At 58.6% G+C, this 47235-nt stretch carries 37 protein-coding genes; 24 read left to right on the top strand and 13 right to left on the bottom strand.

The window, feature by feature from the left end; all coding sequences use genetic code 11:
* Positions 1 to 1164: 1164 nt before the first annotated feature.
* On the bottom strand, positions 1165 to 2211 hold the full coding sequence (locus Q0J85_RS08735) for a glycoside hydrolase family 130 protein (protein WP_294480445.1): 1047 nt from the start codon (positions 2209 to 2211) through the stop codon (positions 1165 to 1167).
* Between the two features lie 40 nt (positions 2212 to 2251).
* Between Q0J85_RS08735 and Q0J85_RS08730 the strand changes: the two genes are divergently transcribed.
* Both Q0J85_RS08730 and Q0J85_RS08725 read left to right on the top strand, forming a co-directional pair.
* The gene (locus Q0J85_RS08730) at positions 2252 to 2413 is read left to right on the top strand and encodes a hypothetical protein (RefSeq protein ID WP_294480442.1); all 162 of its coding nucleotides are present in this window, start codon (positions 2252 to 2254) and stop codon (positions 2411 to 2413) included.
* A gap of 58 nt (positions 2414 to 2471) precedes the next feature.
* Positions 2472 to 3896, top strand: a complete 1425-nt coding sequence (locus tag Q0J85_RS08725) for a lipopolysaccharide assembly protein LapB (RefSeq protein WP_294480440.1) — start codon at positions 2472 to 2474, stop codon at positions 3894 to 3896.
* Between the two features lie 254 nt (positions 3897 to 4150).
* Here the strand turns inward: Q0J85_RS08725 and Q0J85_RS08720 are convergent, their stop codons facing one another.
* The gene (locus tag Q0J85_RS08720; protein WP_294480438.1) at positions 4151 to 5293 is read right to left on the bottom strand and encodes an iron-containing alcohol dehydrogenase; all 1143 of its coding nucleotides are present in this window, start codon (positions 5291 to 5293) and stop codon (positions 4151 to 4153) included.
* A gap of 206 nt (positions 5294 to 5499) precedes the next feature.
* Here Q0J85_RS08720 and Q0J85_RS08715 point away from each other — a divergent pair, with 206 nt between their 5' ends.
* The 4 genes from Q0J85_RS08715 to Q0J85_RS08700 all read left to right on the top strand — a co-directional run bounded on the left by Q0J85_RS08715 (position 5500) and on the right by Q0J85_RS08700 (position 12198).
* The gene (locus Q0J85_RS08715; RefSeq protein WP_294480435.1) at positions 5500 to 6597 is read left to right on the top strand and encodes a GntR family transcriptional regulator; all 1098 of its coding nucleotides are present in this window, start codon (positions 5500 to 5502) and stop codon (positions 6595 to 6597) included.
* A gap of 14 nt (positions 6598 to 6611) precedes the next feature.
* On the top strand, positions 6612 to 7256 hold the full coding sequence (locus tag Q0J85_RS08710; protein ID WP_294480434.1) for a prepilin-type N-terminal cleavage/methylation domain-containing protein: 645 nt from the start codon (positions 6612 to 6614) through the stop codon (positions 7254 to 7256).
* Complete coding sequence (locus Q0J85_RS08705) at positions 7253 to 11482, top strand: hypothetical protein (RefSeq protein WP_294480432.1); 4230 nt, start codon at positions 7253 to 7255, stop codon at positions 11480 to 11482. Before Q0J85_RS08710 ends, Q0J85_RS08705 begins: the two co-directional genes overlap by 4 nt.
* A gap of 110 nt (positions 11483 to 11592) precedes the next feature.
* Positions 11593 to 12198 carry an HdeD family acid-resistance protein gene (locus Q0J85_RS08700; protein WP_294480429.1) on the top strand — a complete coding sequence of 202 codons (606 nt, stop codon included), beginning with the start codon at positions 11593 to 11595 and terminating at the stop codon, positions 12196 to 12198.
* 78 nt (positions 12199 to 12276) lie between these two features.
* Here the strand turns inward: Q0J85_RS08700 and Q0J85_RS08695 are convergent, their stop codons facing one another.
* Positions 12277 to 13440 (bottom strand): Gfo/Idh/MocA family oxidoreductase, encoded by a 1164-nt coding sequence (locus Q0J85_RS08695; RefSeq protein ID WP_294480427.1) that lies wholly within the window; start codon positions 13438 to 13440, stop codon positions 12277 to 12279.
* 95 nt (positions 13441 to 13535) lie between these two features.
* Between Q0J85_RS08695 and Q0J85_RS08690 the strand changes: the two genes are divergently transcribed.
* Positions 13536 to 14366: an AraC family transcriptional regulator gene (locus tag Q0J85_RS08690; protein ID WP_294480424.1), complete on the top strand. Its 831-nt coding sequence runs from the start codon at positions 13536 to 13538 to the stop codon at positions 14364 to 14366.
* On the opposite strand, the gene Q0J85_RS08685 is transcribed toward Q0J85_RS08690, so the two are convergent.
* Both Q0J85_RS08685 and Q0J85_RS08680 read right to left on the bottom strand, forming a co-directional pair.
* Positions 14317 to 15693, bottom strand: coding sequence for an MATE family efflux transporter (locus Q0J85_RS08685; RefSeq protein WP_294480422.1), 1377 nt, complete (start codon positions 15691 to 15693; stop codon positions 14317 to 14319). The two genes, Q0J85_RS08690 and Q0J85_RS08685, sit on opposite strands and share 50 nt — an antisense overlap.
* 18 nt (positions 15694 to 15711) lie before the next feature.
* Positions 15712 to 16506: an HAD family hydrolase gene (locus Q0J85_RS08680; protein ID WP_294480421.1), complete on the bottom strand. Its 795-nt coding sequence runs from the start codon at positions 16504 to 16506 to the stop codon at positions 15712 to 15714.
* Positions 16507 to 16694: 188 nt separating this feature from the next.
* Here Q0J85_RS08680 and Q0J85_RS08675 point away from each other — a divergent pair, with 188 nt between their 5' ends.
* The 8 genes from Q0J85_RS08675 to arfB all read left to right on the top strand — a co-directional run bounded on the left by Q0J85_RS08675 (position 16695) and on the right by arfB (position 25996).
* Positions 16695 to 17714, top strand: coding sequence for a hypothetical protein (locus tag Q0J85_RS08675; RefSeq protein ID WP_294480418.1), 1020 nt, complete (start codon positions 16695 to 16697; stop codon positions 17712 to 17714).
* The gene (gene galU, locus Q0J85_RS08670) at positions 17711 to 18592 is read left to right on the top strand and encodes a UTP--glucose-1-phosphate uridylyltransferase GalU (protein WP_294480415.1); all 882 of its coding nucleotides are present in this window, start codon (positions 17711 to 17713) and stop codon (positions 18590 to 18592) included. The genes Q0J85_RS08675 and galU overlap by 4 nt, the downstream gene beginning before the upstream one ends.
* A 43-nt stretch (positions 18593 to 18635) precedes the next feature.
* A complete protein-coding gene (locus Q0J85_RS08665; protein ID WP_294480412.1) occupies positions 18636 to 20234 on the top strand; it encodes a DEAD/DEAH box helicase in 1599 nt (532 codons plus the stop codon).
* A gap of 164 nt (positions 20235 to 20398) precedes the next feature.
* On the top strand, positions 20399 to 22204 hold the full coding sequence (locus Q0J85_RS08660; RefSeq protein WP_294480410.1) for an ABC transporter ATP-binding protein: 1806 nt from the start codon (positions 20399 to 20401) through the stop codon (positions 22202 to 22204).
* Positions 22201 to 23331 carry an HlyD family efflux transporter periplasmic adaptor subunit gene (locus Q0J85_RS08655; protein WP_294480405.1) on the top strand — a complete coding sequence of 377 codons (1131 nt, stop codon included), beginning with the start codon at positions 22201 to 22203 and terminating at the stop codon, positions 23329 to 23331. Before Q0J85_RS08660 ends, Q0J85_RS08655 begins: the two co-directional genes overlap by 4 nt.
* A gap of 94 nt (positions 23332 to 23425) precedes the next feature.
* Positions 23426 to 24778 carry a deoxyguanosinetriphosphate triphosphohydrolase gene (locus Q0J85_RS08650; protein WP_294480404.1) on the top strand — a complete coding sequence of 451 codons (1353 nt, stop codon included), beginning with the start codon at positions 23426 to 23428 and terminating at the stop codon, positions 24776 to 24778.
* 47 nt (positions 24779 to 24825) lie between these two features.
* Positions 24826 to 25575, top strand: a complete 750-nt coding sequence (locus tag Q0J85_RS08645) for a hypothetical protein (protein WP_294480402.1) — start codon at positions 24826 to 24828, stop codon at positions 25573 to 25575.
* Between the two features lies 1 nt (position 25576).
* On the top strand, positions 25577 to 25996 hold the full coding sequence (arfB, locus tag Q0J85_RS08640; protein WP_294480400.1) for an alternative ribosome rescue aminoacyl-tRNA hydrolase ArfB: 420 nt from the start codon (positions 25577 to 25579) through the stop codon (positions 25994 to 25996).
* Here the strand turns inward: arfB and Q0J85_RS08635 are convergent.
* Positions 25959 to 26834, bottom strand: coding sequence for a class I SAM-dependent methyltransferase (locus tag Q0J85_RS08635; protein WP_294480398.1), 876 nt, complete (start codon positions 26832 to 26834; stop codon positions 25959 to 25961). The two genes, arfB and Q0J85_RS08635, sit on opposite strands and share 38 nt — an antisense overlap.
* A gap of 161 nt (positions 26835 to 26995) precedes the next feature.
* Positions 26996 to 27376 (bottom strand): hypothetical protein, encoded by a 381-nt coding sequence (locus Q0J85_RS08630; RefSeq protein ID WP_294480389.1) that lies wholly within the window; start codon positions 27374 to 27376, stop codon positions 26996 to 26998.
* 167 nt (positions 27377 to 27543) lie between these two features.
* Between Q0J85_RS08630 and Q0J85_RS08625 the strand changes: the two genes are divergently transcribed.
* From Q0J85_RS08625 to Q0J85_RS08595, 7 genes are all read left to right on the top strand, one after another.
* A complete protein-coding gene (locus Q0J85_RS08625) occupies positions 27544 to 28854 on the top strand; it encodes an efflux RND transporter periplasmic adaptor subunit (RefSeq protein WP_294480386.1) in 1311 nt (436 codons plus the stop codon).
* Positions 28855 to 28872: 18 nt separating this feature from the next.
* Positions 28873 to 29577, top strand: a complete 705-nt coding sequence (locus tag Q0J85_RS08620) for an ABC transporter ATP-binding protein (RefSeq protein WP_294480383.1) — start codon at positions 28873 to 28875, stop codon at positions 29575 to 29577.
* Positions 29574 to 30932, top strand: a complete 1359-nt coding sequence (locus Q0J85_RS08615) for an ABC transporter permease (RefSeq protein WP_294480382.1) — start codon at positions 29574 to 29576, stop codon at positions 30930 to 30932. Before Q0J85_RS08620 ends, Q0J85_RS08615 begins: the two co-directional genes overlap by 4 nt.
* A 56-nt stretch (positions 30933 to 30988) precedes the next feature.
* A complete protein-coding gene (locus tag Q0J85_RS08610) occupies positions 30989 to 33658 on the top strand; it encodes a DEAD/DEAH box helicase (protein ID WP_294480379.1) in 2670 nt (889 codons plus the stop codon).
* Positions 33645 to 34346, top strand: a complete 702-nt coding sequence (locus tag Q0J85_RS08605) for a hypothetical protein (RefSeq protein ID WP_294480376.1) — start codon at positions 33645 to 33647, stop codon at positions 34344 to 34346. The genes Q0J85_RS08610 and Q0J85_RS08605 overlap by 14 nt, the downstream gene beginning before the upstream one ends.
* A 99-nt stretch (positions 34347 to 34445) precedes the next feature.
* Positions 34446 to 35675: a tryptophan synthase subunit beta gene (trpB, locus tag Q0J85_RS08600; protein WP_294480374.1), complete on the top strand. Its 1230-nt coding sequence runs from the start codon at positions 34446 to 34448 to the stop codon at positions 35673 to 35675.
* Positions 35662 to 35958, top strand: a complete 297-nt coding sequence (locus Q0J85_RS08595; protein ID WP_294480371.1) for a DUF1805 domain-containing protein — start codon at positions 35662 to 35664, stop codon at positions 35956 to 35958. Before trpB ends, Q0J85_RS08595 begins: the two co-directional genes overlap by 14 nt.
* Before the next feature lie 92 nt (positions 35959 to 36050).
* Here the strand turns inward: Q0J85_RS08595 and Q0J85_RS08590 are convergent, their stop codons facing one another.
* From Q0J85_RS08590 to Q0J85_RS08570, 5 genes are all read right to left on the bottom strand, one after another.
* A complete protein-coding gene (locus Q0J85_RS08590) occupies positions 36051 to 36926 on the bottom strand; it encodes a hypothetical protein (RefSeq protein WP_294480368.1) in 876 nt (291 codons plus the stop codon).
* Positions 36927 to 37040: 114 nt separating this feature from the next.
* Positions 37041 to 38045, bottom strand: a complete 1005-nt coding sequence (locus Q0J85_RS08585; protein ID WP_294480365.1) for an AraC family transcriptional regulator — start codon at positions 38043 to 38045, stop codon at positions 37041 to 37043.
* 81 nt (positions 38046 to 38126) lie between these two features.
* Positions 38127 to 39971 (bottom strand): beta-galactosidase, encoded by a 1845-nt coding sequence (locus Q0J85_RS08580; RefSeq protein ID WP_294480363.1) that lies wholly within the window; start codon positions 39969 to 39971, stop codon positions 38127 to 38129.
* 19 nt (positions 39972 to 39990) lie between these two features.
* The gene (locus Q0J85_RS08575) at positions 39991 to 42933 is read right to left on the bottom strand and encodes a sugar-binding protein (protein ID WP_294480360.1); all 2943 of its coding nucleotides are present in this window, start codon (positions 42931 to 42933) and stop codon (positions 39991 to 39993) included.
* Positions 42934 to 43045: 112 nt separating this feature from the next.
* Positions 43046 to 43906, bottom strand: a complete 861-nt coding sequence (locus Q0J85_RS08570; protein WP_294480358.1) for a type II secretion system protein — start codon at positions 43904 to 43906, stop codon at positions 43046 to 43048.
* A 404-nt stretch (positions 43907 to 44310) separates the two neighbouring features.
* Here Q0J85_RS08570 and Q0J85_RS08565 point away from each other — a divergent pair, with 404 nt between their 5' ends.
* Positions 44311 to 45363 (top strand): Gfo/Idh/MocA family oxidoreductase, encoded by a 1053-nt coding sequence (locus tag Q0J85_RS08565; protein ID WP_294480356.1) that lies wholly within the window; start codon positions 44311 to 44313, stop codon positions 45361 to 45363.
* Here the strand turns inward: Q0J85_RS08565 and Q0J85_RS08560 are convergent.
* The gene (locus Q0J85_RS08560; RefSeq protein WP_294480355.1) at positions 45350 to 46177 is read right to left on the bottom strand and encodes an alpha/beta hydrolase; all 828 of its coding nucleotides are present in this window, start codon (positions 46175 to 46177) and stop codon (positions 45350 to 45352) included. The two genes, Q0J85_RS08565 and Q0J85_RS08560, sit on opposite strands and share 14 nt — an antisense overlap.
* A 20-nt stretch (positions 46178 to 46197) precedes the next feature.
* On the opposite strand from Q0J85_RS08560, the gene Q0J85_RS08555 reads away from it, so the two are divergent.
* A complete protein-coding gene (locus Q0J85_RS08555) occupies positions 46198 to 47211 on the top strand; it encodes an MBL fold metallo-hydrolase (protein WP_294480354.1) in 1014 nt (337 codons plus the stop codon).
* Positions 47212 to 47235: the final 24 nt, after the last annotated feature.

The raw sequence follows: 47235 nt of genomic DNA, 5'->3' as shown, positions 1-47235 counted from the left end.
AAAACAAAATTTCGCAAATGCCAATGAACATAAATTTGGCCTACCACTCCCATATCTCCTCCCCAATATGAAATAATACTACGACAATAAATATCGCTAGAATAAGCTTAAGTCTTTTTCATCATATACTTTCTGTTTGCAAAAAAACTGACAATATTTTTTGATATTTCTATTTTTTATACTTCATTCTATGAATAATCCCTAAAATACATTTATAACCCAAATACATCAAAGTTCCGATCAATAAATATAGTAGGCTAATTATAACAGCGTGAAATATTGTCGTACCCTGCGCATAAAACAGTGAATCTGTTCCCAACGGATATACTAACACTTCAGGAAGCTTAGTACCATGATGAGAAAGAAAGACGAAAAGGCTTCCTATAAACGGAGGTAAAAATATGAATATAAATATTGGAAAAACATGCCTCATTTGGAATTTATTCCCCAATAAATGGCCGTACATCCACATAGCGGCTTACATTACTTCCGTGCTTGTTATTGTCCAGTGTCATGTGCGGGAATAAATGGTTCTGTTTTTCAGTAAAAAACAGGTGACACTTTTCTCCATGTTAATAAATTGACAGTCAATATGATGCAACAATGCATCATATTCTGTCAATAAGAGTAAGATAGCATGGAAAATTCTGATTGCAAATCAGAATTTCTGAATCATGAATCAAATTGACCGACGCTGGAGGATCGGCTTTCAAGGAAAGGCGATCCGGAAGCGCCGGAACCGTCCGGAGGACGGAGTGAATGCGGGAATAAGCCACCGATGAATGCAATTTGCTGCCGTCACGAAAAAGCCTGATGTATTCTTTGCTTCCGGATAACTGTGTGAACACTCTTCTTCCCGGCGTTCCCATGCGCTTTTTCCTGCCAACTCTGCGAATTATCTCTTCCCCTCCGGAATCGACACACAGGAATCCCCGACGCGACCAACCATCATAAACGGTTTGCGAACATGGCCTTCCAAGGCAAGTTCGAGAGTATTGTCAGCAATTTTCCCGGCGAGCTGCCGTTTCACCGTCGTTTCGATTTCAAAAAAACGATCCGCCGGGGTCAGGCCGCCGATTCCCTGATGCGGACAGAGTGATTCCGCAAAACGCAGACCGGCCGGCGGAACGAATTCCCCGGCCGGTCGTCGCTCCCGCGGAACAATCAGCGGCGGAACGGTTTGATCATCGCGAGCAGATCGTCGACATGGGCTGTGGCAAGGCATTCGACCGTGTCGGCCGCACCGTAGTAGATTTTCACTTCCCCGTCATCTTCGAGAATCATGCCGCCGGGGAAGATCACGCTGCCGCGAAACCCCTCAAGCTCATATTTTTCTGTCGCCCGAATGAGCGGCTCGGGAGCAAGGCCGATGACTGTCTGCGGATCGTCGAGATCAAGCAGCATGAGGCCGGCAAAGTACTCCTTGTTCCACGTCGCCTTCGGATTGTTCGCGGTTTCCCAGCCGAAAAGATTGCGGTTTTTGTCCTTGTATGTGGCGTGAAAAATGCAGAGCCATCCCCGGTCGGTTTTGACCGGCGGTGCAGCTGGACCGATCTTGGCATTTGCGTAGGGAACGTCCTCCATCCCGAGGACGAGACGGGTCTCCCCCCAGAAGCGGCAGTCCGGCGACTTCGACGACCAGATGTCGAATTTCTCCTGGTAACCGCGACTGTACTCCGGAAACGGGCGCTCAAGCCGCAGGAACATGCCGTCGATTTTCTCCGGAAAAAGCACCATGTTGCGGTTGTCCGGCGCCGACATCGAAAGCACTTCAAAGTTGTCGAAGTCATCCGTCACGGCGATGCCGCCGCGCACCCCGTGCCGGGTGTCCACCGCGAAACAGAGGTAGCAGCGGCCGTCAACCACCGTCAGACGCGGATCGTAGAAGCGGACGATTTCCGGATCGGATTCAATGATTTCCGCGGCAACTTTCCACGGTTCGGTCTGAACGCTCCACTTTATACCGTCGTCGCTCCAGGCGATTCCGAGATTTGTGTAAGTCTTCGTCCATCCAGTCGGAGAAAAGCCGACATCATTGCGGAACACCATCACATATTTTCCGTTGAATTTGCAGACTCCGGCATTGAAGATCAACGAGGCGTCGAACGGAATATCCCGTGCCGACAGAATCGGGTTGGATGCACAGCGGACCAGCGCCATTTTCGCGGCTCCTTTCTTCTGGAAGAGGTTTTTGTGATGAAACCGTTTCATAACGATTTTCAATACTATATCCCTCCCGGGGAAAAATGCAATGGCGGAAGTGGAGTTTTCCGTGAAAGAAAACGGAATTTTCCGGGGAGAGGAGGAAAATGGGGGGCAAAAGTTGAATTTAGAGGCGGTGCAGGACTTGACAATTAACGATTTCGGTAGTAAGTTCCTAAATGAAATCGATGGAACAATTCAAATATCATAAGGAGCGTGTTTTTCCGGAGCGGCAGTTGCTGCCCGCCGGAGCGCTGCAAGGATGAGCTATGCAAAGAAAGACCGTTGCCAACGTAACCCCGGAACTTCGCGAGGACTATCACAAGGCCTTGCGGATCATGAAAGAATCTGAACGGCTGCTCGCCCTCAAGGATCTTCTGAACCAGGAGCCTGCTTTCGTTGAAGCCCGCATGAAACTGCGCGATCTTGAGCGCAAAAAAGTGATGAGCGTCTCTCCTGTGGGGCGTTTTTTCGCCCGGCTCGGCAGTCCGACCGGGAAGATCAAGGGATTGATCCGCACGAGTCCCCTGCAGGCGATGGCGCTGTGCGAAGATACCCTGGCCAAGACGCTGGATAACATTCCGGTTCTTCAGCTTCTGGCGGAAGCGGCCGACAAGGCCGGGGCTCCGTTCATTTCGGCCGAGGCGATGGAACGGGCTTCGGAACTCCGCCCGAACGATTACCATTTTGTCCTCCAGATGGCCACTTACCTCCAGAATGCGGGTCAGGCGGGCGAGGCGCTCAAGCGGCTGACGGCGCTGGCAACCAACAACCCGGACAACAAGGAGATTCAGGACGCCTATCGCCAGGCGATCAACATCGACGCCAAACAGCGTGAACAGGCCAAGACCGTCGCCATGGCGTCGGTGGAGCAGGGAGCCGGTTCCAATGCGATCGGCAGTAAATCCGCCGCGATTCTTCAGCTGCTGGAAAATACGATCCACGACGCCGCACAGGCGAAGCTGGTTGTGAACGAGCTTCAGAAAGTGCTTGCCATGGGGGAATCGATGGATGTTCGCCGCAAACTGGCCTCCGCTTACATTATCATGGGGGAATTTGACAAGGCGATCGAGGAGATCAACCGGGTGATCGCGGCATCGACCGCCTACGATCCGCAGCTTGACAAGAACCTCGAAGAGGCCGAGCTCGGCAAGCTCAAAAAGGAGATCGCCCAGATCAAGCGGCGTCCGCCGAAAGATCTGGCTGATCCCGCCGCGCGGATCGCCGAACTGGAAGCTGAGTGCGAACAGCTCAAACTCGATCACGCTCTGAGCCGTATCGAGCATTATCCGAACGACATCGGTCTGGTCTACGATCTCGGGAAACTCCGGTACGAGCGCGGCGAGTACGATCTGGCCATCGAACAGTTCATGATCTCCCGCAAGTCGGCGCGGTGCGAGGTCATGTCGCGCATCGCGCTGGCGGACTGCTACGAGCAGCAGGGAAAATACAAACAGGCCGAAGATGAACTCGAGACCGTTCTTTCGATCATCCCGCGGCTCGACAAGGATCGTCTGACAACCGCTTATTCTCTCGCCCGCATCATGGAGAAAACCGGCGACAACGCACGTGCGCTCGAATACTACAAGGAGTTGTATGAACTTGAGCCGCGCTTCCGTGACGTCAAGGAGAAGATCGCCATGCTCGAGGGCGGCAACGCCGCCGAAGCGACACCGGCTGAGCCGGCGAAGTAGAACGGATTGGGCCTGTGCGGCCTGTTCTCTCCGGGATCGGGGGAGGGCAGGCCGCTGTTTTTTTCGGCACGAGCGGGAGTTCGGACTTTCTGCGCCGCGTCTCCGGGTTGTGACTCCGGAGACGGCGCAGCGGTCACTCTTTGAGAAACACCGCATGCCGATCCCCGGTCCGGTGTTGATGGCGCATTGCCTGATCTTGAAGAGGGTATCCGGCTGGCGGGTGGATTCTCCTGTTTGGAGGAGCAACTCCGTGTTCAGCGGAAAGAGTCCTCGAGAATCGAGAGCGACTCTTCGCGATCCATTTTCACCCGGTCGAATTCAAAGAGTCCGCCCATGGTTTCCCAGGCGTTGTCGTTGATCGCGGGAAGTTCGTCGCGTGTCATGCCGTAGTCGGACATTTTGAGCTCGTCGACCCCGCAGTCCCGCTGAAGTTTATCGAGCGCGCCGAGGAAGTCGCTCTGACCCGCGGCTTTCGCCAGCGCGGCGAACTGTTTCGGGGCGCGCAGCGCGTAGAATTTAAACCAGGCCTTTGAGATCATGATGAGTGCCGCCCCGTGCGGGATGTTCGGATGAAATCCGCCGATCGCATGCGCGAGCGAATGCTCCGAAGTGCAGCTTGAGGTCGACTCCGCCATGCCGGAGAGCGTATTTGCCAATGCGACGTCGGTCCTTGCCGCGAGATCCTCGCCGTCGCGCACGGCACGCGGCAGGGATTTGCAGAGCAGTTCGACGCTCTTGAGACAGTAAAGGTTGCTGATCGGCGTCGCGCAGTTTGCGAGGAAACACTCCGCTGCGTGGAAAAATGCGTCAAACCCCTGGAACGCCGTCAACTGCGGCGGGAGTGTCAGCATGAGTTCCGGGTCGACGATCGAGATCTTCGGAAAAGTCATGTCGCAACCGAATCCGATCTTCTCATTGCCGTTTGTTATCACGCTCCACGGATCGATTTCCGTCCCCGTTCCGGCGGTCGTGGTGATCGCGATGATCGGCAGCGCGGGATTCGGAATCGGCTGCGCTCTGCCCGTACCGCCCGAGACGTAATCCCAGTAGTCTCCCGGATTCGCGGCCATGATCGCGATCGCCTTGGCGGCGTCGATCGGGCTGCCGCCGCCGAGTCCGATGACGAAATCGCACTGTTCGCGTTTGGCGAACTCGGCACCCGCCATGACTTGTTCGCGGGTCGGATTGGGTTGCACGTTGTCGTAGACCGCGGCGGAGACGTGATTGTGCGCGAGGAGTTTGATGACCCGGTCGAGCGTGCCGGTGCTGCGCATCGACTTGCCGCTGGTGATGACCACGAGCGCGCGTTTCCCCGGCATCGGCAGCGTGCCGAGCATGCCGAGCTGGCCGGCTCCGAAATAGAGTCTGGTCGGAATGTGGTTGACGAAAGGTTTCATGATCCTCGTTCTCCTGCCTGTTGTGTGGTTGAGATACTATATGGCATGTTCCGTTCTTTTCAAGACCTGAAACGCAGTTCTTTCCTAATTGCGAGGAGAATGCGATTTTTTTTCAAAAAAAATGCAAATGGAACTTATTTCTTTTTGCCTTTTATGTCATAATATATGTATCTAAAAAATAAAATAACAAGATACAAGTCAGGACGATGCCCGGAGACAAGGTATACGAGCAGGTAGTGAACTACCTGAAAGAGAGGATCGCAAACGGAGAGTTGAAGATCGGCGACGCGATCTATTCGGAGAATCTGCTGTGCGAAAAGCTCGGCGTCTCCCGGACTTCGGTGCGCAAGGCGATCCGGCTGATGATCGAGGAGAACATCCTCGTAAGCTGCCAGGGGAAAGGGACGTTCATCAAGGCGCGCGGCTGCGGATTCATGCACAACGCGCTCTGTCTGGTGAACCACTCGAGCCGGGCGCTGCGGTACGACGTGACCGACAGTTATTACACGGACATCATCTATTCGACGGAAGCGGCGACGCGGGATCACGAGCTCGAGTTCCAGATCTTCAGCCGCAACATCCAGACCCCCGGGGAGGCGCTCGAGCAGTTTCGCAAACTGAAGTTCGATGGACTTCTGATCGACGCGAGTTATCAGAACTATTTCGAGAGTCTCGATTTTTTCCGGCAGATCAGCCCGAATCTGGTGCTCGTCGACGGCAACCCGAATGAAACCGAGCTGCCGACGGTCGCCCCCGATGCGAAAGAGGGATTCCTGCTGCTGCTGGAAAAAGCGAAAAAGCGGGGCGGGCCGGTCGCTTTTCTCTACCACGATCTGCAATCGACTCACCGTTGGAGATTCGAGTGTTTCCGCGCCGCCGCCGCGGAGGCCGGCATTGAGGCGGATTATCTGAATTACGGGCAGAACATCTCATTCGACAATTTTGCGGGTCTGAACGGTTATCGCTGCGATCACCATCCGTTGATCCACCGGGTGCTCAAGCCGTGGCTCACGCCGGGACACATCGGTGGGACGATTCTCTGTTCGTGCGACTACGCGGCGGCGAAAGTTCTGCAGAGTCTGACCCGCTGCGGATACCGCGTTCCCGACGATTTCGCTGTCGCCGGATTTGGCGGTTTCGCATTTTCCGCCATGACGGAACCGGAGATCACGACGGTCAAAGTCGATTCCTTTGAGCTCGGACGCCTGGCGGTCGAGCTGCTCATCAAATGTATCAACGGAGAAGCTCCCGCTTTGAAACGGGAACTGCTGCCGGTCGGAATTTTGAAGCGTAACTCACTGTAAAATAGGAGAGAGAGATGAAACGCTCATTCACGCTCATTGAGCTCCTGGTGGTGATCGCGATCATTGCGATCCTCGCGTCGATGCTGCTGCCGGCTCTGAACCAGGCGCGGGAACGCGCGAAGAACACGAGCTGCAAGAACAATCTCAAGCAGATGGGGATGATTCTGCTCGCGTATGCCGACCATCACGACGGCCTCATGGTGAAGACTTACTCCAACGGCGGCATGTGGACCAAAACCAACCGCGGACAACTGTTTCTCTCCAATACGCTCGACAAGCAGCTTGCGAAGAAAATCCTGAGATGCCCCTCCGACCAGGACCCCTATCAGAAGGAGGGCGACACCTCCTGGATCCCGTCGAGTTATGCGTTGAATCACATTCCCGGCGGCAAGCGGCAGAATTTCACGCGGCATCCGTCCCGGACGATGGTGATGGTCGATACCGCCGTCGGAAATCCCGGCGATGAGACGCCGATCCGGATCGACTACGGAGTTACGGCGCAGCGCAGTCATATTCTGTACGGTTCGCTGCGGCACAGCAATTCGATCAATGCTTTGATGCTCGACTGGCATGTGGAGGGGCGGAACGATGTGGCGCGGCTCATCACGGCTGCGACGACCGATCCGGAGGCACGCTACTTCTGGGGGGAAACCGAATGAGCCGGTTCGCAATCTTCTGTCTCTGTCTGGCGGCCTGTGCCGCGACGGCGTTCGATCCGACGGGTTTGAAAGTCAGCGGTGTCAACCGTGGCGTTGTCTTTGAGACGAACGAATTCAAGGACGGTGTGCTGCATTTGAAAGACAGCGCGAAAGGGAAGTTCAACAATTTCCTCGAACAGCGGTTTGTCGGCAGGAGTCTGGCGCCGTATCTCGGGAAACGGATCGTCTTTTCCGCCGAGATCCGGCAGCTTGCAGCCAGCCGCGCCGGAACCGTCGGAATCTCATTGAATTACAAAAAACGCGACGGAAAAAGCGTCTACCGTTCCGCCCGCATCCCGGGTAAAGCCGCGACGGACTGGGCTTCGTACAGCGTCACGCTGGACATTCCCGCCGACGCGGCCGCGATGGGGATTGTCGTCGAGTGCGCGCTCGGATACAACAACACGGCCGAAGCGGAGTTCCGCAACTTCCGGCTGGAGGAGGCGACAGAGTCGAACGGCTGGAGCACCGGCACCGGGAACGTGATGCGCCGGGAGCGCAAACCGCTTTTCTGGCGCTGGAGCGCCTCTCCCGGAACCATTGCTGAAATCGGGAAATCCGGGCTGGCCGTCGCCACCTCCGGCCGGATCACGCTGTCGCCCGCCGACGGAAAAGCGCTGATGCTCTCCGGGTCGACGCCGGATCAGGCGCGGCTGGTCATCGAGGTGACGGAGCCGGCGAAGTTCCGGATCGATTTCCTGAGCTTCGGAAAATCCAACCGCAGCGTGGAGGTCGATCCTGCCGCGACCGATAAGACCGGGCGGCGCCGGGTTTCGGTTCCGCTCGAGAAGTTCGCACCGTTTCAGGATCTGGCGCAGTTCGAGGGGCTCGCTCTCACTATGGAACAGCCGCAGACGTTCGTTTCGATCGATCTGACCGGACTCGACAACGCGAGAGAGGTGGTGAATATTCTGCCTGACCCGAGCTTCGAGGAGGCGGTGAAACCCGAGAGCAACTACAATCTCTGGGGCGACTACTTTCCGGAGAAGAACGGAGAAAAGTTCCGATATGACAACAAGGCGTATCACGGGCGCCGCTCGCTGCTCATCGAGCCGGGCGGCTTTTTCACCTGGTACGGCCATGACCAGCGAGGAAAGGGGGCGGTCTTCTCCCTCTACGCCGAGAGCGACGAACCCGGCACTCTCGAGCTGACACTCCAGAACGCGGTCATGGATCATCACGGCGCGCTCAGCGCGCCGGTACGCCGTTCGACCGTCGAAACCGCGGCGCAATGGCAGCGATTTTCCCTCTCCTGTCCGCTGAGCGGAAAAATGTCGCCGACGGAATTCAATGTCTACCGGGTCGCAGTCCGCAATACCGGAGAAGTTCCAGTTAGAATCGATGCTGTTCAGCTCGAACAGGATACGGAAAAACCGCGCGCGTTCAACCCCGTGCGCGGTTCTCGTTTTCACTTCAAAATCCGTGAGACGGTTTCGCTGGAGCGCTACCCCGGCATGAAGATTCCGGAAAATCGGAAATCCGGCGAAGTCCCGCTGCGTGTCGCCGGAACGGACGGAAAGAACGGCCGGACTCCCGTGCGCGGCGGCGTGCCGTTTCCAGCGGGAGAACTCTTCGATCTCTCCGGAGTTCAGCTCGTCGATGCGGATGGGCGCGAGATTCCGGCGCAGTTTGTCGCCCTCGCGCGTCGGCCGCTCGACGGCAGCGTGATTTCGCTCGGCGTGGATTTTCAGGTTTCTCCGGAGGATGGTGACCGTTTCCGGCTCCGGTACGGCAAAGGGGTTTCGCGTCGGCCGGACGGCCCCGGCCTCGCGCGTCGGGAGCAGGGGCGGATTGTGATCGATACGGGTGCGAGGAAGTTCGTTCTGACTCCGGACTCCCCGTCGTTTCTCGCCGGAGGAGAGGCGTTTTTCGCGGTGTGCACCCCGGACGGTAAGATCCACCGTTCCCCCGCTTCTCTGGTGGAAATCGAGGAGAATGGTCCTGAACGCTGCATCATCCTGCTGCGGGGGGAGGCGTTTTTCGCGTGGGAGTTGCGCATTTCGGCATTCCGCAATCAGCCGTATCTGGAGATCGACTGCTCATTTGAAAACAACTTTACGGAAAACGATCCGCTCTACCGCCTCGTCCGGTCGATGTTCCTGCAGCTTCCAGCGGGTGATACCGCACAGCTCGGCGGAAAAAACTATGATCTGTTCCAGACCGTGACCCGTCTTGCAAGGACCGGGGAGTTTCGCATTGAGAATCTGCTCTATACGGCGGAGGGCGCTCCCGCGCGACTCGATTTCATGCCGGACGGTTTCACGAGCGGCGGCGACGCTTTCCGGCTGGCAAATCCTCTGGAGCGGATTCCCTGCGGATTCGGGTTTCAGCCCGGAGCGGCGCGGATCTACCTCTGGCCGGATCGCGGAGTCAATCCGCTCGACGTCGCTTCCGGTCTCTCCGCGACGATGCGGATCTGGTATGGAGACGCCGGAACGCTCCCGGCGCCGGGCACGGTTGCGCTGCAGGCCGATCCCGACTGGGTGCGCCGCAGCGGCGTCTTCGGCGACTTCCTGACCGCGGAGGAGATGCGCCGTTCGTTCCCGAAGACCGCCAGGTCGATCGATGATGTCTTCGATGCCACCCGCGGTGCCGAGTCGCTCTCCGGAATGTTCGGATTCGCCGACGCGGGCGATCTCGGGACGAGGAACTATTACCGCAATCACGAGACCTCCGGCGTCCGGAATCTCTGGACCCGCTATCTCTCGACCGGCGACCTGCGCGATTACGATCTGGCAGTTCGTCACAGCATTCACATGCGCGACGTCGATCAGTGTCATATCAGGCGCGGGACGACGGCCGTGCATCCGCACAACTCCTGGAGCAATTTGACCTACAATTTTCACACGGGTCACTACTGGGGGACCGGCGTGGTCTGGCACTATCTGCTGACCGGTGACCGGCGTTCGCTCGAGAGCGCGCTCTCTTCCGCGGCCGTGCTTGTGCAGAAATCCTCGATCAAATACCGTGGCGGGCGCGAACGCCACCGTATGATCTATCATCTTGCGGAACTTTATGAACTTTCCGGCAATCCGGAATTCAAGGCCGCTTTTGAACGACAGTACGACGTCGGCGGTGCTTCCGATCCCGCCAGCTACTACGGTGGAATCGCGCATGAGGCGCTTTTCAAACTTTATCAGGTGACGGGCGATCGGAAGTATCTCGACCGGCTCAGAACCGAAGCCGCGGAGTTTCTCGCCCGCAACCGGAAACAGCTTGAACCGATGCCGGAGGATCGGCGTCTCGCTCCCACCCGTTCCGGATCCGCCGACGAGGGACGCGGCGCGATGGTGATGTTCACCGGAGCGCAGACCGCGACGTTGCTGAACGATCCGGCGTTTCTGCCGTATCTCGAACGCGGCGACGGAGATCCGCTGCTGTGGCGCATGGCCTCGGTTATCGGCCGCGACAACTCCCTGGCGTGGACGCTGCCCTATCTCGCCGCCATGAAGCGCTTCGGGATTGCGGAGAATCCGGAGACGCCGGATCGTTACAGCGACCTGGTGCGCCTGACCGGCCGCATGCAGATCAGCCGCGACGAGCCGTTCCGGATCGAGCTTGCGCCCGGAGCCGACGGCAAAGCCGTGCTCGATCTTTACCGGGTCCGCAGTTTCCGTTACTGGCAGTACAAGCGCATCGACGACCGGATCGAGGTGAAACTCTTCTCCTCCGACGGCCGGGAACTGGCGGCGGAAACCGTCTACGGGAATCTGCCTGCGGAACATCGTCGCATTGCAGTCGCATCTCCGGACGGGAAGCCGGTTACGGCGGAAGTGAGTTTCCTGAACGACTGCTGGGGCGGTCTCTCGAGCCCGAATCCGTATCGGATCAATACGCAGCGCCGGTTCGGCACGCGCAGTTCGGTCGGCGTGCCGTTGCGGTTCCGCATCACCGCTCCGAAATCCGGTGCGCTCGCGGTCGACTGGCGCTGGAAATGGGGAAACAACGTCCGGGCCGGGGAGCCGCTCGCGATCCGCTTGACCGCTCCGGACGGGCGCGTCGCCGCGCACCGGGTCTTTACGATTCCGCCGGAGTATCCCGAGACGAAAGGGGTCTCGTCGTTCCGCATGGATCTGGAGATTCCGGAGGAGTTCCGCGGACGCGAACTCGTGATGGAGATCCCCGATCTCAAGTGGATCGAGTGGCGGCTCGACGGCCTCGATGACCCCTGGATGAAACCGTATTGACGATTTCGGCCGACGCTTTCCCGGCAGCGGCGTCGGCCGGAATTTGCACTTTGCGGAAACGGGTCTATATTAAATAGAAGAGATTCTGCATGGAAAGAGGAGGCAAATCTATGAGACCGCAGCCGCATTTTTATCTGGCGACCAATCTTCTGGCCGGACATTCCTGGAAATTCATGCTCGTTCAATCGATCATCTCGATTCTGCTCGGGCTGTTTTTCATGGTACATTACGGTTCCGCACTCATCGCGTTTGCATTGCTGCTCGGGGTGATGCTGCTCGGCTGCGGCGTGCAGGGGTTCGCCCTGATGGCGCTGAACCGGAGATTCAAGATCGGGTTTGCGCTTTATTCGCTCTTCTGGTTTCTGGCCGGACTGGTGCTGGTCATCGAGCCGCTTGCCGGAGCCGCCTGGCTGCTTTTCGTGCTTGCCGTCTGGTTCGTCATTCATGCGGTTGAACTTCTCATCGGCGCAGCGGTCGATCGGATTCATACACCGGGTTTCCGCTGGCTTGTCGTGGTGAATGGAGTCGTGACGCTGATCTTCGGAATTCTGATCGCGGCAACTCCGATTGCGGCGGTGGAATTTTTCAATTTCCTGTTTGCGTTCTTCCTGATCTTCTACGGGCTCGTCACGCTCGGTGTGGCGCTCCGCTTCCGCCGGATCACCCGGACTCTGGCGCAGGAGAATCCGCTCCCGCCGGACCTCGGCGCGGAATAAGTTATCCGCAGGAAAGAAAAAGGGGGCGGGAGTCGTTTGGAACTTCCCGCCCCTTTTCTCTGTCTGTCCGGTTGTGAATTATCGTTTCTGACCGTTCTCAAAATAGCGCACGATTTCCGGCGGGAGCGGCGGGACCTCCTGCGGCATGTTGCCGTTACGCATCGATTTGTGGCCGAGCACCCCGGCGGCGACCGCATCGCGGGCCGCCAGCGGCGTTGCGTTGGTCGGGACTCCGTCGCGCACAAATGCGAGGAAATTGCTGATGATCATCGGGTCGGAACCGCCGTGAGTGCCGCTTCCCGGCTTCAGGTGGTAGATGATATCCGGGGTTTCCCGCGGGCCGCGGCGCGTCCAGACGTGAATCCGGCAATCTCCGCTGTCTCCGATGTTCTCGACCCGCCCTTTCGTCCCGATGAATGTATAATTGCGTTCGGCGTCCGGCGTGTAATGGCACTGCATGTAGACCGCCTGGGTGCCGTTTTCAAGCTGCATGAGAATCATGTTGTGATCCTCGACGTCGATCACCGGGGAGAAGCCGGTCTGTTCCAGCGGCGGATAATGTTCGTCAGACCACTTCGCGCAGCCGGGCTCGTCCGGCGAACGGCGCGCGCAGCGATCGTAGACCGAGAGCATCCCCATGCCGACCACGCGCTTCGTGTGCGAGCCCATGAGCCAGTGCATCACGTCGATGTCATGGGCGCCTTTCTGCAGCAGAAGTCCGCAGGTGTTCTTCTGTTCGGAGTGCCAGTCGCGGAAGTAGGCGTCGCCGCCGTAGTTGATGAAGTGTCGGCACCAGCCGGCCTGCACTTCGCCGATCAGGCCGGAGTCGATGACCTCTTTCATCTTCAGAATGGACGGAAAATAGCGCATATTGTGGCCGACAAAGAGTTTCGAGCCGGTTCTCATGGCGGTTTCGAGAATGCGGTCACACCCTTCGATCGAGATCGCCATCGGTTTTTCGAGATAGACCGCCTTGCCCGCTTCGAGCGCGGCGACAGCCATCTCCTCGTGCAGGAAGTCCGGCGCCATGATGAACACGACCTTGAGTTCCGGATTTGCGAGCAGTTCCCGGTAATCCTCCACCGCGGTTGCGTCGGGGAATTTTTCCGTGAATTCCCTGCGGGCGACGGGAGAGATGTCCGCTCCCATCACGACCTCCCATCCCTCCTCCGGACGATGTGCGTTGCAGGCGTGGCCTCCGCGTCCGCCGGTTCCGATGATTCCGATTTTTACCGTTTTCATTGTGGTTGTTGCTCCTGTTGATTTGCATCTGCGTTTATTATGCGTTAACTTATCGATATTTTCAATACGGGATCGTTTTTTTTTGCATAAATTCGATGTGGAAAATCAAAAAAGGATGTGAAATCTTGAACAACTTCGCCGATCGAACAGCACGCCTCGAGCCTTTTCCGTTCCGGTTGAACCATGCCGGATGGGGCATTGCGACAACCCCGGAATGCGCGTTTGAACACATTGATTACGAGTTCTGCACGGTCGAGTATGTCGTAAGCGGGCGCGGCGTGCTCGAGAGTGACGGCCACCGGTTTGAGTGCGGTCCGGAGAGCATCTATTTTCTGCACCATCGCAGCAGCCACAGCTACCGGACCGATCCGATCGATCTGTGGCACAAGCTGTTCTTCATTGTGGACGGTGCGCTTGCGGATACCCTCATCGCCTGTTACGGCCTTTCGGATGTGTACCAGATCAACGATGTCCCCCAGTTGCGACCCTATTTTGAAGAGATGATGGGACTCGGATACACGGCTCCCGGGCTTCACCGGCGTGCGGCGGTGATTTTTCACCAGTTTGCGGAAGCGTGTTCGGAAATTCTGCTTGAGCGGACCTGTTCGGCGCGGCCCGAGGCCATGGAACTCAAGAGAGCCATCGATGAAAGCATCGGAAGCCGCTTCCGGTTGAATGAGTCCTGCCGCAAGATCGGTTACTCCCAGGCTCATCTGATCCGGCGGTTTCGCGAAGCGTTCGGCTGCTCTCCCTACGAATATCTGATGCAGCGGCGGATCGAGATCGCCCGCCGGCTGCTGGGCTTTTCGCGCAAATCGATCAAGGAGATCGCCGCCATGCTGGGCTTTTCCGATCAGTACAGTTTTTCCAGCTGTTTCAAGGAGCGGACCGGCGTAAGTCCGAGCCGGTACCGCCGGCGCGGCTGAATTCGCGGCTGCGCAATACCCGGAAGTAGGCCACCGCCAGCAGCAGCGTCGCTCCGATCCACGCAGCGGGCGTCGCCCAGAACGCCCCCGCGTAACCGAAGAGCGGCGCGAGGGTCAGCGAGGCGACGATGCGCACGACCAGTTCCACCGCTCCCGCCAGCAGCGGGAAGAACGAACGCCCGATTCCCTGCAGAACGTTCCGGTAGATGAAGAGCTGTCCAAGCACGATGAAGAGCGAGGAGACCATGTTGATGTAATATTGTGCCCGCTCCGTTTCGACCGGCATGGCGTCTGTATCGAGGAAGATGCCGACCAGAGCACGGCTGAATACAATCAGGGCAATTCCGCTCAGAATACACCAGGCGACCGAAATCATCGTCGCCTGATTCACTCCCTGCCGGATGCGGTCGGTCCTGCCCGCGCCGAAATTCTGAGCCGAGAAAGTCGCGATCGCGATGCCGATCGTGAACATCGGCTGGACCGCGAGCTGCTCGATCCGGGCGCCGACCGTGAACGCCGCGACCGTCACCGTGCCGAAGACGTTGATCTGCTGCTGCATGACCATGACACCGATCGCCGTGATGGAGAACTGCAGCGCCATCGGCAGGGCGACCCGCAGATGCCGCCACGCCCACTGCGTGTCCCATTTCCAGTCGCTCCACTTCGGACGCAGCATCGGAAAGTAGCGGTACATGTATCCGAGACAGAGCAATGCGGAGATCGCCTGTGAGGCGACCGTCGCCCAGGCCGCTCCCGCAATTCCCATTCCGAATGTCAGGATGAAAAGAAAGTCCAGTCCGATATTCAGCACCGTTGCGAACGCGAGAAACCAGAGCGGAGTCCAGCTGTCGCCGAGTGCCCGGATGAAGCACGAAAGCAGATTGTAGAATACCGTCGCTCCCGTCCCCCAGCAGAGGGCGATGAGATAGATCGTCGCCTGTTCGTGGATGTCTTCCGGAGTCCGCATCAGCTGCAGGAGCCAGTTTGCCGTCGGCAGCGAGAGGAGCATCCCCGCGGCGGTCGCGGCCAGGCCGAGCAGGAGGGAGATCGCAACCGAACGGCGGACCCCCTCGAAATCCTGAGCCCCGAACCGCTGTGCCGTGATGACCGCGAAACCGTTCGTAAGCCCGAAGTAGAAGCCGAAAATGAGAAATGTGATCGCTCCGGTGGCGCCGACCGCCGCCATCGCCGCCGGGCTGATGGTCCGGCTCACGATCGCCATGTCGGCCATGAAATAAAACTGCTGGAGTATGTTTCCGATCAGCAGCGGGAGGGAAAATCGGGCGATCTGCCCGGCCGGAGTTCCGGTTGTCATGTCGCAAATCATCGTGCACCTGTCCAGGAGTCAGAGAAAGGAAAATTGTTGTTTCAAAGCGGCGAATACGCCGTTTTCATCGTTCGAGAGCGTCTCGAACCGGCAGATCTTCTTCAAATCCGGGTGGGCGTTGGCGACCGCACAGCTCCACTCCGCCCGGGCCATCATCGGGCAGTCGTTCAGATAGTCGCCGAACGCCATGGTCTCGTGCGGCGAGATCCCGAGATGTTCCTGAATCTTCGCAAGTCCGAGGCCTTTGTTCACGCCCGGATTCATGAGGTCGGTCCACTCTTTCCCCGAGAGAGTTACGGTGAACCGCTCCCGGAATGATTGCAGCTGCGCGTAACTGTGATGCTCCGCGCCGTTCCGGTCGAAAACCGCCAGTTTGCAGATCCGATCCGACTCCGCCGCCTCGAGGACGTCCGGGACGATCTCGTACCGGGCGTAATATTTCGCCGTATTTTCTACGAGGAGCGGGTCGTCGCTTTCGATGAGCGCGCTCTTCGCACCGCACAGGACCGGATCGACTCCCGGGAGAGAGCGGATCGCCTGGAGCGGAGCTTTCAGATCTGCAAACGGAATCGAATCCAGAAAAAGATCGACGCCGCGGAGGGTGACCCGCGCACCGTTTTCACTCAGAAAGAAGATCTGTTCCCGGAGCGCTCCGAAGTGAGCGAGCAGATTGAAATACTGTCTCCCGCTGGCCACGGCGAAACAGACCCCGTGTCCCGTGAGTCGGCGGATCGCCTCCGGATAGACCGCCGGAAGTTTTCCCGCGCTGTTCAGCAGCGTTCCATCCATATCCGCCGCAACCAGCCTGATCATCTCTGCTTCTCCTCATGATTTATAAATCTTATTTATTAAATATATCCCGGGAACCGATATTTTCAAGGTGGCGGAATGAAAAAAAGGCATTTCCGGGAAATCGGGGGATAAGGGATTGAAAAAACGGGAGTTGGACGGTATATTAACGGGATATCGGAATAGTCTGCAAGATTGACGGGACAGGAAAAATGATCATTAGAACCATAGCATTTCCCCGGGCCGCGCTGGTGGGGAATCCTTCAGACGGCTACCACGGCAGGACGATTGCATTCGTGTTCCGCAACTATCAGGCCTCGGTGGAGCTGTACGAGACGCCGGAGCTGGAACTGATGCCGGCGAAGCGCGATCACAATGTGTTTTCCTGCATCGACGCGCTGTGCGCCGATGTCAGTCAGTACGGGTACTACGGCGGAATCCGGCTGCTGAAAGCGGCTGTAAAGACGTTCGGCGATTTCTGTCACCGGGAGCGGATTCAGCTCGAAAAGAAGAATTTCACGATTCGCTATTCGAGCACGATTCCGAACCGTCTGGGATTAGCGGGGTCGTCGGCGATCATCACGGCGGCGATGCGGGCGATGATGGAGTTCTATCATGTGAAGCTTTCTCCGGCGATTCTGGCGAACGTGGTGCTTGCGACCGAACGCGATGAGCTCGGGATTCCGGCCGGTCTTCAGGACCGGGTCGCCCAGGCGTACAATACGCCGGTCTATATGGATTTCGACCGGGAGTTCATGGCGGCGAACGGGATCGGACGCTATCTGCCGATCGAGATTCCGAAAGAGCTGAATTTGTATGTCGCTTACCGGACCGATCTTGCGGAGGGATCCGAAGTGCTGCACAGCCGGCTGCGGGAGGACTATGAGGCGGGAGTTCCGCGGGTGCTGGCGGCGATGGAGGAGTGGGGAAATCTGACCTGCGCGGTGAAAACTGCGTTGGAGCGGCATGCGTTTTCGGAGATTCCGGCTCTGCTCAACCGGAACTTCGATCTGCGCTGCGAGGTCTGCCCGAACGCGGTCAGCGCCAAGAACCGGCGCATGGTCGAGCTGGCCCGATCGGTCGGGGCTTCGGCGAAATTCACGGGTTCCGGCGGTGCGATCATCGGCACGTATGAGAACGAAGCGATGTTCCGGGAACTTCAGCGCGTGCTCAAGCACGAGGAGATCAATGTCATCAAGCCGGAGATTGTGAATACGGGGTTCGTGCGATGAAAAAGCAGATTCGCAAGGCGGTCATTCCCGCGGCCGGATTCGGCACCCGGTTTCTTCCGTTCACAAAGGCCGTTCCGAAAGAGCTTGTGCCGCTTGTGGACAAGCCGGTGATTCAATACGTTGTGGAGGAGGCGGTCGCCGCCGGAATCGATCAGATTCTGATCGTCACGAGCAGCGGCAAGAATGCGATTCAGGATCACTTCAACCGGACTGGCGATCTCGAGCGGCGGCTGGAGGAGACCGGCAAAACGGCGTTGCTTGAAGAGCTGCGTGCGATCAGCTCTCTGGCGGACATTCATTACATCTATCAGCAGGAGCTCAACGGGCTCGGTGACGCGGTGCTCTGCGCGAAGTCGTTCGTGGGAGATGATCCGTTCGCGGTGCTGCTCGGCGATACGGTGCTGGACTCCTCGACGGATGTGACGGTCACGGGGCAGCTTGCGGCGGCTTACGCCGAGGTGGAGTCGCCGGTGACGGCGCTGGAACCGGTTCCGATGGAGCGGATCAGCCGCTACGGCGTGATGGACGGGGAACAGGCCGGCGAGGCGCTCTACAAGGTCAGGGGATGGATCGAAAAGCCCGCTCCGGAAGAGGCTCCGAGCAATCTGGCGATCGCCTCGCGCTATGTCTTTACGCCGGATATCTTCGCTGCGCTCGCCCGGACGCCCCGCGGGAAAGGCAATGAGATTCAGTTGACCGATGCCATGCGGCTGCTGCTTGCGGAACGGGCGATGTACGGGCTGCGGATCGCGGGGAAACGGTACGATCTGGGCAGCAAACTCGGGTTCCTGACCGGAACCGTCGAATTCGGGCTGCGGCGCCCCGAATTCCGGGAAGCATTCGCCGCGTTTCTGAAAGAGATCGCCCGGGGATTGTGAGGAACGGAATGTTCATGCCGGGCGACGAATGGAGTTTCTGGTTATGCTTAAGAAGTTGAAAAAAGCGTTGAAGGCGCTGCTCGGCGTTGATGAGCAGCACAAGGTCGTAGTCAAGATTGAACCGAAGTCGGAGGAGAAGAAGAAAAACCGTCCGGCAAAGGATGCCTCTCCCCGGAGAGAGCGGGAGAAGTCAAAAGAGCGTTCGCGGGGGGAGAAGTCGAAGAACTCCGCGGAACGTTCAGCGGTTTCGGAGAAGCCGAAGCGCGAGCGCTCCTCGAAGCGTCCGCGGGCCGAGCGGCCCGTCCAGGTGGAGACGCCAGAGACGCCGAAAGCGCCGCGGCCGGAACGGCCGGCGACCCTGAAAGAGGTTCCGGCGGCGGAGGGGAAAGTGCGCTTTCTCGACCTGCCGCTGCATGAAGATGTTCAGTTCGGCGTTCAGCACGCGGGATTCGAGTACTGCACGCCGATTCAGGCGATGGCGCTGCCGGCGCTGCTCGAGAACCGCGATCTGGCGGGCAAGGCGCAGACCGGAACGGGCAAGACGGCGGCGTTTCTGCTGGCGATTTTTACGCGGTTCCTGAACCAGCCGCTGCCGGGGGAGCGGAAAGCGGGGCAGCCGCGGGCGCTGATTCTCGCGCCGACCCGGGAACTGGCGATGCAGATTCACAAGGATGCCGAGGAGCTCGGGATTTTCACGGGATTGAACAATGTGGTGGTGTTCGGAGGAATGGATCACGAGAAGCAGCGCCGTTCACTCGGGAAAGTGGTCGATCTGCTGATCGGAACGCCGGGGCGGGTGATCGATTATTCGCGCAGCGGGGATCTCGATCTCTCGAAAGTGGAGGTGCTGGTCATCGACGAGGCGGACCGCATGCTCGACATGGGATTCATCCCGGACGTAAAGCGGATCGTCGCGCAGCTCCCGAAGAAAGGAAAACGGCAGACGCTGCTCTTCTCCGCGACGCTGGACGATCACATTCTGCGCTTCACTTCCGACTGGCTGGCCGAGCCGGTCATCTACGAGAGCGAACCGGAGAAGATGGTCAGCGAGAACATCGAACAGACTTTCTATTCGGTGCTGCGCGACGAAAAACTTGCGCTGCTGCTGTACATTCTGCGCACCGAGCCGTATGAGCGGATCATCATTTTCGGCAATCGCAAGGACGTGAATCTGCGGTTGCAGTACGATCTCTCGCGATTCGGTTACGAGGTCCCGGTGCTGTCGGGCGACATCCCGCAGGATAAGCGGATCAAGATTCTTGAGAAGTTCCGGGCCGGAGTTGAGAAGATCGTGATCGCGACGGACGTGGCGGCGCGCGGCATCCATGTGGACAACGTTTCGCTGGTCATCAACTACGATCTGCCGGAGCATGCGGAGGATTACGTTCACCGCATCGGTCGGACGGGACGGGCGGGCCACTCCGGCAAGTCGATCAGCTTTCTGTGCGAATACGGCGCCTATTTCCTGCCGGATATCGAGAAGCTGCTCGGAGTCCAGTTCCCGAGCACGCTGCCGACGGAGGAGATGCTGCAGATGCCCGAGCCGATTCCGGGGGCGAAGCCGGCCCGTCAGGCGGGACGCCGTTCCGGCGGACGCGGCGGCGATTCCCGCGGACGCGCCTCCTCCCGCGGACGCAGGTAATTTTCTGCTCAAGAAAATCGCAAAAAAAATCCAAAAAGGGTTGATCTTTTCGCGGGCGGGCGTATCTTATACAGGAAAAGAGGCTGGTTTCCGAGCAGGGGGTTCGGGGATCGGCCCGATTTTCAAAGCAACAGGGGGGGGGCTTCTGAGAGCTGAAACGGATCATGTCCACCGGAGACAACACGCATAAGTTCAAAGAACTGTACCGCTTCGTAAAACCTTACCAGACTCTCCTCGGCGTCGCCGTCGTCTTTCACATTGTCTGCACCTGTCTCGGGCTGCTGATGCCTCTGGTGCTGAAAGTGATCATCGACAAGGCGCTGGGTGGTTCGGATCTGAGTCTGCTCTACGTCCTGCTGGCAGGTGTGGTGCTGCTCTACTGGGTCCGGGCGTTTTTCTTCTACACGTGCAACTATCTGACCTATTACCCGATTCACCGGATGCTGCTGGATCTGCGCGTGAAGCTCTTCAAGCATCTGCAGAGCCTCTCGCTGCGCTTCTATCAGGAGTATCGGACGGGCAAGCTGATCTCGAACATTCTGACCGACGTGGCGGCGCTGCAGTCGATGTTTTCGACGGTGATCGTCGGGGTGGCGTCGAATCTCTTCGCGCTGATTTTCGTCGGGATCATGCTGGTGATTTTAAGTCCGACCCTGTCGCTGATCTGTCTTGTGGTTCTGCCGGTGGTTTATCTGGTGTTTTCGCGGTTCCGGAAGGTGCTGCGGACGCGCTCGATGATCCTGCGCGAACACATGTCGGAGGTTTCGGCGAATCTGGCGGAGGTCATCAACGGCATCAAGGTTGTGAAGTCGTTCGGCAAGGAACGTTCCGAAAACCGGAACTTCATGGAGCGGCTCAAGCCGACGTTCGACATGTCGCTGACGCTTTCGATGCGCGGCTTCATGCTGAATATCGTGATGGATCAGATTTCGATCTACACGTCGGTGGCGGTGCTGGGGTTCGGCGGCTACATGGTTTCGCGCGGGAGGATGACGCTCGGCGAACTTGTGGCGTTCTACACGTACATGCAGATGTTTTTCGGGCCGGTCGTGCAGCTCACGGGATTCGCTCCGGCGATCAGCGAGGGAGCGGTCAGCGCGGAACGGCTCCTGACGCTGATGTCGTTCGTTCCGGAGATCAAGGAGCGAGAACATGCGATACACCTCTACCGCGCAACGGGTCATGTCTCTTTCGAGTCGGTCTCGTTTGGTTACAGTCCGAACCGTATGGTGCTCAAGGATTTCACACTTGATGTGCAGCCGGGGTTGAAAGTGGCTCTGGTCGGGCCGTCCGGATCGGGGAAGTCGACGATCGCGAGTCTGCTCATGCGTTTCTTCGATGTGACGAGCGGACGGATTCTGCTCGACGGCGAGGACATCCGGGATCTGTCGATCGATTCGCTGCGACGGAATATCGGGATCGTGCTGCAGGAGTCGTTCCTCTTTTCGGGGACGATCGAGGAGAATATCCGCTACGGCAAGGAGGACACGAGTTTCGAGGAGGTCGTGGAGGCCGCGAAGATGGCGAACGCCTACGAATTCATCCGCGAACTGCCGCTCGGCTTCCGGACGGAGGTCGGCGAGAACGGCGTATCGCTCTCCGGCGGCCAGAAGCAGCGTCTGGCGATCGCGCGGACGGTTCTGCACAATCCCGCCGTGCTGATTCTCGACGAGGCGACGAGTGCGCTCGATACGATATCGGAAGCCGTTGTGCAGCAGGCTCTTGATAAATTGATGGCGGGGCGGACGACGATCATTATCGCGCATCGGCTCTCGACGGTACGCAACGCGGATTTGATTGTCGTTCTCGAGGACGGGCATATTGCTCAGCGCGGCCGCCACGAGGAACTGCTCTGCCAGGATGGTCCTTATCGCCGGCTTTACGCGATGCAGCTCAAGGAGCAGCATGAACACGATTCGCCGAACTACGAGGAGGGACGGTTCGGCCTCGAGGAGGACCCGGAAGAATGAAGACGCATCAGGGCGGTTTGCGGGGAAAGCTCAGATTGTTGACCATCATCGGATTCTCGCTGGTGCTGCTGGTGATCGGCGGAATCATTTCACTGTTTCTGATTGAGATCGAGGATGTGATTTACGCGAAAGGGAAGATTGCGTCGGAGATCACCTACGATGTCATCAGTCACCTCGACGGACGGGTGGTCCGCCTGAATTTCGACGAGGGGGATGATGTTAAAGAGGGAGACGTCATCGCGCAGGTCGACGCGATTGAGTACGAAGAGGAACAGGTTCGCATCGAGTCTGAAATCCGCGAGTATGAGGCCGAGCTCGAAGTGAAGAAAGCCGAGCTCGAAGCGCTCCGGACCAATCCGCTGCCGAAAGAGCTCTGGTACGCCGAGACGAATTTGCGGGAAAGCACGGACAAGGCACAGCGCACGCAGGCGCGGTTGAACCGGTCGTTGAAACTCTCGACCAACAACGCGATTTCAAAGCGCGAGTTCGAGGATGCCGAGATCGAAAACATCAAAGCGCAGGGGGAACTCGCGCGCGCCCGGGAGAATCTGGAGATGGTGCGCAGCGGAGTCGGCGAACGGAACATCGAAAAGGCGGAGCGCGACATCGACCTCGTTCAGGCGAAGATCGCAAGCCGCCGGGCGGCGCTGAAGCTCGTGGAACGGCGGATTCGCGAATGCCGGATCGTGGCGCCGAGCGACGGCCGTCTCGTGACGCTGCCGTGCAAATACTCGACTTACGTGCAGAAAGGGGAGCTCGCCGCGCGAATGTCGGCGGGGACGACGCTCAAGGGAATCGCCTATGTCGACGAGACGGTGGTGCGCAAAGTGCGCATCGGCCAGAGCGTGCGGATCTCCAGCGGCGTGTTCAACCGGCTGGAATACGGGTCGTTCTACGGCAGCGTGGACCGGGTTTACGATACGCCGATTCAGGATCCGGATACGAATGCGACGCGCTATCCGGTCGAGGTTACGATCGACAGTCAGGGGCGGCCGCTCAAACTCGGGTCCAGTGCAGATTTTGCGATTGTCACGGGGCGTGAGCCGGTGATCTACACGATTCTGAACATGACCTCGGAGGAGGATGCCCGTCGTGAAGCGTCGCCACCGGCGGGGCAGGGGGGGTGATTTTCGTTTCGTTTCTGTTCTGGAGACTTGCAATCGGGCGTGCCGGGAGTATATTCCAGAGAGGTTCATGAATCGGCATGGAGTGATTGCTACGATGATGGAATGGAAAAAACTTTTGTCTCCCCACCGGGTCGGCAGTTCGCGGCCCGGGGAGATTTCGCAGGCGCGTTCGCCGTTTCAACGTGATTTCGACCGGATCGTCTTTTCCGGTTCGTTCCGACGGCTTCAGGACAAGACGCAGGTGTTTCCGCTGGCTAAGACCGACTATGTCCGCACCCGGCTCACGCACAGTCTCGAGGCGAGTTCGGTGGGGCGTTCGCTCGGCAGCGCGGCGGGAGTGTTCCTGCGGGAGAATTTCGATCTCGGTGAGGCGCAGCCGAGCGACGTCGGCGCGGCGGTAGCGGCGGCGGCGCTCGCGCACGACATCGGCAATCCGCCGCTCGGTCACGCGGGCGAGGAGGCGATCCGCCACTGGTTTACGCACTCTCCGGTCGGTCGCGCGATGCGGGACGTGATGAATGAGTACGAAGCGGCCGATTTCGAGTTTTACGAAGGCAACGCACAGGGATTCCGGGTACTGACCCGGCTTGAAATGCCCGACCAGACCGGCGGCATGCAGCTGACCTGCGCGACGCTGGCGGCTTTTGCAAAATATCCGTGTGCTTCGCGTGTGTCGGTGAAACCCGGCGGCGTGGCGGGTAAGAAGTTCAATTTCTTCCGTTCGGAGGAGGCGCTTTTCCGGGAGATGGCCGAACACACGGGGCTGATTCCGGTCGGTCCGGATGCGTGGCAGCGGCATCCGCTCGCGTATCTGGTCGAGGCGGCGGATGACATCGCCTACCGCATTGTCGATTTCGAGGACGGGCAGCGGCTCGGGCTCGTGAGTTACCAGGAGCTGGAACGGCTGTTCCTTGAGATCATCGACTCCGAGCGTTCTGCGGAGTATGTCGCTACGATCGATTCGCCGCTGCGCAAGGCGGAGTTTCTGCGTGCGCAGGTGATCGGCAAACTGGTTCGGAAATGCACGCAGGTGTTCATCGACCATCACGACGAGTTGTTGAATGGAACGCTCGAAAAACCGCTGCTCGCCTACGTCGACTGTCAGGAGCCGTTGCGGAGCATCGAACGGCGCAGTACGCGGGATATTTATCAGCACCGCGCGGTGGCGGAGGTGATCGGTGCCGGGTTCGAGATGGTTTCCGGTATGCTGGACATCTTCGTCCCGTGCGTAAATGAGATGGCGCTCGAGGCGGACGGCGGCAAACGCGCGTCGTTCCGCAGCCGGCGGCTGTCCGCGCTGCTGCCGGATATGGAGGCGAATCTCGCGGATGCGGAGTGGCGGCGCAGTTCCTATCTGCGGCTGCTGCGGGTGCTCGACTACGTCTCGGGCATGACTGACTCCTACGCGGTCAGTCTCTACCAGAAGCTCAAGGGAATTTCGCTGTGACGCACGTCTGTTGAAGAGACGTAACGTTTTCATTCTGAAAGGAATTTATGGAACTTCCATATTCAATTTATCTCTCCCCCCGCCGGATGTGCGAGGGGATTGAGGCGGTGATTCCGCCGGAGGGTGGGCGCATTGTGCGTCGTCCGTTCAACCACTATTCGCCGTCGCTGACGGACTGGTGGATCGTGCCGTCACTGGAGCTGCCGTTCTTCAAGTTCGGGAAATACTTTTTCACGTGGGATGAAAAGGTGCGCAATCCGATCCGGTGCGGACTCTATCTGGCCAAAGGACTTGATCCGATGTTGAAGAAGGTCTATCCGACGAAAAAGGGACGCCGGCTTCTGATGGACGGCTCGTGGGGGTGGCACACGTTCTATCCTGCAGTGGAGTCGGGGGTTCTGCAGGAAAAAGTGCGGGAGGGAGCCGCCGCGCTCGGCCGCCCGGTGGAGCTGATCTTCGAGGGCGGATATGTCGACGATCCCGGACTCTTCAACCCCGATTCTGAGCTGCGCAAAAAGGATCGCTATACGCTCGTGCACGATCCGGCGGACAACTCGATCCGGGTGCAGAGCGCGCGGCGCGACGCGATGAGCATGAAGTTCCTGAACAAAGTGCGTGACTGGAAGAGTTTCGGGGAGGCGATGAAGTTCCTGAATGAGGAACAGTTCATGTGGGTCGACCTGTTTCTCTGTTCGGCGTGGCGTGTCGCGCCGGGGGTCGAGGCGCCGCCGGGAGCGGCGGGCGCGGAAGAGCTGTGGACCAGATGGCTTGCACTCTTCCGGGAGTTCGTGCGCTGAAATGCTGCTCGCGGGGAAAATTTTCGTCCCGGATTCGGAACTGGAGTGGCAGTTTGCCCAGTCCGGCGGCCCCGGCGGTCAGAATGTGAACAAGGTCTGCACGGCGGTGCGTCTGAGCTGGAACGTGCGGGATTCCGTGTCGATTCCGGAGCCGTTCCGGGAGCGGCTGCTCGCGCGGCTCGGAGACCGGCTGAATGCGGCCGGGGAACTTGTCGTGACGGCCCGTGAAGAGCGTTCGCAGTATCTGAACCGTCGCGCCGCCGAGGCGAAACTCTCCGCACTGGTTGCGGCGGCGCTGACGGTCCGGAAGATGCGCCGTGCGACGAAGCCGACGAAAGCCTCGATCGCGCGGCGGCTCGAGTCGAAAGAACGCCGCTCCGCAATCAAGACGCTGCGCCGTCCGGTTCGGCCGGAGGAGTGATTGCGGCCGATTCCGGAATCCGATTGCCTTTCTCCTTGAGGACAAAGAGGCAGTAGCGTTTGTGTGCCTTGAAGTTTTCGGCGTTGCGCGAGCCGCTGAAATATTTGTAATCGAGTTTGTCGAGTTTGCGGCTCCAGAAGAGCCGCCCGATCCATTTTCCGGGCAGCCAGATCCAGCGATGCCGGCTCGATAATTCGTCGATGACCAGGTCGCGGATCGGAACGGCGACCTGCTGAAGCGCCTCGTTGACGAGTTGAAGATTCGGAGCGGTATTCTCCGTGATGTCCACCTCCCGGCACAGGGTGAAAGAGGAGGCGTCGAGTTTTTCGCGGAAACGGCTGAGCCGATGACCGCCGCCCATGGCGCTCGTGCCGGCGCCCGGAATGCGGAAAAAATCGCAGATGATGACGCTTCCGCCGGGATTGAGGAACTCCGGCATGCGTGCGAAGACCGTATCGAGATCGATGTACTGAAAACTTTCGCTGAAGAGCAGGCAGTCGTACTTCTTTCCCGCGGGGATCGTTTCAAATGTGCATTCGTAGAGAGTCCCGCGTCCCTCGAGTTTCTCCCGGACGATGCCGGAGAGATAGGGACTCGGAGAGACGCAGTCAACCTGATAGCCGCTTTTCAGCAGCACTTCGGCATTGTGTCCGGTGCCGCAGCCGATGTCGAGGATGCTCGACACGCCCTCCGGAATGTTGCTGCGGAGAAATTCCGCGTAAAGGTCCTGCGCTTTCGGCAGATTTTCCAGCGTGACCGGCAGATCGCCGGGCCAGTAGCCGTAGTGAAGATGTTCGGTTTTCAGAAAATAACGTCCGAAAATGTTCGCGATGCGCAAGCCGATTTCCTGGGAGTTCGGGTTTTTGCGCTGCTTCCGTTTGAGAGATTTGTATACCATGACTGAATGAATGTCTTTTGCCTGAGTCCAAAAAAATACAAAGACGGCGGAGAGTGGGAATCCCATCCCCCGTCGCATGAAAAAAAGATGGCGTGAGACGATCAGCAGCGCAAGACCGGGAATTCGGGGACGGCGATGCGGATCTCCCCGGGCGGGAAGAGCGTGGCAGTCGCAATCGGCCGATACGCCGGATTTTCAAAACGGAACGGCTGCGGGGGCTCGAAGACGGGGAGAAAATGGTGGAACGCTTTCGGGATGATCGCTTCGTCAAATTCCTCTTCCTGAAGCTCCGCGCAGGGAGTCGCATCCGAACCGCGGTGAGGAGTCGTCGCGTGGGGATGTTCCGGAATGTCGGGCGAGATGAAGCTGCCGGAGTTCACATGGTTGACCACATACGCGATCAGCGGCAGCATGAACACCAGAAGAAAAAGAAGAAGTCGGAATCCGGCTCCTCCGGACGGTTTGATCGAATGAATGTACATGCTTTACTATATCATGGGAAGCGTCGGATTGCAAATGGAAATGATTCCGGCAAAAATCTCGCTTCCTGCACAATAAAAAGTACGGATGATCCGTTATCATCGGTATAAAATCGTTGCATCGAACAATGCTGATGATTTCATCAATCGAAAAATGGAGCTGGGCAAACATGAAGAAGTTATTGCGTTACTGTCTGACGGTGGTGATTCTCGCCGCACTGATCTGGGGTGGAATCTGGGGATATCGGCGCTGGTTCGGTCAGAAGACAAAGACGGTTTTCAAGACCGAAGCGGTTGAAAAAAGCGATCTGGCCAGTACGATCAGTGCGACTGGAACCGTTGAGCCGGAAGAGCTTGTGAACGTCGGAGCTCAGGTGAGCGGCAAGATCGCCGTGTTCGGCACCGACGCGAACGGCAAGTCGGTCGACTACGGTTCGCAGGTCAAGCAGGGAATGATCCTCGCGCGGATCGACGATGCGGTCTACGCCGCGGAGATGCGCGCCGCCGAAGCGAGCAAACTGCAGGCCGAGGCGAACATCAAGGAAGCCAGTGCGAACATCGACCTTGCGGAGGCGCAGCTGCTGCTCGCCCAAAGCAACTGGGAACGGGCGCAGACTCTCCAGACCAAGGATGCGATGTCGAAGAGCGATTACGACAGCTACAAGGCCGAATACGACTCGGCCGTAGCGACGATCTCGGTGCGAAAGGCGAATCTCGCACAGGCCGAGGCGGAACTTGCAAGCGCCCAGGCGTCGTACGACAAGGCCAAACAGAATTACGACTACTGCATCATCAGTTCGCCGGTGGACGGGGTCATCATCGACCGCCGGGTCAGCGTCGGCCAGACGGTGGTCTCGAGCATGAGTGCGTCGAGCATCTTCCTGATTGCGAAAGATTTGACGAAAATGCAGGTTTGGGTTTCCGTCAACGAGGCTGATATCGGGCAGATCAAACCGGGTATGCCGGTCACGTTCACGGTCGATGCGTTTCCGACCGAGTCGTTCGTCGGGGTGGTGCACCGGATCCGGTTGAATGCGACGATGTCGCAGAACGTCGTGACCTACGTGGTCGAAGTCAGCACCGACAACTCGAGCGGACGGCTGCTGCCTTACCTGACCGCGAACGTGAAGTTCATCCTCGCGGAACGTAAGAATGTCCTGGCTGTGTCAAATGCCGCGCTGCGTTATCTCCCGGACAACTCTCTCGTTGCGCCGGAATACCGGGAACTCGCCGCAGAGGCTGCCGCCGTCAAACGCAACAGCTCTGAGCGTTTTCTCTGGGTGCTCGAGGAGGGCGGAATCAGGCCGCTGAAAGTCACGATCGGCTTGAATGACGGAATCTCGACCGAGATCATTTCCGGCGAGCTCAAAGAGGGAATGCAGGTCGTGACCGGCGCTACGCAGGTCGCCGCCAGTGAGGCGCCGGAGTCGGAGGCGAATGCCGGCAGTCCGTTCCTGCCGAAACCGCCGAAACGCCGGTAATGTGCAGGGAGGCATCCCATGAAACTCATTGAATTGAAAGATATTACCAAAACCTACTTTCTCGGCGAGATCGATGTTCCGGTGTTGAAAGGCATCACGCTCTCGATCGAGAAAGGGGAGTATGTGGCATTGATGGGCGCCTCCGGTTCCGGAAAAAGCACGCTCATGAATATCCTCGGCTGTCTCGACCGTCCCACCTCGGGAGAGTATCTGCTCGAGGGCGAGGAGGTCGGCAGCGCTTCCGGCGACCGTCGCGCTGTGGTGCGGAACAAGAAGATCGGTTTCGTGTTCCAGAGCTTCAATCTTCTGCCGCGGACGAGTGCGCTCGACAACGTGATTATGCCGCTGGCATACACCGCGGGCGGACTCTCGCGGCGCGAGTGCCGCCGTCGCGGGATGGAGATGCTCGAACGGGTCGGACTCGCGGAACGGATGCACCATTATCCGTCGCAGCTTTCCGGCGGTCAGCAGCAGCGCGTGGCGATCGCGCGGGCGCTCATCAACCATCCGCCGGTGCTGTTTGCGGACGAGCCGACCGGCAACCTCGATTCGCGCACGAGCGAAGAGGTTATGCAGATGTTCGGGAAATTGAATGAAGAGGGGATCTCGGTGATTCTCGTGACCCACTCCGCGGAGCTCGCGGGCTACGCGAAACGGCAGATTCACGTGCAGGACGGCCGGATCGTTGCGGGCACGTATGAGGGAAAGGCGGTGTCGGCATGAATGTGGCAAGTACTATTGTTGTAGCGCTCAAGGCGCTGCTGCGCAATCCGACCCGCGCGCTGCTGACCACGCTCGGAATCGTGATCGGCATCGCGGCGGTCATCACGATGATGGAGATCGGAACCGGATCGTCACAGTCGATCCAGAGTTCGATCGAAAAGATGGGGGCCAATACGATTCTGGTGCTGCCGGGCGCGTCGCGCCGCGGCGGGGTGAACCAGGGATCGGGCAGCCGGATGTCGCTCACTCCGGAGGATTGCGAGGCGATTCTGCGGGAATGTGTGTCGGTCGGGACGGCGGTCCCGGTGGTGAACGCGGGCGGCTATCAGGTGATTTCTGGCAACGTGAACTACGCTCCGAGCCGGATCACCGGGACGGCGCCGGATTTTCTGACCATCCGTAACTGGGAGGTCGAAGAGGGGCGGAACTTCACGCTGCGTGAGACGAATTCCCGGGCGACGGTCTGTCTGGTCGGCACGACGATCGTGCGCGAGGTATTCGGGGGCAATTCTCCGATCGACAGCGAGCTGCGGATCAAGGACACTGCTTTCAAGGTCATCGGCGTGTTGAAGAGCAAGGGCGCGAATATGATGGGGTCGGACGAGGATGACGTCATCATCCTGCCGTGGACCACGACGCGGCTGCGGCTGACCGGGCTCAAGACCGGAGAGGCCTCCGACACGACCAGCACGGCGGCGACCAGTCCGAGTGCGCTCTATCCGGGCGAGGGGGTGGCGTTCTATCCGGAGCCGGACGAGAATCTCGAAACGGATACGCTCCTGATGCCGAAGTTCATTCACATCGATATGATTCAGATGGTTGCGACTTCTCCGGAGAAAGTCGACGAGGCGATCGATGAGGTGACGACGCTTCTGCGCGAACGCCATCGCATCAAGCCCGGAGAGGACGACGACTTTCACATCCGCAACTCGGCGGAATTCATGCAGATGCTGACCGGTACCACGACGGTCATGACGAATTTGCTGCTCGGAGTGGCGCTGATTTCGCTCATCGTCGGCGGCGTCGGAATCATGAACATCATGCTCGTTTCGGTGACGGAACGGACGCGAGAGATCGGATTGCGCATGGCGGTCGGCGCGCGGTCGCGGGATATCCTGCAGCAGTTTCTGATCGAATCGATGGTGCTCTGTCTGGTCGGCGGGGTGGTCGGGATTCTGCTCGGACATGGTGCGGCGCTGCTGGTGGAGCGCTACCTCGGCTGGCCGATCGCGTCGAGCCCGGAGGCGGTGCTGGCGGCGGTCGCGGTTTCTGCGGCGGTGGGGCTGGTCTTCGGATTCTACCCCGCATGGAAAGCGTCGAAACTTGACCCGATCGAGGCGCTGCGGTACGAGTAACCATTGAAAAACGGCGTGACGATGCTATGTTATCGGGATGAGATTGGAGGTTCATCTTGAGCATCGAGTTATCGGTCACGCCGGGCGGGAAGATCCACGTCGCAGGAGATGCCGCACTGGCGGAGGCGTTCGCTTCCGGGGTCGGTGCGGGGCTTCTTGCGCTGTTGCAGGGAACGGTTCCGGCGGATGCGTCGGGATCGTTTCATTTTTTCCGGCGTCTGGTTCGTGAGTATGCTGCGCGGCTCTGCCGGGTGCCGGAGACGGAGGCCGATCCCGGCGCGTTTTTTTCCGCCGCGTTCCCGGACGGGGAGACGGTGCGGAATCTGTTGTTTGAGCGGCCGCCGATGACCGGAGGGGAATACCTGACGCCCGAACTGCTCGAATCGATGTTCCGGGAACTGGAGAACGCCATGCGGTCGGAACTGGCGGCTTCGGGACTCCTGCTGCCGGAGTATCTGCGGACGCTTTCGCCCGCGTGGGAGAGTGTCGGCAGGGTCGCGTTTCACCTTGCCGCGAACCGCAAGAACGGGGACGGACTGCATCCGTTCGCGTTCCTCGCGACGTTTATTCACCGGCTCAGTGAAAACGATCAGCCGCGCCATCTGCCGCTGGCGACCGCATTGCAGACGTTTTCGAGTGATCGCAAGGCGCTGCTCGCATTGCTGCTGCCGATCCGGCGCGCGGCGGAAAAGAGTGAACTTTTGGCGCGGATGCTGGCGGACAATTCGATCTATCGCCCGTGCGCCTGGACCCCGATGGAGGCGCACACGTTCGTCCGGGAGATCTCCGTTTACGAGGAGGCGAACATCGTCGTGCGGTTCGCGAATCTCTGGAAAAAACGGCCGAAAAAACTGCAGGCGCAGGTCGCGCTCGATGTCGGCCGCCGCCCGGGGCGGCTGAATTCGGAACTGCTGCTGAAATTTTCCATTCAGGCCGTGATCGGCGATGAGAAGCTCACGGAAGAGGAGCTCGAATCCCTGCTCGAATCGGGCGGCGGATTGGTGCGCATCAAAGGCGAATGGGTCGATGCCGACCCGGAGAATGTGCGCAAACTTCTGAAACAGTGGGGCGCGCTTCCGCGCGAGATGCTGACGTTGACGGAAGGAGCGCGGTTGCTGGCGGGTGCCGCGCCGGAGTTTCCCGCGCCCGCCGCTGATCCGGAACTGCTCCGGGTCGAGGCGACGGCGGAGCTCGAACAGCTGCTTTCGGGGGAGGGACTCCCGGAGGAGTTGAAACGCCCGGCGCTGCCGCCCCGGCTGGAACTGCTGCTGCGTTCCTATCAGAAGAGCGGAATCGAGTTCCTGTGGCGGACGTCGGCGCTCGGGATGGGGGCGTGTCTCGCGGATGACATGGGGCTCGGCAAGACGCTGCAGGTGCTCTCGTTTCTCGAGCTGCTGCGGCTTCAGGGGGCGCTGGAGGGGTGTCCGGCGCTTTTGATCCTGCCCGCGTCGCTGCTTGCGAACTGGCGCGACGAAGCGGCGAAGTTCACGCCTGAACTGCGGCTGAAACTGCTTCACGGCTCGGAACTTGCGCCGGGGTGGATGGAGAAGTTCATGTCGGATCCGGCGGAATTTCTGCGCGGCTGCGATCTCGCGGTTACGACTTATGCGACCGCGGTACGGCTGCTGGCGGGATTGCGGAAACTCGAGTTCCCGGCAGTGATCGCGGACGAGGCACAGGCGTTGAAGAATCCGGCGTCGAATCAGAGCCGGGCCGTTCGGAGTTTGCGCGCGCGGCGGCGAATCGCGCTCTCGGGTACGCCGATCGAGAATCGGCTGACCGACCTCTGGAGCATTTTCGACTTCCTCTCACCGGGACTGCTCGGGAGTCTGCCGCGTTTTCAGGAGAGCGTCAAACAGATGGAGGAGGCGGGCAACTCCTACGCGCCGCTCCGCCGGCTGACATCGCCTTACATTCTGCGGCGGCTCAAGAGCGACCGGGCGGTCATCCGCGATCTGCCGGACAAGAGTGAAGTAAACGTTTTCTGCACGCTCTCGAAAGAACAGGCGCTGCTCTACCGCCGTGTGGTCGACGCGATGAAGCGCGATCTTGAGTCCGCCGGAGAGGAGCGGCGGGCTGGGGTCGTGCTCGGGGCATTGACCCATTTCAAACAGATCTGCAACCATCCGGCTCAGTTTCTCGGGGGAGGGGATTTCCGGATGGAGTCGAGCGGCAAATTCCGGCGTCTTGCGGAACTCGCGGAGCTGATCGCTTCGAGACAGGAAAAAGCGTTGATTTTCACGCAGTTCCGGGAAATGTGCGAGCCGCTGCACGAACTGCTTGCTCACCATTTCGGCCGTCCGGGTCTCGTGCTGCACGGGGGGACTCCGGTTTCGCGCCGTCCGGAGCTCGTGGCGGAGTTTCAGCGGGAGGAGGGGCCGCCCTTTTTCGTGCTGTCGCTGAAAGCTGCCGGGACCGGATTGAATCTGACTGCCGCGAGCCACGTGATTCATTTCGACCGCTGGTGGAATCCCGCGGTCGAAAATCAGGCGACCGACCGCGCCTACCGGATCGGGCAGCATCGCAACGTGCTTGTGCACAAGTTTATCTGCGTCGGAACGATCGAACAGCGCATCGACTGGATGATCCGCGACAAGCAGAAACTTGCCGGATCGCTGCTGGAAAGCGGAGTCGAGTTGCAGCTGATGAAGATGACTCCCGCCGAACTGCTGCGGTTCGCAAAACTCGATTTGAACACTCTGGAGGAGAGTCATGAGATACTTTGACGATGATGAACGGCCGGTCTCTGCGGCGGGATTGCGCGCGTTCGCCCGGAAGATCGCGAAACGGATCGAAAAAGAGGAGGGGCGGACGCTCTTTCCCGTCGAGTCGGCGGGGCGCTCCATTGCGAAGAGTTTCTGGGGCAAAGCGTGGTGTCGCAACATCGAGTCGTACCAGGATTACGAGAGCCGTCTGCCGCGCGGCCGCAGCTATCTGAAAAACGGCGCGGTGATCGATCTCGGAATCGAACCCGGGAAAGTGAATGCGCTCGTGGTCGGCGGAGAACTCTACCACATTTCGATCGCGATCGATCCGGTGCGCCCCGAGCGCTGGGAGGAACTCCGGAAGCGGTGTGCGGGGCGGATCGACTCTCTGGTGGATCTCGTCGCGGGGAAACTTTCAGAGCCGGTCATTGAACTGCTCTGTTCGCCCGGGACGGGGCTCTTTCCCGCACCGGAGGAGATCCATATGAGCTGCGACTGCCCGGATTGGGCGGATTTGTGCAAACATCTCGCAGCCGTGCTTTACGGGGTCGGGGTGCGGCTTGACGCGGACCCGGAGCTGTTTTTCGTGCTGCGGGGTGTCGATCAGGCCGGACTTTTCGGGGGCGACCTCGCTTCCGCGTTGCCGGAGGAGGGGGCGGCGGAGTTCGGTGACGATCTCGCCGAAACGTTCGGGATTGAACTTGAATGACGTTTTTTCTTTTGGACGAGGATTGTATTTTTGCGGTTCTTATGGTATCTTATACCATTTTAAGTGTGCACGATATTGAGTTGAAACAGGAGTGTGAAAATGGATTTTTCCCGTTACTTCCGCGATTACCCCACCCCGGACGGCCGTTTCGGACCCTATGGCGGCTGCTATCTGCCGCCGGAACTCGAAAAAGCGTTTCAGGAGATCAACGCGGCCTATCAGTCGATCGCACATTCGGCATACTTCATCAATGAGTTGCGCCGGATTCGCCGCGAATTTCAGGGGCGTCCGACGCCGGTTTACCATTGCGACCGGCTGTCGCGCAAGCTCGGCAACTGCCAGATCTATCTCAAGCGCGAGGATCTGAACCACACCGGCGCCCACAAACTGAATCACTGCATGGGTGAGGGGCTGCTTGCGAAAGTCATGGGCAAGAAGCGGCTCATCGCCGAAACCGGCGCCGGGCAGCACGGCGTGGCGCTCGCAACCGCGGCGGCCTACTTCGGACTCGAGTGCGAGATCCACATGGGGGAGGTCGACATCGCCAAGCAGGCGCCGAATGTGACCCGCATGAAGATTCTCGGCGCGAAGATCGTCTCGGTCAGCGCCGGACTCAAGACACTCAAGGAAGCGGTCGATTCCGCGTTCGAGTCGTACGCGAAGAACTACAAGGATTCAATCTACTGCATCGGTTCGGCGCTCGGTCCGCATCCGTTCCCGCTCATGGTGCGTGACTTCCAGTACTGCATCGGCGAGGAGTCGCGCGAGCAGTTCAAGTCGATGACCGGCCAGCTCCCGGATGCGGTCTGTGCCTGTGTCGGCGGCGGCAGCAATTCGGCGGGTTCGTTTGCGGCCTATTTGAACGATCCGGTCGATATCTACGGCGTCGAGCCGCTCGGCCGTGGTTCAAAACTCGGCGACCACGCCGCGACGCTCGCCTACGGAACTCCGGGCAACATGCACGGATTCGACAGCTATGTGCTCAAGAATGACAATGGTGACCCGGCGCCGGTCTACTCGATCGCTTCCGGTCTCGACTATCCGTCGGTCGGCCCCGAGCATGCGTTCTGGAAAGATCTCGGGCGCGTGAACTATGTGAGCTGCTCGGACGAGGAGGCCATTGATGCGTTCTTCAAACTCTCGCGCTATGAGGGGATCATTCCCGCGCTCGAGAGTTCGCATGCGATCGCCTACGCGATGAAGTGGGCCAAGACGCATCCGTACGGATCGATTCTCGTAACCTGTTCCGGCCGAGGAGACAAGGATGTGGACTACGTGGTCGAGCACTACGGCTACGGCGAAAACTACGTGTTTGATGATGACAAGTGAAGTCGTTGCCGTTGAGGGTGTTGAGTTCCGCGGAATCCGGATCGCGACCGAACACGGCGCGATTCTGCTTCTGCAGGGCAGCCGGGCGAATCTCGGTTGCGGCTACTTTTCACTCGCGCCGGCGGAGAAGCTCGGCGACCGGTTCGCGATCGTAACCGGGGTCAAGGATTTTGCGGATATGCTTGATGCAGCAGTGGTTGGCGCGAGTTCTGCGGCGGCGTCCTGCGGGGTTGTCGCCGGAATGAGCGGGCGTGAGGCGCTGCTCATTATGGAACAGAAGTGAGTGAGGGCGTTCCCCTCGCGTTGAGTCAAACAAAGAGCGGCCGTTTCCGCCATATTCGGCAGGAAACGGCCGCTTCGTCTTTGACGGATGGTTTACTGGTAGCGAATCACGACCGCGTTCGGAACGCCGTAGGAGTTGCCGTCCTTGCCGTTATGGGCGGGGATTTCGACGACTCCGGCGGGGAAATCTTTCGTATAGATGGAATCGGTATAAGTTTCCGAGTTATTTTTCCAGGAACACTTCTCGTCGATCTTCGTCCATCCCTCGGGGATGGCGGCGTTGCCGCGCTCCTGAACGAGGAGATAGAGTTTCGCCGGTTTTTTGAGCGTGAAAGAGTATGCCGCGCCGGGCCGGTTATTGGCGCCGCGCGGGATCGACACGAACGGCAGTCCTTTCAGAGAGTCGGGGAAGTTGACGAACGTGAATTTCCCGTCCGCGGTTCTCAACCGGCTTTTCTGCATGAGACGGCTTTCCGTTGCGATCGTGGCGGCGGGTTTCTCTTTCCCGGTGATGACGAGTGCGTTGGGGATGCCGTAGGTGCTCCCCTGCCTGCCGTCGTGAGCCGGAACTTCGATCACGCCGGGAGCGTCGAGCTCTTTCACATAGACGGTGTCGGAGAAGCCGTCGCCCCAGGCGACGACCGCGTTGGTTTTCTTCCAATCTTCCGGAACAGTGACCTTGCCGCGGTTCTGGACCAGCAGGTAAACCCGGGCCGGCTGATCGACCGTGACGGAATACGCCGCGCCGGGTTGAGTGTTGGCGCCGCGCGGAGCCGAGACGATCGTCCCGCCGGAGAGGGTGATCGGCATGGCGACGATGGCGAACCTGCTTTCCGCCGTCCGGTTTTTGGCATAAAGTTTAAAAGTTCCGGCCTTGGCATTTCCGGTCATGCCGGAGAGCTGGATGTCTGCGGCTCCCACGGTAAGGGCTGCGGCGGTGGCGATTCCGAGAATTCCAAAAAGTTTCATAGACTCCTCCAGTAAAAATTATATTGCGGGAGAGCACGGTATTGCTCCCGTTTCCTGATCTGGAATATATCCCCGTTTCCGGAAAATGCAAATGGGGGCACGCATCTGCCTTGGTCATGTCGCCGGACGGAACAGAAGGCGGCGATCAAGTTCTTGAAGCGTAATCTCGCCGTTATTGAACAACCTGCGGAACTCCGTCGGCGTGAATCCGGCATATTTGCGAAACTGGCGCGTGAAATAGTTGCTGTCTTCAAATCCGACTCGGAATGCGATGTTGGTGATATTTTCCGGAGTCGTAAGCAGCGGAGCGGCCATTTTCAGCCGGATTCTGGTCAGGTATTCGACTGGAGGAACTCCCATTACTTCGGAGAACCTGTGCCTGAAATTCGAGGCGGACATCCCCGCGAGTTTCGCCATCTGCGGAACACTGAATTCCTCCGGATACCGGCTGTTGAGTTGCTCAACCACCCGGCTGATCCGGAACGAATGGTCTTCTTCGCGTCCTTCCTGCTGCAGATGTGCACGGCGGCAGATCGTTGTCAACGCGCGCAGGAACGAGGCGACCGCAGCACTCTCGTAACCGGGTTCCCGGGTGTCGAATTCCTGCCGACATTCTTCGAGCATCAGGATGACGTTGGTCATCTCCGTCTCCGGAAGGGTGAGGAACGGAGAGACTGCCAGCGGATCTCCGGCAGTTCCGAAGTTGCGGAACAGAGATTGGAATCCCGGCAGATCCTCAAGATCGAATCGCAGCTGATTCAGCAGTTCCGGCCGGAAAAGAATGTTGAAATGCGCAAACTCATGAATCGCCTGATAACGATGGATGCTTCCCGGTGGCAGCAGAAAGACGTTTCCGACGGTGATGGTTGTGATTTGCCCGACGCCGTTGTCATTTCGCGCCGATCCCCGGTAAACGAGGACGAGCTCATAGAAATCGCAATGGCGGTGGTATGTGTCGTTTCGCGCATAGGAGTCCCAGCGGAATACCGCCAGCGGCAGCGAATAGGTCACGAGTTCCAGTTCATAAAAACGGAATTCATACAATTTTTCGCCCGCCCACGTTTCACAGGAAAGACGCATGTGGGGATTGTTTTCATTGGCGATGAATGGGTGCAGCACGGATTGTTTCCTCTCGATATTCCGTTATTAATGATACACCTTTCCCTTCCGCAAGTCAAATCTGCCGGAGTGAAGAAGACATTACAATTCCACTCCGGTGAAGTAGAGAATTCCGGGAGAGGCAGTGAACGAAAGTTCTCCGTCACTCGGGAACAACTCCAGTTCGTTCCCGAGAAGATCATGAACGGAGGAGGGACGGCCGCTTTTGATTTTCAGAACGCATTTTCGTTCTCCTGCCGTGTTCCAGACTGCCGTCATCGGAAGATCGCCGGGGGTTTTCCAGGTGGCGATGTGGAGCGTTCCCTCCGACCGGAGCTGCGGTCGGGAGGAGCCGGCTGGATACATTGTGCTCAATGTCCGCCAGGCGTGATAGGCGGCCTTTGGTTTCAGATCGTTGTTCAGAACACCGAAATGCGCCTCGCCGTCAAACCGGCTCCATCCGGTGGAGCGGAAGCTGTACCAGTAGACGCGTTCCACCCCGGAGGCAAATGCGATCAGCATGGTTCGCGGAAGAAATTCCGCCTGTTTTTCTTCCGGCACTCCGGGATTCAGGTTTCCGCATACGGCGAATTTCCCTTTGAGGTCGCTGTCGAAGTGATACACCCCGGCTGTGACTCCCCGGAATTCACCGACATTGCCACAGAGCACCGGTTCGAATCGGTCATTTCCTGCGAGATTCGCGTCGTCGAAAAAACGCATGATTTCCAAAGATTCCATCCCTTCTGCGCCGGGAGTCGAAAACGTCTGGACCTCCACTTTTTTCGGAGTCCCGGGGCGGCTCCAGAAGGTGTACCAGTTCAGATGGAGTGCCTTCATGAACGTTTCGTTCACCTGAATTTTGCGGAGCGTGCCTGATTCGTCGCGCCGCAGATCAAAGTAGAGCGGCAGGCCGCCGGGACTGAGTACCCGGCCGCCGCGGCGTAGATAATCGATCAGGTCCGGCAGGAATTCCGACGGGAATGATTCACTGTCCGGCAGAACCAGAAGAAGATCCGCCTCGGCGGGCAGTTGTTTCAACTCCTTGAGCGTGATCGCCCGAACCGCCTTGAGACCGGGCAACTCATTCTCGATTCGGAATCCGAGACTTTCAGTATCGTAGAGATATTCGTTGTCTCGGAAGATCATGCAGGTGGTCTGTTCCGGGGTCATGCCCAGCGACGTGAACAAACGCGGCAGCACCTTCGCGAGATGCGGCAGCCGTTCAACGGTCGAATACCCCATTTCCGTAAACCAGATCGGTTTCCGGCCGGCGCCGTACCGCTCCATCAATTTTTTCAATGCGGCGATCTCGGCGGCAAGATACTCCTCCGGCATTTCGTTGTTGCGGTAGGGATGAACGCACATGACGTCCATTGCCTGGGCTGCTCCGGCCCGGAAGGAGTCTTCAATATAGTCGAGAGGAATCAGCGACGTCCCGCCGTAGGCGACGATGATGTCTGGATTGCATTCCTTGATTTTTTGATAAACCGGAATCAGCAGCGAGGCGTATTCCTCTCCGCTCGGTCGACCGCGCCAGAATCCGGCCAGATTCGGTTCGTTCCAGATCTCCACGCACGGCATCGACTCACCGTAACGTTTGATGGCGATCTCGATATAGTTCAGGTAGTCCGGCAGATGTTTCCAGGCCGGGGTCGCCCATTTGACGTCGTAGCCCAGAATCGGCAGTATCCGGATGTTGTTTTCCTGTGCCAACTTGACAAGAGAATCCATTTTTTCAAAGTTCCACACGCCGGGAGCCGTTTCCAGCGCATCCCAGTCGAGGTCGAAACGGACATGATCGATTCCGGCGGCTTTCATCAGCTTGAGTTCTTCCGACGCGCAATTGTATTCCCAGCGTTGCAGATGGGCGCAGACTCCGTAGGGGGAGGCAGCGGCAGCTCCGAACGTCGTGGCCGCTGCCACCAGATAAATCAGGAGAAATTTCATGATCGTAATCCTTTTGTGGTCAATTGAATATGATAAATGGAAACAGCGACGGATCCTTGCGTTCTCCGATACCGGGCGCGATGGCGATCCAGCCGCGGCGGCCTTCGCCGTCGTTATCGTTGACGAGCAGGTTGAAGCGGAATCCGTGGTTCAGCATCTCCCGCGTCAATCCGACTGTGCTGAACGGGATTTTTGCATCATAAGCCGTGACTTTTTCCGCCCGGCTTGTTTGCAGCCGGATCTGCCGGGCGGCGTTTTCGGGCAGGAAACCTTCCGGCGCGCTCCAGCACCAGCTTTCGGAGGAGCCGTCAGAAAGGCGGGTCAATCCGAATTCCCATCCCCCGTTCTGGTTCGGCAGTTCCAGCGCGAACTGGACGTTGTCGCCCATCCAGGTGTTGGCGCCCTGTTCCGGCTGGCAGTGGAGATCGTCGGTTACGTCAACATGCAGCAGCAGATGATCCTCATCGGTTCCGAGGAGGATCCGGGCGGAGTGGTCTTGCGGTCCTTTCCAGAGCAGGTGTCCGCGGGTGGGGTCTCCGGCGAAGAGGTCGCGCACCTGGCGGCGATGTTCGAGTTTGAAGTCCGGTTCCTGCCCGACAGGAGAGCCTGTTTTCACGATTTGTGCGGGCCGTATGTTCAGGACGGTTTTCCCCGTGATTTCGCTGCCGGAAATTCGATATTCCACAGAGAGCTGATATGGGTTGTCGAAGGCGGGATGGAAATCTGGCGCAACCAGAATTTCTCTGGCGAGCTTTGTTGTCTCTCCGGCAGGGACGAGGATGCGCAGTTCATCCGCGGATTGGGCAAATCCGGCGGGAGGCTGAAGTTTCAGGAAAAATTCCGCCGCTTCGTCGAGCGGGTTGAGCAACGTTGCGGTAAACCGGTACGGCTTCCCCGGAATGGCGATGGCGGAGCTTTCGAGCCCCACCGGAGTTCCGACGAATTCCGCCCGGGTTGCTCCTTTGAGCAGCAGCGTGGCAGGGAGATTTTCCACTTCCAGCAGGATTCGTCCTTCCCGGATCTCGACCGGGCGGCGATTGTTCATGAGGTCGGCCAGCTCCGCAGTCCCGGCGTCGGTGCGGATGATCGCCTGCCGGGAAATTCCCTGTTCGTTCCACGCTGCGAGCGCCAGTTCGTCTTCTCCGCGGAAGAGAAGCAGGTACTCCCGGGCATCCGTGTCCAGCTGTCGCAGAAATTCCTTGCCGCCGAACAGGCTGGTCAATGTGTTATAGACCGTGTAGACCGGTTTGGGGCGGAAATCGCGGGTCATCATCCCATAGTTGTGTTCACCGTGGTTCGGATCATCGCCGTCATTGCGCAGATCATACCAGTTGTAGCCGATCGCGCCGCGGCTCCAGGCGTAGAGCAGTTTCTTATAAAGCGCCATTGCCTGCGGTTTCTCATTGCCGCCGGAGGAGGTCAGGGCGGTCTCATTGGCCCACCATGGTTCGGTGACTCCGGCGCGTTTCCGCATCGGCAGAAATCGTTCTTCCACCATTTTCACATAGTGTGGATGGAAGTCGCCATGTTCATGATAGGCGTGGATGTCGTAACTGCCGCGTCCAAGTTTGAGCGCGTTCTCCTGATAGCCGGCTTCCCGCAGCATCGGGTGGGCGGCCAGTGTCGCAAAGCCGCCGGTCAGCACCATCGCATCGGGATCAGCCGCCTTGATCGCAGCGAATGCGTTTCGCATCATTCCGGCGTAGGTGGCGGAGTCGAAAGCGGAGAAGGGGGTTACATCCGGCTCGTTCCAGACTTCCCAGAATCGGATTCGTCCGCGATAACGTTTTGCCATTTCGAAGCAGAATTTTTTCCATGCTTCCGGTTCTGGCTCGGCCTGGTCCGGTCGTTGCGCAGCGGGATCGCGCGCCGCCCAGGGAGCACAGTAACAGAGAATCGCCTGAAGTTCGATTCCCTGTTCCGCGAAGATTGCGACCGTCTGGTCGAAGGAGCGGAAATCCCATTGATCGTGTTCGGGTTGTACCCGGCGCCAGGAGACATCCTCGCGCACGACTTTCGCTCCGACCAGTGCCGCTGCCAGTGCTTCGAGTTTCTGATCCCGGGCTGGGTGGAGCTGGGGGTGCGAGGAGATCCCCCAGAGGAATCCCCGTGCACGCCCCGGCGTAGGTCCGGCAGGTTCGAAACAGGTGAACGTGCGCGTGAGTTCACCTGGTTGTTTCCCGTCGCGTTTCAACTTGGCTCGCACCGTCCAGTGCCCGAGCGTGGGCAGCGGAGTTGTTACCGGGAAGGTACGCTGTTCTTTCGGTTCGAGTTTGAGTGTGCCGATCTTCTCGGTGAAGGTGCGCCCGAAAAAATTTTCGAATTCGACTTCTGCATATCCGTCGAATGCACTGGAGTTGAGATTGCGGAAACACAGCGAGAGTTTCTCCTGTTTTCCGGGCCGCAGGATTCGCAGCGACGAGCCGGTTTCGACTTCAAATTCGATGCCGTCCGCCGCTGAAATTCCGGGGGTGTCCGGGATCAGTTCTGCTCCGAGAAAGAGTGCTTCTCCCACGCCGGACTCCGGGGAGAAGTCGATGGAGAATCCCTTCAATGCAACAGGGAAGTCAAATTTCTTATCGTTGTTTCCACCCCAGGATGATGCTTTTTTTTCCTGCAGATTGATCTGGTAGTTCGCCGTGATGATCCGTGTTTCCCGCGGCGGCAGACAGCGCATCTGGTATTGGAACACTTCGCCAGAAGCGTCCTGCAGCCGCAGGCTGATGCAGCGGATCGGAGCGTCTCCCGGCAGTTGAATCCGGAGGGCGAGGCTTCCTTTGCGAAACGATTCCGGCAGCTGCAGCGGGGTGTGCAGATGAAGTTCGGCATAAGGAAAGGTGTAGCCATTCCAGCTCAGATTCAAGCCGGTCTCCTTCGTGTCGGGAAGAGTCCGAAGCGTTAACTTCTGGTCACGTTGTTCGGCAAGATTGACCACCCATTGTTCGGGATGATTGAATTCCACCTGTGGAAATGCTCCGGCTGGAAGGAACAAAAAAAGCGTGGCAATCAGTTGGAGTTGCTTTTTCATCATGATTTTCATCAGGAATAAAGGAATGTTTTCGAGTTGACCGGGATCAGTTTCCTACGTCTCCGGCGGTGCTCTTGTAGTAATATTGCAGATTGAACGGCATGGCTTTGAGTTCCGCCCCGGTATGCAGGGCGGCGTGACCGTCGGCGAATGCGGTTGCCGTGCGTCCGTTATGAATCTGCACTACGGCCCCGGTGTCAAGCGCGCTTTTGTAGATGAAACGGGGAATCCCACAGTCGTTTTTCTTCCAGTAGGTGTCGGCGAAGATCAGAGTATCTCCAGGCCGTTTCATCCTCGTCAGAGCGAAGTGATAGGACTCCGGCGCGGCCACGCTGATGTGATAATTTCCGAAGAGATTCAGCCGTTCTTGGCTCGCTGCGTTGCCGTCGGGGAAGCTCCAGTCGATGCCATAGGTACTGTGCCAGAAATCGAAGTTTGGATCTCCGGGGGAGGTACGGTTGTTCACCGACGGGCATTGGGCGCTTGCTTCCGTCATGTATCCCTGACCTTCGACCGTGAAGTCCCCGTTGGCATCCTGCCCGCGGGAGAGTACGGAACACCACAGCCCTGAGGTTCCGTCGCTGTTTCGAAATCCGATGTAAAAATCATTGAAATCTCCTGCATAAAGTTGCTGCGCTGTGATCGCCTGTTTCTTATTGTTCATGCAGGAACTGCCGCGGGCGCTCTCCCTGGCGCGATTGAGTGCCGGCAGCAGCATCGATGCAAGAATCGCAATGATCGCTATCACAACGAGAAGCTCGATAAGTGTAAACATCCTGAACGCAGCGCCTTGGAACTTCAGGAATCGGTTCGGCCGGGTATCGGTCCCTCTTGCGATCGGATGTTCGTACCACAATGAGGTCTGGAGCATTGACGATGATCCCGACGGAACAAAGTAGATGTTCATATTTGTTTCCTCCGTTTCTGATTATTTGGTGATTGAACAAAGTAGATGTTCATATTTGTTTCCTCCGTTTTCTGATTATTTGGTGATTTATCCTATATTATAGCACGGATCAAGGGGGTGTGCCCGTATTTTTCGCTTTATCAATAGCATAAAACGGCAAAAACTGGGGTGGTGTGAGATGAATCATTCTACCGTAACGGGCGGGTGCCGATCGCGGAGCGCCCCTTCGATAATTTGCATCAGGAGGACGTTTGCCGCAATCGGCTGAATTTATTTGATCGTTCTATGGAAAAAACGATTGCATTTTACAATCCAGCGTCTACATTAATGGCAATGGTAATTTTTTGTCCGGAGCAGAGTTTCCGGGAGTTACACGGTTTTGAAGTAAACGAGTCAGGCGAGTTATGAGCGGAAAAGTGATCGGCGGGGCCGTCATCGGCTATGGCGGGATGGGAAACTTTCATTCCGAGAAAATGCAGAGCGTGGAGGGGATCAGGCTTCTCGGCGTCTATGACATCGACCCGGAGCGGAACCGGGCTGCGGAGGAAAAAGGAATTCACGCTTACGCTTCTCGGGAGGAACTTCTCGCTGATCCGGCGATCGACCTCGTGACGGTTGCGACCCCGAACGACGTTCATAAGGAGATTGTGATTGCAGCGCTCGCCGCCGGCAAGAACGTGATCTGCGAGAAGCCGGTGTCGATGAATTCCGCCGAGCTTGAGGAGATGATCGCCGCGGCGAAAAAGTATGGCAAGCTCTTCACCGTGCATCAGAATCGCCGCTGGGATGAGGATTATCTGACGATCCGGAAGATCATCGAAGCCGGAGAACTCGGTCGTGTGTTCCGCATTGAATCGCGCGTGCACGGATCGCGCGGAATTCCCGGCGGCTGGCGCGAGGAGAAGGCACACGGCGGCGGCATGGTGCTCGACTGGGGCGTTCATCTCCTCGATCAGATGTTGACCATGATGCACGACTATGAGCTCGAGTCGGTCTATGCCACGCTCGACCATCTCACGAATTTCGAGTGTGATGAGGGGTTCACGGCGCTGGTTCGTTACAAGAACGGCCCGGAGTGGCTGGTCGAAGTCAAAACCTGCAACTTCATCGAGATGCCGCGCTGGTATGCATTCGGCGACGGCGGTTCTGCGGTGATCCGCAACTGGGATTGCGACGGCGAGATCGTGAAGATCTTCAATCATGGCGAGGATGATGTCGCGCCGGTCCAGGCCGGAGCGGGACTGACCCGCACGATGGCTCCGCGCAACGAGCAGACCGTCGAGAAATTCCCGATTGTCAAAGTCAAATCCGACTGGGCGGAATATTACAAAAACGTCATAGCCGTGCTGAACGGCAAGGCTGAGATCGTCGTGACGCACGATCAGCTCCGCCGTTCGATGATGTTCCTCGAAAAGGTGTTTGAATCTGCCCGGAAGAACGAAGTCATCTACTTCTGATCGATCCGGAGGAAAATGATTTCTGTGAGAATTCGCGCGCAAGCAGCCGGAAGAACGGTTCGCGCGCGAATTTTTCTTCCCACGGCGTATGACCGCAGCGCGGCAGCAGATGGAATGTGAACGGAACTCCCAGCGATCTGAGCGGCTCGCGGACGCCCGCGGCCGGGTGTGGATCGGCGTCGCCGTGGATGACCGTAACCGGAACATTCAACCGCTCGAAAATCTGCAGCAGCTTTCCCGATCGACGCAGTTCGACCGCTTCGCTCCAGACCGCCTGATAGAGCGCGCCGTCCGGAGCTGGCGAGGGGGCTTCCCCCGATTTCATCGGCGCATAGGCGTCACTCCTTTCGCAGAGGGCGCCGAGTTCGGCAATGAGAGCATCCCGTCCGGGGCAATCCGGCCGGGCGAGCAGAGCGGGCAGCTCCGCGAATCTCCGGCGCTCTCTTTCATTGAGTCTCGCCATTCGGCCGGCGGCGATCTTCGGGACGTAAGAGTCCGTCAGCGGTCCGCTGCCGACGAGGAGGAGTTTCCGGACCTTTTCCGGATATTTTTGCGCGAACATCGCGCTGAGCCACGCTCCCCAGGAGTGGCCGATCAGCAGGATCGGGCCGGCGCTTTCGGCGGCGAGTTGCGCATAGAGTTCTTCGACGAGAGCGCGGATCGTCCGTTTTGACTGAAACGGTTCAAGCACACCCGCTCCGGTGGCGGCGGCAAGCCCGCGCGCGAGTCCCGCCGCGGAACCGGGCGCGCCGGGTCCGCCGTGAATCGCCGCGGCGCTCCAGGGGGGATCCCCGTATTTTCTTATCGTGATCATGGGGAAATGTAGCACCGGAAATGATCCGATGCAAGTGGATCACTGGAATTCTCCGCCGGATCGGTTATATTACCGGAAAGAAGAAGGGAGGAGCGATCATGTATGAACTCGTTCAGGCCGGCGAACGGTCATGGTACATCGAATCCCCCGCGAAGATCGGCATCTGTCTGCTTGACGACGGCGGCGTCTGCCTGATCGACAGCGGGCTTGACAGGGAAGCGGGAAAACGGGCGCTGAAAATCCTAGATGCGCAGCATTGGCGACTGCGCGCGGTGGTCAATACCCATTCCCATGCCGATCACATCGGCGGCAACCGGCTGCTGCAGGAGCGGACTTCCTGTCCGATCTTCGCAACTGCGTTCGAGGCGGCGTTCGCCCGACACCCGATTCTCGAACCGGCGCTCGTCTACGGAGGATTTCCGCCCGCGCCTCTGCGGGGAAAATTTCTGCTCGCACAGTCGAGCCCGGTGCGGGAGATCACGGATCCGGAGTTTCCCCGGGAACTCCGGACGATTCCACTGCCCGGTCACTGGTTCGACATGGTCGGCGTGCGTTCTCCGGACGGGACACTCTTTCTTGCGGACGCACTCGCAAGCGAGGCGGTTTTGGCGAAATACCGTATCCCGTTCATCTATGATTTCAGAGCGTATCTCGCTACGCTCGATGAACTTGAGAAGCTCGACGCTCCGTTTTTCGTCCCGTCGCACGCTCCGGCGACGGCCGACATCGGGCCGCTCGTCCGCGTGAACCGGGCCGCCGTGACGGCCTTGCTCGAGCGGATTGCGGCGCTCTGCGCGGAGAAGCCGCACGGATTCGAGGAGATTCTCAAACGGCTCTTCGACGAGTTCGGACTTGTGCTGGACTTCACGCAGTATGCGCTTGCGGGCAGCACGATCCGTTCCGCGCTCGCATTCCTCGCCGATTCGGGGCGGATCGCAGCCGGATTCGAGGCGAACCGGCTGCTCTGGCGCGCTTGTCCGGATCAGGCGAGCATGCCGGAGGAGGGGCGGTCGAGCGAGAGGTCGATGTCGTAGTTCGTACCGCTTTTTCTCGCGTCG

It is taken from the genome of uncultured Victivallis sp. (genome assembly GCA_944389935.1).
In the GTDB taxonomy this organism is placed as follows: Bacteria; Verrucomicrobiota; Lentisphaeria; order Victivallales; family Victivallaceae; genus Victivallis.
This window is presented reverse-complemented; position numbering and strand designations above follow the sequence as displayed.

Coding starts and splice junctions, on each gene's coding strand:
- Q0J85_RS08720 (WP_294480438.1), bottom strand. CDS start 5,293: ATGAAACCTTTCGTCAACCACATTCCGACCAGACTCTATTTCGGAGCC.
- Q0J85_RS08700 (WP_294480429.1), top strand. CDS start 11,593: ATGAGACCGCAGCCGCATTTTTATCTGGCGACCAATCTTCTGGCCGGA.
- Q0J85_RS08690 (WP_294480424.1), top strand. CDS start 13,536: ATGTGGAAAATCAAAAAAGGATGTGAAATCTTGAACAACTTCGCCGAT.
- trpB (WP_294480374.1), top strand. CDS start 34,446: ATGGATTTTTCCCGTTACTTCCGCGATTACCCCACCCCGGACGGCCGT.
- Q0J85_RS08730 (WP_294480442.1), top strand. CDS start 2,252: ATGGCGGAAGTGGAGTTTTCCGTGAAAGAAAACGGAATTTTCCGGGGA.
- Q0J85_RS08620 (WP_294480383.1), top strand. CDS start 28,873: ATGAAACTCATTGAATTGAAAGATATTACCAAAACCTACTTTCTCGGC.
- arfB (WP_294480400.1), top strand. CDS start 25,577: ATGCTGCTCGCGGGGAAAATTTTCGTCCCGGATTCGGAACTGGAGTGG.
- Q0J85_RS08625 (WP_294480386.1), top strand. CDS start 27,544: ATGAAGAAGTTATTGCGTTACTGTCTGACGGTGGTGATTCTCGCCGCA.
- Q0J85_RS08680 (WP_294480421.1), bottom strand. CDS start 16,506: ATGATCAGGCTGGTTGCGGCGGATATGGATGGAACGCTGCTGAACAGC.
- Q0J85_RS08590 (WP_294480368.1), bottom strand. CDS start 36,926: ATGAAACTTTTTGGAATTCTCGGAATCGCCACCGCCGCAGCCCTTACC.
- Q0J85_RS08630 (WP_294480389.1), bottom strand. CDS start 27,376: ATGTACATTCATTCGATCAAACCGTCCGGAGGAGCCGGATTCCGACTT.
- Q0J85_RS08555 (WP_294480354.1), top strand. CDS start 46,198: ATGATCCGATGCAAGTGGATCACTGGAATTCTCCGCCGGATCGGTTAT.
- Q0J85_RS08605 (WP_294480376.1), top strand. CDS start 33,645: ATGAGATACTTTGACGATGATGAACGGCCGGTCTCTGCGGCGGGATTG.
- Q0J85_RS08675 (WP_294480418.1), top strand. CDS start 16,695: ATGATCATTAGAACCATAGCATTTCCCCGGGCCGCGCTGGTGGGGAAT.
- Q0J85_RS08615 (WP_294480382.1), top strand. CDS start 29,574: ATGAATGTGGCAAGTACTATTGTTGTAGCGCTCAAGGCGCTGCTGCGC.
- Q0J85_RS08665 (WP_294480412.1), top strand. CDS start 18,636: ATGCTTAAGAAGTTGAAAAAAGCGTTGAAGGCGCTGCTCGGCGTTGAT.
- Q0J85_RS08660 (WP_294480410.1), top strand. CDS start 20,399: ATGTCCACCGGAGACAACACGCATAAGTTCAAAGAACTGTACCGCTTC.
- Q0J85_RS08580 (WP_294480363.1), bottom strand. CDS start 39,971: ATGAAATTTCTCCTGATTTATCTGGTGGCAGCGGCCACGACGTTCGGA.
- Q0J85_RS08685 (WP_294480422.1), bottom strand. CDS start 15,693: ATGATTTGCGACATGACAACCGGAACTCCGGCCGGGCAGATCGCCCGA.
- Q0J85_RS08715 (WP_294480435.1), top strand. CDS start 5,500: ATGCCCGGAGACAAGGTATACGAGCAGGTAGTGAACTACCTGAAAGAG.
- Q0J85_RS08650 (WP_294480404.1), top strand. CDS start 23,426: ATGATGGAATGGAAAAAACTTTTGTCTCCCCACCGGGTCGGCAGTTCG.
- Q0J85_RS08705 (WP_294480432.1), top strand. CDS start 7,253: ATGAGCCGGTTCGCAATCTTCTGTCTCTGTCTGGCGGCCTGTGCCGCG.
- Q0J85_RS08565 (WP_294480356.1), top strand. CDS start 44,311: ATGAGCGGAAAAGTGATCGGCGGGGCCGTCATCGGCTATGGCGGGATG.
- Q0J85_RS08655 (WP_294480405.1), top strand. CDS start 22,201: ATGAAGACGCATCAGGGCGGTTTGCGGGGAAAGCTCAGATTGTTGACC.
- Q0J85_RS08725 (WP_294480440.1), top strand. CDS start 2,472: ATGCAAAGAAAGACCGTTGCCAACGTAACCCCGGAACTTCGCGAGGAC.
- Q0J85_RS08735 (WP_294480445.1), bottom strand. CDS start 2,211: ATGAAACGGTTTCATCACAAAAACCTCTTCCAGAAGAAAGGAGCCGCG.
- Q0J85_RS08645 (WP_294480402.1), top strand. CDS start 24,826: ATGGAACTTCCATATTCAATTTATCTCTCCCCCCGCCGGATGTGCGAG.
- Q0J85_RS08570 (WP_294480358.1), bottom strand. CDS start 43,906: ATGAACATCTACTTTGTTCCGTCGGGATCATCGTCAATGCTCCAGACC.
- Q0J85_RS08695 (WP_294480427.1), bottom strand. CDS start 13,440: ATGAAAACGGTAAAAATCGGAATCATCGGAACCGGCGGACGCGGAGGC.
- galU (WP_294480415.1), top strand. CDS start 17,711: ATGAAAAAGCAGATTCGCAAGGCGGTCATTCCCGCGGCCGGATTCGGC.
- Q0J85_RS08595 (WP_294480371.1), top strand. CDS start 35,662: ATGATGACAAGTGAAGTCGTTGCCGTTGAGGGTGTTGAGTTCCGCGGA.
- Q0J85_RS08560 (WP_294480355.1), bottom strand. CDS start 46,177: ATGATCACGATAAGAAAATACGGGGATCCCCCCTGGAGCGCCGCGGCG.
- Q0J85_RS08710 (WP_294480434.1), top strand. CDS start 6,612: ATGAAACGCTCATTCACGCTCATTGAGCTCCTGGTGGTGATCGCGATC.